General features: G+C 70.6%; 52 protein-coding genes, 1 tRNA gene, 1 pseudogene and 1 riboswitch (1 of these 55 running past the window's edge). Of the genes and pseudogenes, 31 read left to right on the top strand and 23 right to left on the bottom strand.

The window, feature by feature from the left end:
* Positions 1-117 precede the first annotated feature (117 nt).
* From ACWDUM_RS05045 to ACWDUM_RS05035, 3 genes are all read right to left on the bottom strand, one after another.
* The gene (locus ACWDUM_RS05045; protein ID WP_450133109.1) at positions 118-1,572 is read right to left on the bottom strand and encodes a threonine/serine ThrE exporter family protein; all 1,455 of its coding nucleotides are present in this window, start codon (positions 1,570-1,572) and stop codon (positions 118-120) included.
* Position 1,573: 1 nt separating this feature from the next.
* On the bottom strand, positions 1,574-1,948 hold the full coding sequence (locus tag ACWDUM_RS05040; RefSeq protein ID WP_450116586.1) for a nuclear transport factor 2 family protein: 375 nt from the start codon (positions 1,946-1,948) through the stop codon (positions 1,574-1,576).
* Between the two features lie 63 nt (positions 1,949-2,011).
* Entirely contained in the window at positions 2,012-2,968 is a 957-nt protein-coding gene (locus ACWDUM_RS05035; protein ID WP_450133108.1) for a helix-turn-helix transcriptional regulator, read from the bottom strand.
* Between the two features lie 111 nt (positions 2,969-3,079).
* Here ACWDUM_RS05035 and ACWDUM_RS05030 point away from each other — a divergent pair, with 111 nt between their 5' ends.
* Positions 3,080-3,493, top strand: coding sequence for a VOC family protein (locus ACWDUM_RS05030; protein WP_450133107.1), 414 nt, complete (start codon positions 3,080-3,082; stop codon positions 3,491-3,493).
* Positions 3,494-3,573: 80 nt separating this feature from the next.
* Positions 3,574-3,648 (top strand) — tRNA-Thr (locus ACWDUM_RS05025).
* A gap of 239 nt (positions 3,649-3,887) precedes the next feature.
* On the opposite strand, the gene ACWDUM_RS05020 is transcribed toward ACWDUM_RS05025, so the two are convergent.
* Together ACWDUM_RS05020 and ACWDUM_RS05015 are read right to left on the bottom strand one after the other, a co-directional pair.
* Entirely contained in the window at positions 3,888-4,151 is a 264-nt protein-coding gene (locus ACWDUM_RS05020; RefSeq protein ID WP_450133106.1) for a hypothetical protein, read from the bottom strand.
* Between the two features lie 127 nt (positions 4,152-4,278).
* On the bottom strand, positions 4,279-4,641 hold the full coding sequence (locus ACWDUM_RS05015) for a hypothetical protein (RefSeq protein WP_450133105.1): 363 nt from the start codon (positions 4,639-4,641) through the stop codon (positions 4,279-4,281).
* A gap of 156 nt (positions 4,642-4,797) precedes the next feature.
* On the opposite strand from ACWDUM_RS05015, the gene ACWDUM_RS05010 reads away from it, so the two are divergent.
* The 3 genes from ACWDUM_RS05010 to ACWDUM_RS05000 are packed head-to-tail and all read left to right on the top strand — an operon-like array spanning position 4,798 to position 6,081.
* Positions 4,798-4,926, top strand: coding sequence for a hypothetical protein (locus tag ACWDUM_RS05010; protein ID WP_450116591.1), 129 nt, complete (start codon positions 4,798-4,800; stop codon positions 4,924-4,926).
* 6 nt (positions 4,927-4,932) lie between these two features.
* Complete coding sequence (locus ACWDUM_RS05005; protein ID WP_450133104.1) at positions 4,933-5,325, top strand: tail fiber domain-containing protein; 393 nt, start codon at positions 4,933-4,935, stop codon at positions 5,323-5,325.
* 45 nt (positions 5,326-5,370) lie between these two features.
* A complete protein-coding gene (locus tag ACWDUM_RS05000; RefSeq protein WP_450133103.1) occupies positions 5,371-6,081 on the top strand; it encodes a dienelactone hydrolase family protein in 711 nt (236 codons plus the stop codon).
* A gap of 18 nt (positions 6,082-6,099) precedes the next feature.
* Here ACWDUM_RS05000 and ACWDUM_RS04995 read toward each other — a convergent pair whose 3' ends face one another.
* Positions 6,100-6,909 carry an ABC transporter gene (locus ACWDUM_RS04995; RefSeq protein ID WP_450116594.1) on the bottom strand — a complete coding sequence of 270 codons (810 nt, stop codon included), beginning with the start codon at positions 6,907-6,909 and terminating at the stop codon, positions 6,100-6,102.
* A gap of 49 nt (positions 6,910-6,958) precedes the next feature.
* Positions 6,959-7,273, bottom strand: a complete 315-nt coding sequence (locus ACWDUM_RS04990) for a DMT family transporter (RefSeq protein WP_450116595.1) — start codon at positions 7,271-7,273, stop codon at positions 6,959-6,961.
* A 14-nt stretch (positions 7,274-7,287) separates the two neighbouring features.
* A riboswitch (guanidine-III (ykkC-III) riboswitch) is annotated at positions 7,288-7,350 on the bottom strand.
* 119 nt (positions 7,351-7,469) lie between these two features.
* Here ACWDUM_RS04990 and ACWDUM_RS04985 point away from each other — a divergent pair.
* From ACWDUM_RS04985 to ACWDUM_RS04975, 3 genes are all read left to right on the top strand, one after another.
* Complete coding sequence (locus ACWDUM_RS04985) at positions 7,470-8,174, top strand: response regulator transcription factor (RefSeq protein ID WP_450116596.1); 705 nt, start codon at positions 7,470-7,472, stop codon at positions 8,172-8,174.
* Between the two features lie 5 nt (positions 8,175-8,179).
* Positions 8,180-9,589 (top strand): sensor histidine kinase, encoded by a 1,410-nt coding sequence (locus ACWDUM_RS04980; RefSeq protein WP_450133102.1) that lies wholly within the window; start codon positions 8,180-8,182, stop codon positions 9,587-9,589.
* Between the two features lie 75 nt (positions 9,590-9,664).
* On the top strand, positions 9,665-10,573 hold the full coding sequence (locus tag ACWDUM_RS04975) for a poly(ethylene terephthalate) hydrolase family protein (protein ID WP_450133101.1): 909 nt from the start codon (positions 9,665-9,667) through the stop codon (positions 10,571-10,573).
* A 173-nt stretch (positions 10,574-10,746) separates the two neighbouring features.
* On the opposite strand, the gene ACWDUM_RS04970 is transcribed toward ACWDUM_RS04975, so the two are convergent.
* From ACWDUM_RS04970 to ACWDUM_RS04950, 5 genes are all read right to left on the bottom strand, one after another.
* Positions 10,747-11,889: an oxidoreductase gene (locus ACWDUM_RS04970; RefSeq protein WP_450133100.1), complete on the bottom strand. Its 1,143-nt coding sequence runs from the start codon at positions 11,887-11,889 to the stop codon at positions 10,747-10,749.
* A gap of 206 nt (positions 11,890-12,095) precedes the next feature.
* Positions 12,096-12,521 (bottom strand): HIT family protein, encoded by a 426-nt coding sequence (locus tag ACWDUM_RS04965; RefSeq protein ID WP_450133099.1) that lies wholly within the window; start codon positions 12,519-12,521, stop codon positions 12,096-12,098.
* A 39-nt stretch (positions 12,522-12,560) separates the two neighbouring features.
* On the bottom strand, positions 12,561-13,061 hold the full coding sequence (locus ACWDUM_RS04960) for a thioesterase family protein (RefSeq protein WP_450133098.1): 501 nt from the start codon (positions 13,059-13,061) through the stop codon (positions 12,561-12,563).
* 88 nt (positions 13,062-13,149) lie between these two features.
* Complete coding sequence (locus tag ACWDUM_RS04955; protein WP_450133097.1) at positions 13,150-13,656, bottom strand: hypothetical protein; 507 nt, start codon at positions 13,654-13,656, stop codon at positions 13,150-13,152.
* The gene (locus tag ACWDUM_RS04950) at positions 13,653-14,735 is read right to left on the bottom strand and encodes a DNA polymerase III subunit beta family protein (protein ID WP_450133096.1); all 1,083 of its coding nucleotides are present in this window, start codon (positions 14,733-14,735) and stop codon (positions 13,653-13,655) included. Before ACWDUM_RS04950 ends, ACWDUM_RS04955 begins: the two co-directional genes overlap by 4 nt.
* Before the next feature lie 102 nt (positions 14,736-14,837).
* Between ACWDUM_RS04950 and ACWDUM_RS04945 the strand changes: the two genes are divergently transcribed.
* Genes ACWDUM_RS04945 through purD form a run of 3 tightly spaced genes read left to right on the top strand, consistent with a single transcriptional unit; the run spans position 14,838 to position 19,568 of the window.
* Positions 14,838-16,088 (top strand): glycosyltransferase, encoded by a 1,251-nt coding sequence (locus ACWDUM_RS04945; RefSeq protein ID WP_450133095.1) that lies wholly within the window; start codon positions 14,838-14,840, stop codon positions 16,086-16,088.
* Positions 16,085-18,307: a glycosyltransferase family 39 protein gene (locus ACWDUM_RS04940; protein ID WP_450133094.1), complete on the top strand. Its 2,223-nt coding sequence runs from the start codon at positions 16,085-16,087 to the stop codon at positions 18,305-18,307. Before ACWDUM_RS04945 ends, ACWDUM_RS04940 begins: the two co-directional genes overlap by 4 nt.
* Before the next feature lie 10 nt (positions 18,308-18,317).
* Entirely contained in the window at positions 18,318-19,568 is a 1,251-nt protein-coding gene (purD, locus tag ACWDUM_RS04935; protein ID WP_450115397.1) for a phosphoribosylamine--glycine ligase, read from the top strand.
* A gap of 69 nt (positions 19,569-19,637) precedes the next feature.
* Here purD and ACWDUM_RS04930 read toward each other — a convergent pair whose 3' ends face one another.
* A complete protein-coding gene (locus ACWDUM_RS04930) occupies positions 19,638-20,759 on the bottom strand; it encodes an alpha/beta hydrolase family protein (protein WP_450133093.1) in 1,122 nt (373 codons plus the stop codon).
* Between the two features lie 269 nt (positions 20,760-21,028).
* Here ACWDUM_RS04930 and ACWDUM_RS04925 point away from each other — a divergent pair, with 269 nt between their 5' ends.
* The gene (locus ACWDUM_RS04925) at positions 21,029-22,675 is read left to right on the top strand and encodes a GMC family oxidoreductase N-terminal domain-containing protein (protein ID WP_450115395.1); all 1,647 of its coding nucleotides are present in this window, start codon (positions 21,029-21,031) and stop codon (positions 22,673-22,675) included.
* 15 nt (positions 22,676-22,690) lie between these two features.
* On the opposite strand, the gene ACWDUM_RS04920 is transcribed toward ACWDUM_RS04925, so the two are convergent.
* From ACWDUM_RS04920 to ACWDUM_RS04910, 3 genes are read right to left on the bottom strand one after another with little or no spacing between them, the layout of a single operon-like run.
* Positions 22,691-23,512 carry an alpha/beta hydrolase gene (locus ACWDUM_RS04920; RefSeq protein WP_450133332.1) on the bottom strand — a complete coding sequence of 274 codons (822 nt, stop codon included), beginning with the start codon at positions 23,510-23,512 and terminating at the stop codon, positions 22,691-22,693.
* Between the two features lie 58 nt (positions 23,513-23,570).
* The gene (locus ACWDUM_RS04915; protein WP_450133331.1) at positions 23,571-24,308 is read right to left on the bottom strand and encodes a 3-hydroxybutyrate dehydrogenase; all 738 of its coding nucleotides are present in this window, start codon (positions 24,306-24,308) and stop codon (positions 23,571-23,573) included.
* A gap of 26 nt (positions 24,309-24,334) precedes the next feature.
* Positions 24,335-25,708, bottom strand: coding sequence for an MFS transporter (locus ACWDUM_RS04910; RefSeq protein ID WP_450133092.1), 1,374 nt, complete (start codon positions 25,706-25,708; stop codon positions 24,335-24,337).
* A gap of 123 nt (positions 25,709-25,831) precedes the next feature.
* On the opposite strand from ACWDUM_RS04910, the gene ACWDUM_RS04905 reads away from it, so the two are divergent.
* The 4 genes from ACWDUM_RS04905 (at position 25,832) to purB (ending at position 30,176) form a co-directional block, all read left to right on the top strand.
* Complete coding sequence (locus ACWDUM_RS04905) at positions 25,832-26,758, top strand: LysR family transcriptional regulator (protein ID WP_450133091.1); 927 nt, start codon at positions 25,832-25,834, stop codon at positions 26,756-26,758.
* 9 nt (positions 26,759-26,767) lie between these two features.
* Complete coding sequence (locus tag ACWDUM_RS04900) at positions 26,768-27,955, top strand: pyridoxal phosphate-dependent aminotransferase (RefSeq protein ID WP_450133090.1); 1,188 nt, start codon at positions 26,768-26,770, stop codon at positions 27,953-27,955.
* 118 nt (positions 27,956-28,073) lie between these two features.
* On the top strand, positions 28,074-28,685 hold the full coding sequence (locus tag ACWDUM_RS04895; protein WP_450115391.1) for a TetR/AcrR family transcriptional regulator: 612 nt from the start codon (positions 28,074-28,076) through the stop codon (positions 28,683-28,685).
* Positions 28,686-28,754: 69 nt separating this feature from the next.
* Positions 28,755-30,176 carry an adenylosuccinate lyase gene (gene purB, locus ACWDUM_RS04890; RefSeq protein ID WP_450133089.1) on the top strand — a complete coding sequence of 474 codons (1,422 nt, stop codon included), beginning with the start codon at positions 28,755-28,757 and terminating at the stop codon, positions 30,174-30,176.
* A gap of 61 nt (positions 30,177-30,237) precedes the next feature.
* On the opposite strand, the gene ACWDUM_RS04885 is transcribed toward purB, so the two are convergent.
* Positions 30,238-30,657, bottom strand: coding sequence for a MarR family winged helix-turn-helix transcriptional regulator (locus ACWDUM_RS04885; RefSeq protein WP_450133088.1), 420 nt, complete (start codon positions 30,655-30,657; stop codon positions 30,238-30,240).
* Between the two features lie 132 nt (positions 30,658-30,789).
* Here ACWDUM_RS04885 and ACWDUM_RS04880 point away from each other — a divergent pair, with 132 nt between their 5' ends.
* Positions 30,790-32,688: an ABC transporter ATP-binding protein gene (locus tag ACWDUM_RS04880; protein ID WP_450133330.1), complete on the top strand. Its 1,899-nt coding sequence runs from the start codon at positions 30,790-30,792 to the stop codon at positions 32,686-32,688.
* Here ACWDUM_RS04880 and ACWDUM_RS04875 read toward each other — a convergent pair.
* A pseudogene (locus ACWDUM_RS04875) lies at positions 32,608-34,017 on the bottom strand (FAD-dependent oxidoreductase); the annotation flags it as partial. The gene ACWDUM_RS04880 and the pseudogene ACWDUM_RS04875 overlap by 81 nt on opposite strands.
* A 157-nt stretch (positions 34,018-34,174) precedes the next feature.
* Between ACWDUM_RS04875 and ACWDUM_RS04870 the strand changes: the two are divergent.
* From ACWDUM_RS04870 to ACWDUM_RS04860, 3 genes are all read left to right on the top strand, one after another.
* Positions 34,175-34,627: an HIT family protein gene (locus ACWDUM_RS04870; protein WP_450133087.1), complete on the top strand. Its 453-nt coding sequence runs from the start codon at positions 34,175-34,177 to the stop codon at positions 34,625-34,627.
* Positions 34,628-34,685: 58 nt separating this feature from the next.
* Positions 34,686-35,366, top strand: coding sequence for a PaaI family thioesterase (locus tag ACWDUM_RS04865; protein ID WP_450133086.1), 681 nt, complete (start codon positions 34,686-34,688; stop codon positions 35,364-35,366).
* A gap of 101 nt (positions 35,367-35,467) precedes the next feature.
* Complete coding sequence (locus tag ACWDUM_RS04860) at positions 35,468-36,457, top strand: pyridoxal-phosphate dependent enzyme (RefSeq protein WP_450133085.1); 990 nt, start codon at positions 35,468-35,470, stop codon at positions 36,455-36,457.
* Between the two features lie 10 nt (positions 36,458-36,467).
* Here ACWDUM_RS04860 and ACWDUM_RS04855 read toward each other — a convergent pair whose 3' ends face one another.
* Both ACWDUM_RS04855 and ACWDUM_RS04850 read right to left on the bottom strand, forming a co-directional pair.
* A complete protein-coding gene (locus tag ACWDUM_RS04855; protein WP_450133084.1) occupies positions 36,468-36,812 on the bottom strand; it encodes a SelT/SelW/SelH family protein in 345 nt (114 codons plus the stop codon).
* 5 nt (positions 36,813-36,817) lie between these two features.
* Positions 36,818-38,239, bottom strand: coding sequence for an MDR family MFS transporter (locus ACWDUM_RS04850; protein WP_450133083.1), 1,422 nt, complete (start codon positions 38,237-38,239; stop codon positions 36,818-36,820).
* A 37-nt stretch (positions 38,240-38,276) separates the two neighbouring features.
* Here ACWDUM_RS04850 and ACWDUM_RS04845 point away from each other — a divergent pair, with 37 nt between their 5' ends.
* The 5 genes from ACWDUM_RS04845 (at position 38,277) to ACWDUM_RS04825 (ending at position 44,006) form a co-directional block, all read left to right on the top strand.
* Positions 38,277-39,158, top strand: coding sequence for a phosphoribosylaminoimidazolesuccinocarboxamide synthase (locus ACWDUM_RS04845; protein WP_450133082.1), 882 nt, complete (start codon positions 38,277-38,279; stop codon positions 39,156-39,158).
* Between the two features lie 242 nt (positions 39,159-39,400).
* Positions 39,401-41,521: a S9 family peptidase gene (locus ACWDUM_RS04840; RefSeq protein ID WP_450133081.1), complete on the top strand. Its 2,121-nt coding sequence runs from the start codon at positions 39,401-39,403 to the stop codon at positions 41,519-41,521.
* 61 nt (positions 41,522-41,582) lie between these two features.
* Positions 41,583-42,548 carry a class 1b ribonucleoside-diphosphate reductase subunit beta gene (gene nrdF, locus ACWDUM_RS04835; RefSeq protein WP_450133080.1) on the top strand — a complete coding sequence of 322 codons (966 nt, stop codon included), beginning with the start codon at positions 41,583-41,585 and terminating at the stop codon, positions 42,546-42,548.
* Positions 42,549-42,716: 168 nt separating this feature from the next.
* On the top strand, positions 42,717-43,202 hold the full coding sequence (locus ACWDUM_RS04830; RefSeq protein ID WP_450115379.1) for a glutathione peroxidase: 486 nt from the start codon (positions 42,717-42,719) through the stop codon (positions 43,200-43,202).
* Positions 43,203-43,301: 99 nt separating this feature from the next.
* Complete coding sequence (locus ACWDUM_RS04825) at positions 43,302-44,006, top strand: DUF2334 domain-containing protein (RefSeq protein WP_450133079.1); 705 nt, start codon at positions 43,302-43,304, stop codon at positions 44,004-44,006.
* A gap of 6 nt (positions 44,007-44,012) precedes the next feature.
* Here the strand turns inward: ACWDUM_RS04825 and ACWDUM_RS04820 are convergent, their stop codons facing one another.
* Positions 44,013-44,600 (bottom strand): TetR/AcrR family transcriptional regulator, encoded by a 588-nt coding sequence (locus tag ACWDUM_RS04820; protein WP_450115377.1) that lies wholly within the window; start codon positions 44,598-44,600, stop codon positions 44,013-44,015.
* A 119-nt stretch (positions 44,601-44,719) separates the two neighbouring features.
* Entirely contained in the window at positions 44,720-45,451 is a 732-nt protein-coding gene (locus ACWDUM_RS04815) for a TetR/AcrR family transcriptional regulator (protein ID WP_450133078.1), read from the bottom strand.
* An 80-nt stretch (positions 45,452-45,531) separates the two neighbouring features.
* On the opposite strand from ACWDUM_RS04815, the gene ACWDUM_RS04810 reads away from it, so the two are divergent.
* The gene (locus ACWDUM_RS04810) at positions 45,532-45,909 is read left to right on the top strand and encodes a VOC family protein (protein WP_450133077.1); all 378 of its coding nucleotides are present in this window, start codon (positions 45,532-45,534) and stop codon (positions 45,907-45,909) included.
* A gap of 25 nt (positions 45,910-45,934) precedes the next feature.
* Here ACWDUM_RS04810 and ACWDUM_RS04805 read toward each other — a convergent pair whose 3' ends face one another.
* Entirely contained in the window at positions 45,935-46,582 is a 648-nt protein-coding gene (locus ACWDUM_RS04805; RefSeq protein ID WP_450133076.1) for an MBL fold metallo-hydrolase, read from the bottom strand.
* Between the two features lie 206 nt (positions 46,583-46,788).
* On the opposite strand from ACWDUM_RS04805, the gene purS reads away from it, so the two are divergent.
* The 5 genes from purS to ACWDUM_RS04780 all read left to right on the top strand — a co-directional run.
* Entirely contained in the window at positions 46,789-47,034 is a 246-nt protein-coding gene (gene purS, locus ACWDUM_RS04800; protein ID WP_007529998.1) for a phosphoribosylformylglycinamidine synthase subunit PurS, read from the top strand.
* Positions 47,031-47,708: a phosphoribosylformylglycinamidine synthase subunit PurQ gene (gene purQ, locus ACWDUM_RS04795; RefSeq protein ID WP_450133075.1), complete on the top strand. Its 678-nt coding sequence runs from the start codon at positions 47,031-47,033 to the stop codon at positions 47,706-47,708. The genes purS and purQ overlap by 4 nt, the downstream gene beginning before the upstream one ends.
* 214 nt (positions 47,709-47,922) lie before the next feature.
* A complete protein-coding gene (locus tag ACWDUM_RS04790) occupies positions 47,923-48,954 on the top strand; it encodes an NAD(P)H-dependent amine dehydrogenase family protein (protein WP_450115372.1) in 1,032 nt (343 codons plus the stop codon).
* A 42-nt stretch (positions 48,955-48,996) separates the two neighbouring features.
* The gene (locus ACWDUM_RS04785) at positions 48,997-50,106 is read left to right on the top strand and encodes an NAD(P)H-dependent amine dehydrogenase family protein (protein ID WP_450133074.1); all 1,110 of its coding nucleotides are present in this window, start codon (positions 48,997-48,999) and stop codon (positions 50,104-50,106) included.
* Positions 50,103-50,191 carry the start of a carboxymuconolactone decarboxylase family protein gene (locus ACWDUM_RS04780; RefSeq protein ID WP_450115370.1) on the top strand. It continues 391 nt past the right edge of the window, so only the first 89 of its 480 coding nucleotides appear in the window; it begins with the start codon at positions 50,103-50,105; the stop codon falls past the right edge of the window. Before ACWDUM_RS04785 ends, ACWDUM_RS04780 begins: the two co-directional genes overlap by 4 nt.

The following is a 50,191-nucleotide window of genomic DNA, read 5'->3' as shown; positions in this document are numbered from 1 at the left end:
CCGGCGGTGCCGGCAGATCAACACGCCGGCGGTGCCGGCAGATCAACACGCCGGCGGTGCCGGCAGATCAACACGCCGGCGGTGCCGGCAGATCAACACGCCGGCGGTGCCGGCAGATCAACGCCGAAACCAGAGGTTCCGTGCTCCGGGCCCGTTCTGCATTCTCTGCAGGATCGGGTGCCGGAGCGCTTCCGTTCCGCGCATCATGCGCGGCCGCCGCAGGGTGCGGGCCATCCACTCACCTAGCGTGACTCCGGCCGCGAGTGCGACGCCGATGCCGAACGCCGACAGCAGGGCACTGATGCCGAGTAGCAACTCGTCGCTCAGCAGTGCGTAGAGAGCGCGGTACAGGGCGAGTCCCGGCAGCAGCGGGGTGATGCCCGCGACCGCGATCACCTGCGGCGGCGTCAGTGCCCGCCGGGCGAGCAGGCCGCCGACGAACCCGACCACCGTCGCCGCGATGGCCGTGCCGACCACCGGTCCGATCGACAGGATCAGCCGCACGGAGTAGTAGACGAGGATGCCCGCGGCGCCGCTGAGCCCTGCCACCAGGAGCGCCCGGCGCTCGGCGTAGCAGGCGAGGGCGAAGAACAACGCCGTGAACGCACCCGCGGCGACCTGCACGGGCGTTTCGCTGAAACTGGGTGAGATCGGTGCCGGGGTGGTGTCCGGCAGCGGAGTCCCCAGTGCCGCTGCGATCCGCAGCGAGATCGCCACACCGGCGATGATCCCGCCGGTCATCATCAGCACCTCGAAGAACCGTGCCACCGCCGTGACCGGGGAGCCGGTGATCGCGTCCTGCACCGATCCGACCAGCGCCAGGCCGGACAGCAGCACGGTCACACCTGCCGCGATGACCAGCGACGGTTTGACGTCGAGATCGAGTGGATCGCGCAGCGCGTACAGCACTCCGGCCGGGGCGGCCGCCACGAAACCGCCCGCCACCTGCTGGAAGAAGAACGGCAGCCCGATCCGGTTCAGTCCCAGGTTCATCAGGTAGATGACCGCGGTCGTCAGGAAGCTGATCAGTGCGACGAGCGCGCCGCCGCCCAGCAGCACGGACACCGAGGCGGCCATGGCGGACCAGCCGAATGTCGCGACCCAGCGGTTGTAGGGGTGGGGTGCCCGGTTGATCGCGCTGATCTCCGCCAGCGCGATCGCCGGGTCGAGCGCCTCGGTACGCAGCTGACGGGTCAGTTTGTCGACCGCGGCGAGGCGGGTGAAGTCGTGCGATCGGTAGTGCACGATCCGCATGCTGGTGGCAGGGGGCATCGTCGGACCCCGGTGCGCGCTGACGCGGATCGAGTTGTAGGTGACGTCGACGTCGCAGCGGGCCAGCCCGTAGGTCGCGGCGACGAACTGGATCTGGGTGGTGGTGTCGGCGACGGACGTCCCGGCCGCGAGCAGCACCTCGCCCGAGCGCACCGCCAGATCGAGCACCTCGGCGACCCGTGCATCGTCGGTGAGGTCGATCGGCCGCAGGGGAGTGGGCGCGGCGACCGGTTCGTCGACGACAGCGCGTTCTCCGACGAGGTTGCTCAGTGTGTCGAGGACACCGCGCCACCTCGACACGTCAGGACACCAGGTCCGCTTCCGTCAGGTCGGTCGCTTCGAACGCGGCGGCCAGGTCGTCGTGCCGGAAGACCGAGGTGACCTGGTCGTGCACGACCCGGAAGGCCATGGCCATGGTGGTCGTCTCGCCGGGGCGGGCCGCGACCTTGGTCGCCTCCTCGACGACCACCACTCCCTCGTGCACGAACATGCGGCCCGGATCGAGCGTCAGCCCGGCGGTCGATGCCCATTCCCGCAGCGCGCCGAGGCCCTGGCCCGCCCCCTCCGCGTCGGCGATCTCGATGTCGTCGCTGGAGAGCGCCAGCAGGGTGTCGAGGTCGGAGGCGTTCAGCGCGTCGTGCCACGCGAGGACCGTGGCGATCTCGGAGGTACTCATGGCCTTCACGCTATCGGTTCCCGGGCGACGGGGCGTGGACGCGCGGGGCGCGGCGTCGCCGCCTTACGGTGCGGTGCCCTCGGCATACCGCCCGGCCAGTTCGGTGCCGATCCGCGCCAGCTCGTCTCGTACGGTCTGCGGTTCGAGCACCTCGACCGCCGCGCCCCAGCCGGCGAGGTTGCGGGCGATGTCCAGCGGGGTCGGGGCGGCCAGGCGGACGCGGGCGCGGCCGTCGTCGGTGTCGCCGTCGGCGTGGCAGTGGCGGCCGAAGTGGTCACGCAGGATCGGGACGAATCTCGGTTCGATCAGCACGGTCGCCCAGGTGGTCGATCGCCGCTCCTCCATCTTCCCGACCACCTCCTCCCAGGTCGCGGCGAGTTCGAAGTCGTCGGGTCGCCCGGCGGGATGGTCGGTGGTCTGCGCCTCGGCGATCCGATCCACCCGGAACGTGCGCCGGCCACGGTCGGTCCCCGCGATCAGGTACCAGGTGTCGTCCTTGGTGACCAGGCCCCACGGCTCGACCAGCCGCTCGCTGCGCGATCTCGCGCCGTTGACGTAGGCGAGCCGGACCTTGCGCCGGCGGATCACGGCGTCCTGTAGCAGTGCGACCACCTCCGGCCGGTCGCGTTCGCGTTCGCCCCAGCGGGTCGGGTCGATCATCACGGCCTCTGCGGCGGCCTCGGCGTCGGCCCGGAACGTATGAGGCAGCGCACGGACGAGCTTGCGCAGCGCGGCCTTCACCTCGGACGACACGGCCGCCGCCGGGCCGACAAGCAGGAACAGGGCCTGCGCTTCGGTCGCGGACAGACCGGACAGGTCCGTGCGGGCACCGCCGACGAGGGACCAGCCGCCGCCTCGCCCGGCCTGCGGGTACACCGGGATGCCCGCCGCGGACAGGGCCTCCAGGTCGCGGCGGGCCGTCGCGACGGATACCTCGAGTTCGTCGGCGACCTCGGCCGCGGTGACCCGTCCGCGGGACTGCATCAGCAGGAGGGTGGCGACGAGACGGTCTGCGCGCATGTCGTCGAGTTTCCCAAACAAAGTGCTCAGTTGATGAGCACTTTGACCGTGAGGATGGATCTCGTCATCAACCGAACAGGCCACTGCAGGCAGAACCGAAGGGAATCACCGATGTTGCGAGGACTCACCACCGTCAGCTTCTTCGCCGACGACGTCGCGGCCGCCAAGGACTGGTACACCGAGGTGCTCGGAATCGAGCCCTACTTCGCCCGCGACGTCGACGGGCGCACCGCGTACGTCGAGTTCCGTATCGGCGACCTCCAGCACGAACTCGGCATCGTCGACGCCCGGTTCGCGCCGCACGCCCGCACCGAGCAGCCCGCAGGCCAGATCGTCTACTGGCACGTGGACGACGCCACGTCCGCCTTCGAGCGACTGCTCTCGCTGGGTGCCACCGTCCACGACAAGCCCCTCGAACGCGGACCGGGATTCGTCACCGCCTCGGTCGTCGACCCCTTCGGCAACGTCCTCGGTGTCATGTACAACCAGCACTACCTCGACGTCCTCGCTTCGAAGGTGGGGTGAGGTGAGTGGCGAGGAGGACGTTTGCCGCGCCGGTTTTCCGTCCCCATGAGGCGGATGGATATGATGGGCGCGCTTTGTCCGCCTCCTTAGCTCAGTGGTAGAGCACTCGCCTTGTAAGCGAAAGGTCGTCGGTTCAATCCCGACAGGGGGCTCCATCAAGGCCCTGAATTGCGAACCGCAGTTCAGGGCCTTTTTTCATGCCGCCGAGTCGGGGCTGTGGCCCACCGGCCGAATGGGGGCTCGGTCCGGTGGGCCTGCGTCGTTCGCCGGGGAGGGCAAGAACGACGTGAAGGAACGGTAGCGCGAATCGGGGTTGCTGATGCGTAGCCGACGCGCGGATTCGGGGGTGAACCGAGGGTGAAGTTCGTGGCTGCACCGACGCCCTCGCGTGTGGTCACGGCTCGATTCCGGTCAGCAACTCGATGGCGCGCCACATGCACCCGTCGAGATCGGTCGACGAGCGCGAACGGGGAGCGACGATGGTGTCCGTGGTGGGCGACCAGATCACGGCAGTGTCCACCACCGCGGTCATCACCTCCGACAACTGGTCGGCCCATCCGGTGAGTTCCGTGCGATCGAGCAGCGGATCCCATGCGAGCGCCCACCGGGACAACGCCTCCCACCGCAGGGCGGGGTTGTTCACTGTCCGCGCTTCCATTTTGCCAATTGTATGCTCGCGGTTGGGTCGGTCTTTTCCTCGAGCGGCGATGACCGCGGTCCCTGCCTCCGACGCAGCGCGCCCCCGCGACCGAAGTCGTCGGGGGCGCGTGTGGGCTGGCGGACGCTCAGCAGCTACCGGCGACCGCGGCCTTCACTCCACGTTCGAAGTCCGCCTTGTCCTGCTCGGACTTGCCCGCCCAGTCCGGCTCCGCCTTCGCCAGCGTGATGAACTCCTCGCCGATCGCCTCCGGCGAGTTCTCTTCGGCGGTGAGCCCGGATTCCTTGAGCGTCTGGATGTAGGCGGACACGCCGTTGCAGGTGTCGACGTAGACGTCGCCGGTGGCAGCGGTTTCCGCGAAATCGTCCGACGACGATGCGGCCGTCGTGGCGTCCGACGAGGTGTCGGTCGAGTCGGTGTCCGACCCGCAGCCGACGGCGAGCAGGGACACGGAGGCGGCCGCGATTGCGGCGAAAACGATGCGCTTCATGACCGGTATCTGTATCAGACCGTCCGGGGAAACCTGACATCGGTCGGACTGTTGCAATCGGTCCGCGGGAGGACGAGCGTGGAATTGTTCATTCGTGGGGGCCGCCCCACGCGAGGCCGCCCCGACGATCGACTCGACGAGAGCCTTGGAGGAATCATGCTTGGACTCGCGATCGGCCTCGGCGCGGCAGCGGTGAGTATCGGAATCAGCCTGCTCGGAGCCGGCATCGGGATTCTGCTCAGCGACGTCAGAGCAAAGCATCACATCCGCCCGCTGCGGCCCTGACCGCCGGTGAGTGACCGGGACGGCCGCCAATCGACGGTGGTTGTTCACCATCCCCTCGCGTGGCTGCGGTCCCACGCGGCCCGGCGTCGCGGCGTCGCGGCCGAATCCGGAGTTCCGGAGGGGGCGAACGACGTGCTCGAACGCCTGGCCGGCCTCCCGCTCAGTGTGTGGACCTACCGGTTCGACCACGAGTCGGTCCGGCATATGGGGCCGATGGCGCAGGATTTCGCCCAGACCTTCGGGCTGGGGTCCTCGGACCGCAGCATCGCCCAGGTCGACGCGAACGGCGTCTGCATGGCCGCCGTCCAGGCGCTGTACCGGCGACTGGTCGCGGTGGAGGCGGAGCTCGACCGGCTGCGGGACGCGAATGCGGCCGAGGCGCCGACCGATCCGCGGTGAGGCGGCTATCCTGACCCGACGCCCTATCCGGCCCGGAGGTCAGCGATGCCAGCACTCACCGTCGGCACTCCGGACGGCGCGATCGACGCGGTACTCGAACGGCCGGACGGCGACGGCCCGCACCCGGGCGTCGTGGTGGTGCACGACGCGCTCGGCCTCGGCGCCGACATCCGCGGCATCGCACGGGACATCGCCGACCACGGCTACCTGGCGCTGGCTCCGGACCTCTACTCGCGCGGCGGCGTCGCGCGCTGCATGACGGGCGTGTTCCGCGACCTGATCCGTCGGCGGGGGCGGGCGTTCACGGACCTGCTCGCCGCCCGCGACGAGCTGAGGGCGAGCTCGGACTGCACGGGCGCGGTCGCGGTGGTCGGATTCTGTATGGGCGGTGGATTCGCGTTGGCGTTGTCGCCCATGGGTTTCGATGCGTCCGCTCCCTTCTACGGCCCGTTGCCGCGGCACCTGGACGAGGCGCTCGGCGGGGCCTGCCCGATCGTCGCCAGCTACGGTTCCCGCGACCCGATCCTGCCGCGGGCAGGCGCGAAACTGTCCGCCGCCCTCGACCGGCAGCGAATTCCGCACGACGTCAAGACGTATCCCGGGGTCGGGCACAGTTTCGCCAACCACCTGCCCGCCGGTCCCGCGGCACCGCTGTTGCGGGTCGTCGGGTTCGCGTACGGCGAGGAGCAGACGCGGGACGCCTGGCGCCGGGTCTACGGATTCCTCGACGAGCACCTGACGACGACGAGCACCTGACGACGGGGCCGTTGGGGGCTAGTGCAATTCGGTCGCGTTCGGCCGGCCGCTCTTGAGCCAGCGGCCGGGCAGTCTGCCCGCGAGTTCACCGAGCGGCCCCACGGCGGCGCTGAGGACACCGACGGTCTCCCGGAGCATTTCGATGCTGTCGCCCATCTGTTCCAGGTTCGGGGCGAGGGAGGTGAGGGTCTCCGACAGCGACACGATCTGGTCGAGTGGACCGCCCTCGGCGATGATCCGTTCCAGCGGGCCGTCCTTGGCGAGCAGGGACTCGAGCACGCCGCCCTCCTCGAGGGCACGGTCGATGATGCCGCCCTCCTTGGTGAGGGTTTCGAGTGGTCCGGCGGTCGCGGTGAGTCGTTCGAGCGGGCCGTCCTCGGCCGTGAGCCGATCCAGCAGGCCGCCGGGGGCGAGGAGCCGCTCGACGGGGCCGTCCTCGTCGAGCAGGCGCTCCACCGGTCCGCCCGGGGCGAGGAGGCGTTCGAGGGGGCCGCCGGGTTCGATGATCCGTTCCAGGGTGCCCCCGGGCGCGGTGAGCCGGTCGACGACGCCGCCCGGTTCGAGGAGCCGGTCGACCGGACCGCCCGGGCGCATCGCCTGCCCGAGCGGACGCTGATCGGAGGCGAGTTCGGCGACCTGCTGCAGCAGCTTGAGCGGGCCGGACGGGTTCGCGGCGGCAAGGCCGCCGAGGCCCGCCACGTCGCCGGTCACCGACGCGGACACCACCACGCGCGCCGCACCCAGGGCCGACTCGGCCACGCCCAGCGCGGTGTCGGTGAGCAGGAGGCCCACCCTCGCCGGCAGTGTGACCATCGCCACCAGGTTCATGCGATCACTGTAACCGCCGATTACGGACGCCGACCGGATCCGTCGCGGGTCAGTGCAGGGCCTTGAGGCCGACCACGCAGCCGACGATGCCGAGCATGAGCAGCACCTTCATCACCGACGCGGATTCGCTGCCGGTGACCATCGCGTATCCAACGGTCAGTGCGGCACCGATGCCGACCCACACCGCGTAGGCCGTGCCCACGGGCAGTGTCCGCATCGCGTACGCCAGGCCCGCCATGCTCGCGACGATCGCGACGCCGAACACGACGGAGGGGGCCAGCCGGGTGAAGCCGTCGGACTTGCCGAGGGCGGTCGCCCACACGGCTTCGAGGACACCTGAGATGACGAGAACAATCCAGGCCATGACGAAATCCCTCCCAGGCACCGTCTTTTCGCTGGCCGGGTACGGTGCGCTCGTCCGGATGTCGTCGTTGACGCTTCCACCGTAGCAACGGCTCACACGGGGGGAGTAGCGGATGTGAGCGATCTGACCAGAGGCTCACAGGAAACTCCCAGATGGCGATCAGCGACCGGACAGGGATCGGGGTGATGATGGCGTAGTGACTGTCACCAAACCCGATGCAAAGATCCTGATCGTCGACGACGAGCCGAACATCGTCGAGTTGCTGTCGGTGAGTCTGCGCTTCCAGGGTTTCGAGGTGGAGACCGCGTCCGCGGGGGCCGAGGGACTCGACAAGGCGAAGGCGTTCCGGCCCGACGCGATGATCCTCGACGTGATGATGCCCGGCATGGACGGCTTCGGCCTGCTGCGCCGGCTGCGTGCCGACGGCATCGACGCCCCGGTCCTGTTCCTCACCGCGAAGGACGCCGTCGAGGACAAGGTGACAGGGCTGACCCTCGGCGCCGACGACTACGTCACCAAGCCGTTCAGCCTCGAGGAGGTCGTGGCCCGGCTGCGGGTGATCCTGCGCCGCGTGACCCGGGACCCGAACGTCGTCGAATCGTCCCGGATCACGTTCGCGGACATCGAGCTCGACGACGACACCCACGAGGTGTGGAAGGCGGGGGAGCAGGTGTCGCTGTCGCCGACCGAGTTCACCCTGCTGCGCTACTTCATGGTCAACGCCGGTGTGGTGCTGAGCAAACCCCGCATCCTCGACCACGTCTGGCACTACGACTTCGGCGGCGAGGTCGGTGTCGTCGAGTCCTACGTGTCGTACCTGCGCCGGAAGGTGGACACCACCGAGCCGCGCCTGATCCACACCCTGCGTGGCGTCGGGTACGTCATGCGTGAGCCGAGGTAGCGCGGATGCGCGGAGTGCGCCGGCCGCCTCTGCGGGTGACGCTGGTGGCGGCGCTGCTGGTGCTGGCTGCGCTGGGCCTGCTCGCGTCCGGGGTGGCGGTGACCTCGGCGATGAAGAACTCGCTGATCACGCGGACCGACACCACGCTGCGGGAAGCGTCGCTGACGTGGGCGAAACCCCGAACCCATCCGCTGCCGCCGCCCCCGAGTTCCGAGCCGGGACCGTCGCGCCCGCCGAGCGTGTTCTACGTGCGCAGCGAGACGCCGGACGGCTCAACGCGTGTGGTCACCAACGACCTGCCCGTCGAGCCTGACCTGTCCGAATTCTCCGGCTCGGGGCCGGCTACCGTCGGGTCCGTCGGCGACTCGGGCAAGCACTGGCGCGTCCTGACCACCACGACGCCGGACGGCGCCGTCACGGTCGCGGTGCGACTCGGCGACGTCGACGCGACCGTGGAACGGCTGATCGGTCTGCAGATCGGAATCGGCGTCGTGGTCCTCGTCGCGCTGGGGGTGATCGGGTACTTCGTGGTCCGTCGCAGCCTGCGACCGCTCGTGGAGGTCGAGGAGACCGCGGCCGCGATCGCGGAAGGGCGTCTGCACCAACGGATCCCGATCCGTGAGGACCGCACGGAGGTCGGTCGGCTGACGGTCGCGCTGAACGGGATGCTTGAGCAGATCCAGACGGCCTTCGCCGCGACCGAGGCGTCCGAGGAATCGGCCCGCCGCTCCGAGGAGAAGATGCGGCGGTTCGTCGCCGACGCCAGCCACGAACTGCGCACCCCGCTCACCACCATCCGCGGATTCGCGGAACTCTATCGGCAGGGTGCGATTCCCGATGCCGGACAGGCGATGTCGCGGATCGAGTCCGAGGCCTCCCGGATGGGCTTGCTCGTCGAGGACCTGCTGATGCTGGCCCGGCTCGACGCGCAGCGTCCACTCGAACAGGTCCCGGTCGATCTGCTGACGGTCGCGGCCGACGGCGTGCACGCGGCCCGGGCCATCGCCCCCGAGCGGTCCATCGCGCTGGAGGTCGTCGACGGCCCGGGCCGGCCGGAGGTGCTCGGCGACGACGCCCGGATCCGTCAGGTGCTGACGAACCTCGTGGGCAACGCTCTCGGCCACACGCCCGCCGACGCCGCGATAACGGTGCGGGTCGGCACCGTCGGCGAGCACGCGTTGCTCGAGGTCGCCGACACCGGGCCGGGCCTCGACGCCGAAGCGCGCGACCGCGTGTTCGAGCGGTTCTACCGGGCCGACTCGTCCCGCACCCGGCAGTCCGGTGGCAGCGGGCTGGGCCTGTCCATCGTCGCTGCCCTCGTCGCCGCGCACGGTGGCACCGTGACCGTGGAGTCCCCCGACAGCGGGGGAGCGGTGTTCCGGGTGTTGCTTCCGCGTGTCAGCGGGGACGAGTAGCCGGTTCTGCGAACCGGTTCCACGCCGGCGCTCGACACCGACTTCTCTTCCGACCTCGCTGGGTAGGGTGGGTCCGTGACGTTACGGCGACCTCTGCTGCCCTCCACCCGATGTGCCCGGACACTGATCGTCAGCGCGATGATCGCGATGCCGATGGCGTCCGGATTCTCGGCGCCGGCGCTCGCATCGGCTCCCGCGGCGCCGGTGGCTCCCGCTACTCCCGAACGGCAACCCGTCAGCGAGCGCTACGCGGCCACCGGCATGCACGCCGTCACATCGGTTGCGGTGCCCGGATATCAGGTGTTCCATCCCGCCGACATCGCCACCGGTCCCGACCGCCATCCGGTGGTCACCTTCGGTAACGGAAGCTACGCGACGTACAGGCAGTACGAGGAGTTGCTACGCCACCTGGCGTCCTGGGGCTTCGTCGTCGTGGTCGCCGACAGCAGCGTCACCGGCGACGGGACCGAGATCCTGGCGGCAGCGCGCTACATCCTGGCGGAGAACGACAACCCGGCGAGCGTCTTTCACGATCGCATCGACATCGCTCACGTCGCCGCGGTCGGACATTCGCAGGGCGCCGGGGGTTCGATCAACGCCAGCACCGACTCCGACGGGCTCATCACCTCCACCGCCGTGCTCGACCTACCCGACCCCTGGTGGGCCACTCGGCCCGTCGACGTGATCGACGTGACCAGGCTGACCGGTCCGGTGTTCTATCTGACCGGGGCCGAGGATCCGGTCTCGACGGCCATACCGCAGGCCGCCTACCAGGGCCTGAGCCCGGGTCCCGCGGCCCGCGGCCGCCTGCTGGGTGTGGGGCACAACTGGCCGACCGACGGAGGTGGATTCCGCGGGTACCTCACCGCGTGGCTGCGCTTCACCCTCGCAGGTGACAACGACGCCGCGCGCGCGTTCGTCGGTCCGGCACCGGAGCTGTTGGCGGACCCGGGGTGGGACGGGACCGCGGTCAAGGGTTGGTGAATCGACGGACCCGAGGGGGCGTCGAAGAATCGCCAGGACTCGAAGAACCGGAGGACCCGAAATCGGTTACCCGTGAGGGTGCGGCGGTCCTCCGGGCGCACCGAGAACGGGGACCGTGGAGCGGTGGCGGAAGACGGTGCCGGGCGGAATGAGGGGCCGCCCGGCACCGTCGACTAGGTGAGGACGGCCTCGTGGACGCGGCGGTCGAACTCGGGCAGGGGACCGCCTGCGCGCAGCGTCTCCGCGATGCGCGGGTCGGCGAGGTGCAGACGCCCGATCGCGGCGAGGTCGAATTCGTCTGCGGCCAGGCGTCGTTCGAGCTCGTCGAGGTTGTCGACGGACTCCACCGTCGGCCCGGCCAGGCGGCCGTCGCGCAGCGACTTGCCGAGTCCGACGCAACCGACGGCCATCGTGATCGCACCGGTGGTGCGCTTGGCCCAGCCGGCCAGCGACAGGTCGCTCCCCTCGAACGCCGGGGCGTCGAATCGGCGGGAGCTGGCGTCGAGAACATCCGCCCCGGCATCGACGAGGGCACCGAGGATGGCGCCCAGCTCTTCGGGCGTCTCGGCGAGGCGCGCGGCGAAGTCCTGCTGCTTGTGCTGCGAGAAACGGTAGATGATCGGCAGGTCCTCGCCGATCGCCTCGCGGATCGCCCGCAGCACGGCGACGGGGAACGCGGTGCGCCGCTGCAGGTCTCCGCCCCACGCGTCGTCCCGCAGGTTCGTCGAGGCCCACAGGAACGAGTCCAGCAGGTAGCCGTGGCCGCCGTGGATTGCGATCGCGTCGAAGCCGATCTCGGCGGCCGTCCGCGCCGCGTCGGCGTACGCGGCGATCACGGCCTCGATGTCCGACTCGGTCATCGCGGCGGTCGGCACGACGGCGCGCTCGACGTAGTCCTGCGAGTAGGAGGTCACGCCCGGCTCGCCCCACACGCCCGACGGGCGCATCGGCGTCACGTCGTCGATGCGGCGCATCGCACCGAACAGCGGGCCGACGTGCCACAGCTGCGGCGCGATCCGGCCGCCCGCCTCGTGCACCTGGTCGACCACTCGCCGCCACCCGTCGACGGCCGCAGGCTCGTAGATGTTCGGCACGTCCGGGTGATCCACCGCGCTCGGATGACCGATCGCGACACCCTCGGTCACGATCAGTCCGGTGCCGCCCTCGGCGCGCCGCCGGTAGTACTGCGCGACGTCCTCGGTCGGCACACCACCCGGGGAGTGGGTGCGCGTCATCGGGGACATCACGATGCGGTTCGGCAGCTCGAGCCCGCGAACGCGCAACGGACGGTACAGCGGGGAATCGGTGGCGGTCACGATGGCGGTCACAACTCCTGAAGGGGACGGGCAGGGAACCCCAATCAACCCCGTCGACCCGTTGCCGTGCACGTCATGTCCCGCTCGCCGGGACCTTCCCGGCCGGCCCGCTCGCCGGCTGATCCGTCCGCTTCGCCGAGTGAACGGGAGCGTTCGTCGATCTGCTCGACGGAACGCTCCCGTTCACTCGGGGTGGGAGGGATCGGTCAGGCGGGGACGTTCGCGTCGTGGCCGAGGTCGCGCAGGGCCGCCTTGATCGTGGCCTGCGCCTCGTCGAGGGACTCGGGCGACGGGTTCGGGTCGGCACCGGAGATGTTGAAGTCGCCCAGGCTGTACGCCGGGAACACGTGCAGGTGCAGGTGCGGCACCTCCAGGCCGGCGATCAGCAGGCCGGCGCGGGGCGCATCGAAGCCCTTCCGCACGGCCTGGCCGATGATCTGCGCGACGCGCGAGCACTTCGCGAACACCTCGCCGTCGAGGTCCTGCCACTGGTCGATCTCGGCGCGCGGAACCACCAGGGTGTGCCCCTGGGTGATCGGGTTGATGGTCAGGAAGGCGACGACGTCCTCGTCCTCCCAGACGAACCGGCCCGGCAGGTCGCCGGCGATGATCATGCTGAACACGGATGCCATGGCTGCGATTATGCGCCCCGCCCCGTGGCGGGGAGATCCTCAGGCCCGAACGCCCGGGGTGCGTCCCGTTCCGGCCGGGATCCCGGCCGAACACTGCACCGCCGACAACTCCGCGAGCCTGGCCCGGGCATCCGCCGGGAACGGCGCCACCCGACGAGACCGCAGGTCGAAGTGCAGGTCCAGCTGCTCGCCCGTGGCGACGCGTCGATCGGAGGCCAGCGACCGAAGTTCGTGGAAGAAGTGCGCTCGCTTGTCGTCGACCCCGAGCAACCAGGAGTCCACGCCGACCGATTCGCCGAGCCGCAGTTCGTGCTCGTAGGTGATGTGGCTTTCGACAACCACCTTGCCGAACCGCGTCCGTTCGACGTAGTCGTCCCCGAGACCGATGAGATCCGTGAACCGGGCGTGCGCGTCGTAGATCAGCAGCCCGAAGAACTGGGCGTTCATGTGGCCGTTGACGTCGATCCAGTCGTCGCGAACGGTGGCCTCGAAGCTCCGGCACGGGCCCGCGGTGGTGGGGACGGACGAGGCCTCGGTCATGACGGGAATGCTAGGAATTCGACCGGTCCGCATCGTGGCCGATTCCCGCCGAGCGGGACAGCGCGGCCGCGGTGGCAGTCCCGTGCCGTCAGCCCGCCCGGCCGGGCGCACTCGGGCGCGGGGTCGTCGACCGCTGCCTCACCGCGTCCTCGACCTCGTCGAGCGCGCGGCGCAACACGGCGCCGTACTCGTCGTCGGCGAGCGCGTGCACGCTCCCGCGTCCGGCGTCGACGTGCTCGCGGGCCGCGTCGAACGATCCGAGCCTGCGGAGATTGTCCGCGATGTTCAGGTGCAGCGACGGGTAGAAGCCGGCCACCCGCAGTCCCGGATGGTGGCGCTGCGTGCGCTCGTCGGTGAGCGCCGCCGCCGCATCGAGTGCCCGGACGTCCCAGATCAGGGCCTGTGCCGGGTCCGGGTACAGATCGGCGAGGTAGTGGGCCAGCGTGCAGCGGTGCAGCGGGTCCCCGGTCGGGGTGATCCGCTCCCACAGCGCCAGCAGTTGGGTGCGGGCGGTGTCGGGATCGCCGCCCCGGCCGACGGTCGTCGCCGCGGCGATCGCATCCATGGTGCTGTCGGTCGGATTCGGTGCGCTCATGTGTCGTCTCCTTCGTCGGGGGTCGGGCGGACGGGCATCGCCACGGTGGTCAGATCCCCGTCGTCGGCCGAGCGGACGAGGACGGGCTGGTCGGCTGCCGCGATGTCGAGCATCAGGTCGGGTCCGACCGCGGTCGTGACCGCCGGATGAAGCGTGGTGATCTCGAAGGTGATCTCCGCGTCGGGTCCGTGGACACCGGCGGCGACGACGACCGGGCTCCCGGCGGCGTCGGGTGTCGACACCGCCACCGCCGATCCCGACACCCGCAGCAGCACACGACGGCCGCGTTGCCGTTCGAGGGCGTGCACCAGCACGTTCCGGGGCACGACTGCCCGCGTGACGACCGGGGCGAGCGCGTCGAGCATCGCGCGGTGGTCGGGGAAGGGGTCGGCCAGCAGGCGGCAGTGCCGGGTGTCGCCGTCGGCGCGCAGGTGCAGGCCGTGGCGGTCGGCGGCCAACTCCACGACGGTCCGGCGCCGCGTCCACGGCAGGGCCAGGCGCAGGTCGTCGCCGTCGAGGGTGCCCGCCCAGTCCATCCGGCAGGGCGGATCGAGCGCCACCGTCCGCGTCGAGAGCCGGTAGCGGTCGGTCGCGGTCAGCACCAGGCACGCGGCGGATGCCTCGAGCCGGACTCCGCCCAGCACCGGATGGTCCGGCTCGTGTGCGGTGGCCGCGAGGACCTGCTCGACGGCCGTCGCGAGGACCGGGCCGGGCACCGTCGCCACCGGCAGCGGCCCGCCGGTGCGGCCGAGACCCCCGCGCACCTCGGCGGCCGTCCGCCGGGCCCGATGCACCTGCTCGGCGAGGGCGTCCACGTGTCGGTCGATCAGGACGGCGGCCTCCTCGGGGCCGGCATCGAGGACCTCCACGATCTTCTCGAGCGGCATGTCGATCTCGCGCAGCCGGCGGATCGTCACGGCACGGTCGAGTTGGTCGCGGGTGTAGTAGCGGTAGCCCGACGCCGCATCGACCTCGGCGGGCTGCAACAGACCCGAATCCGCGTAGAAGCGCAGCGCGCTCGGGGTCAGCCCGCTCGACCGGGCGAAGACCCCGATGGTGATCAGTTCGGCATGTGACACCCGGTCATCATCGGGCTTCAGGTAACCCGAAGGTCAAGGCGCACAGGAAACTGCCAGTCACGGTCCAGCGAGGGCGCAGGTTCGGCCGTCACCGTTGCTGCCATGACGAAGTCTCTCGTTCGCCGCGACCCGCAGCTGCCGATGCCGGCCGCAGGCACGGTGACGCTCGACGTGGTCGTCCCGGTCTACAACGAGGAACGCGACCTCGACCGCTGTGTTCGTGGGCTGCACCGGCACCTGGCCGACGCGATGCCCTACCCGAGCCGGATCACGGTCGCGGACAACGCGAGCACCGACACCACCCTCGCCGTCGCGAACCGGCTCGCCGCCGAATTCGACAACGTGCGGGTGGTGCACCTCGACGAGAAGGGCCGCGGCCGCGCCCTGCGGACTGTGTGGAGCGCGTCCGACGCGCAGGTCGTCGCCTACATGGATGTCGACCTGTCGACCGACCTCAACGCGCTGCTGCCGCTGGTGGCGCCGCTGGTGTCGGGGCACTCCGATCTCGCGATCGGCTCCCGGCTCTCGCGCTCGTCGCGGGTGGTGCGCGGACCGAAGCGGGAGGTGATCTCCCGCTGCTACAACCTGATCCTCCGTGGCGCGTTGCGCGCCAAGTTCTCCGACGCCCAGTGCGGTTTCAAGGCGATGCGCACCGATGTCGCGCGCCAGCTGCTGCCGCTCGTGGAGGACACCGGCTGGTTCTTCGACACCGAACTGCTGGTCCTCGCCGAACGCGTCGGGCTGCGGATCCACGAGGTTCCCGTCGACTGGGTGGACGACCCCGACAGCACCGTCGACATCGTCGCGACCGCCGTCGCCGATCTCAAGGGTGTGGTCCGGGTCGGGCGGGCGCTGGCCACCGGCAAACTGCCCGTGGCCGCCCTGCGCACCAGCCTCGGCCGCGAGCCCCTCGTCGCGGGGGTCCCGCACGGGATGGTCGGGCAGCTGGTGCGGTTCGGCGTCGTCGGCATCGGGTCGACACTCGCGTACATGGTGCTGTACCTGATGCTGCACTCGGCGCTCGGCGCGCAGGCCGCGAACTTCACGGCGCTGCTGATCACCGCCGTCCTCAACACCGCGGCCAATCGCGCGTTCACGTTCGGTATCCGCGGATCCGAAGGCGCGGCCCGCCATCAATTGCAGGGTCTCGCCGTGTTCGCGTTCGGACTGCTGCTCACCAGCGGCTCCCTGTTCGTCCTGCACCACTGGGCGCCCGGCGCGTCCCGACACGTGGAGCTCGCGGTCCTCGTGGTCGCGAATCTCGTTGCCACCGTGTCTCGTTTCGTTGCCCTCCGGTGGGTGTTCCGGCACCCCACCCCGTTCCGCAGTCAGCCCCAGGGAGTCGACCAGTGACCACAACCTCCGTACTCGACCACGAACCGGTGGTCCCCGACGCCCCCGCACCGCGACCCCGGTCGCGCTGGGAGCCGTGGGCGCTCGCGGCCCTGCTGATCGGCACCGCCGTCGCCTACCTGTGGAACCTCGGTGCCTCCGGCTGGGCCAACTCCTTCTACTCCGCGGCCGTGCAGGCGGGTTCGGTGTCGTGGAAGGCGTTCTTCTTCGGCTCGTCGGACGCCGCGAACTCCATCACCGTCGACAAGCCGCCCGCGTCCCTGTGGATCATGGAACTGTCGGTGCGGGCGTTCGGCCTGAACTCGTGGTCGATCCTGGTGCCGCAGGTGCTGATGGGTGTCGCGTCGGTCGCGCTGCTCTGGGCGATCGTCCGCCGCCGCTTCGGCGCGGGTGCGGGCCTGCTCGCCGGGCTGGTGCTCGCGGTGACTCCCGTCGCCGCGCTGATGTTCCGGTTCAACAACCCCGACGCGCTTCTCGTGCTGCTGACGCTCGCCGCCGCGTGGGCCCTGCTGCGCGCGATCGAGGACGGACGCACCCGCTGGCTCGTGCTCACCGGCGTCTTCGTCGGGTTCGGTTTCCTGACCAAGCAACTGCAGGTGATGCTGGTGGTGCCCCCGCTGGCGCTGACCTATCTGCTGTTCGGCCCGCCGAAGCTCGGCAAGCGGATCGCGCAGCTGTTCGCGGCGCTGGCCGCGATGGTGGTCTCCGCCGGCTGGTGGCTGCTCACCGTCGAACTGTGGCCCGCCGACTCGCGGCCGTGGATCGGTGGCTCGCAGGAGAACTCGATCCTCGAACTGACCCTCGGCTACAACGGACTCGGCCGCCTCAACGGCAACGAGCGCGGCAGCGTCACCCCCGGCCGCGACGGCGGTGCCGTCCAGGGGCTGGGCGCCGGCCAGGGCGGCACGGTGGCCGAGACGGCGGCGGGTGCGGTGCCCGGCGGGATGCCGCCCGGAGGCCCCGGCGGAGGCGGTGGCGGCATGTGGGGGAGCACCGGCATCACCCGCATGTTCGACTCCGCTCAGGGCGGGCAGATCGCGTGGCTGATCCCGGCCGCGCTGATCCTGGGCGTCCTCGGAATCGTGTTGCGGGGCAGGCTCGCCCGCACGGACAGCAAACGCGCCACGTTCGTGCTGTTCGGGTCCTGGCTGCTGACCACGGGACTGGTGTTCAGCTTCATGGCCGGCATCTTCCACGCCTACTACACCGTGGCGCTGGCGCCGATGATCGGCGCGCTCGTCGGTGCCGGCGCGGTCACCGCCTGGCGCCACCGCGACCTGTTGTGGGTGCGCGTGACCTCCGCCGTCACGATGCTCGTCACCGCAGTGTGGTCGTGGGAGCTGCTCGGCCGCAGCGCAACCTTCGTGCCCTGGCTGCGCTGGGTGGTGCTCGTCGTCGGTGTGGTCGCCGCAGCCGGGTTGCTGCTGCCCCGGCTGACCGGCCGACTCGCCGCCGGAGTCGCGGTCGCCGCCCTGCTCGCGGGACTGGCCGGGCCCACCGCGTACGCCGTCCACACCATCGCGACCCCGCACACGGGCTCGATCGTCTCCGCCGGCCCGAACACCGGGGGCATGGGCTTCGGTGGCCGTGGCGGTCCGGGCGGTGCAGACGGTCGCGCCGCCGGACAGCGGATGGGCGGGCAGATGCCCGGTGCGATGGGCCAGGCGCCCGGCGGTATGGGGCAGATGCCTGGCGGCATGGGGCAGGCGCCCGGCGGTATGGGGCGGATGCCTGGCGGTATGGGGCAGGCGCCCGGCGGCGGCCAGGACGGCTTCGCGCAGGCGCCCGGCGGCCTGCCGACGGGAGAGATGCCCGGCGGCATGGGTGGCGGCGCGGCCGGTGGGCTTCTCAACGGCAGCCGGCCGAGCGACGAACTGACCGCGCTGCTGACCGACGGCGCCGACCGCTACACCTGGGTCGCCGCCGCGATCGGCTCCAACAGCGCATCGGGCTACCAGCTGGCCACTCAGCGGCCGGTGATGCCGATCGGCGGGTTCAACGGCAGTGACCCGTCACCGACCCTGCAGCAGTTCCAGCAGTACGTCGACGAGGGGAAGGTCCACTACTTCATCGCCGGCGGCGGCATGGGCGGCGGCATGGGCGGCAGCGGTACGGCGTCGGAAATCACGCAATGGGTGACGCAGAACTTCACCTCCAGCACCGTCGACGGGGTCACGCTGTACGACCTGACCGCGCCGACCGGGCAGACCGGAACGTAGTCTGAGGTCCGTGCGCGTACTCGTTATCGGCTCCGGAGCCCGTGAACATGCCCTTCTGCTCGCCCTGTCCCGTGACCCGGGCGTGACGGCGCTCTTCGCGGCTCCCGGCAACGCCGGCACTGCGAAGATCGCCGAGCAGCACCCGGTCGACGCGGCCTCCGGTGAGGCCGTCGTCGCCCTCGCCAGGCAGGTCGAGGCCGATCTGGTGGTGATCGGACCGGAGGTGCCGCTGGTCGCCGGTGTCGCCGACGCCGTGCGGGCGGCGGGCATCGCCTGCTTCGGGCCGTCCGCCGACGCAGCCCGGATCGAAGGCTCCAAGGCGTTCGCCAAGGACGTCATGGCCACCGCCGGGGTGAAGACCGCGCACAGCGAGGTCGTCGACAACCCGGCCACGCTGGACGAGGCACTCGACCGGTTCGGCCCGAACTGGGTCGTCAAGGACGACGGGCTCGCCGCGGGCAAGGGCGTCGTCGTCACCACGGACCGGGCCGCCGCCCGCGCTCATGCCGCCGACATCCTCGAGCACGGGCACCCGGTGCTGCTCGAGTCGTTCCTCGACGGCCCCGAGGTGTCCCTGTTCTGCCTCGTCGACGGCGAGACCGTGGTGCCACTGCTGCCCGCGCAGGACCACAAGCGCGTCGGCGACGGCGACACCGGCCCGAACACCGGCGGCATGGGTGCCTACACCCCGCTGCCGTGGCTGCCCGCCGAGACCGTCACCGCGATCGTCGAGGATGTCGTCAAGCCGGTCGCGGCCGAACTGGTCGCACGGGGCAGCGGTTTCTCCGGCCTGCTGTACGCCGGCCTGGCCATCGGCAAGGAGGGCCCGGCCGTCGTCGAGTTCAACTGCCGCTTCGGTGATCCCGAGACGCAGGCCGTGCTGGCGCTGCTCGAGTCGCCGCTCGGCGAGGCGCTGAACGCGACCGCGACCGGCACTCTCGCGTCGCTGCCGCCGCTGCGCTGGCGGGACGGCGCCGCCGTCACCGTCGTGCTGGCCGCCGAGAACTACCCGGGCACCCCGCGCACCGGTGACAAGATCGTCGGCGCCGAGGGCGAAGGTGTCCTGCACGCCGGGACCAAGGTCGCGGACGGTGCGGTCGTGTCGGCCGGCGGCCGGGTGCTCAGCGTCGTCGGAACCGGCGCGGACCTCGAGGGCGCCCGCGCCGACGCCTACGCCAGGCTCGACGCGATCAAGCTGCCCGGCGGGCACTTCCGCACCGACATCGGCCTCGCCGCGGTCGAGGGTCGCATCAGCATCTAGGCGCTCCGCGCCCGTGAGTCCTTCCGGTCCCCAGGCGGGCCGGAAGGACTAAGGGGCGGCGGAGCCGCCTCAGCGGAGGATGCGTTCGAGGAACGCGCCGGCCTGGGGGATCGACTGTTCGAGGCCCAGAATGTGCCCGCCGGACGGTAGCTCGAGGTCGAACTGCTCGCCGGTGAGCGCCAGCTCGGCCGCGAACCACAGCGTCAGCGGCGGCGGCACCACCTGATCGCTGAGCCCCTGCACGAGCATCACCGGCCGGTCGAATCCGGTGACGCCAACCCCGAGGTAGTCGGTCAGCGCCTGGGGCACGGGCGTGCCGGCCAGTGACCGCGCGAACATGCTGCCGACCGACATCGCGTTCGCGCGGGGTTTGAACTCCTCGAGGGGGGTGATGTCGGCGGCGTCGACCAGGTCCCGGCCGAGTGGCGTCAGGTACTGGTTCAGGTCGAGGTCGGGCCGGGATTCGCGCAGTCCGGCAGCGATGTACGCCAGGTACAGGGTCAGTCCGTCGAGCCGCAGGTTCGGGAAGTCGGGTCCGGCGAGGGCGGCCAGGCGGTCCAGGTTGGTCGGCGCCCCGCTGGCGAAGGTGCCGCGGAAATCCAGTTCGGGAGCCAGGGATTCGGCGCGCGTTGCGGTCGCGAGGGCCGCATGCCCGCCCTGCGACTGGCCCGCGACGGCCCACCGCGACGACGCCGCCGGGTACAGCTCCCGGGCGGCTCGCACCGAGTCGACGACGTTGCGTGCAGCCACGTCGGCGTCCAGGTACGGGTGCAGGCCGGGGGTTCCGAGACCCGCGTAGTCGGTCGCCACCACCAGGAATCCGCGGTCGAGCCAGTCCCCGAACAGCGTGCGATAGATGGGGTAGTTCACCCCGTTGCGCGACGGCGCGTCCCCGTCGGCCATCCCGACGGTGCCGTGCGCCCATGCGACGATCGGCCAACCGCCCTGCGGCGGGGTGCCTTCGGGTTCGAACACCATGCCTCCGGACAGGCCGCCCGCCCCCGCGGTCCGGTACGTGAAGGTGCGGGCCTCGGCCGCGCCCGGCACTTCCGACGCAGGACCGGCCGGAGCGCTCTCGGCAACGATGCCTGCCGCGTCGGCCGCGGCGGGCCCGGCGCCGGTGGCGGCGCCGAACGTGGTCGCGAGTGCGGCGGCGACCGCGGCCGCGGTGCGTCGGGTGGCTCTGGGCATGGTGGCCTTTCGGTCGGGGACGGTACTCGTTGCCCGACCTTAGTGACGCCGCTCCCGGCCGTGGGGTGCGTCGTTTCCCGAGATTCATGCCTCGAACGCGATGCGGGCAAGGAGGTTACCGTCGAACCTGCCTGTCTCGCAGGGAATTTCGATGGGTTCGGATGATTCTTACCAAGTGCACAAATTACCTGCCGGTAATGGAGGTTCGGCCGAGAACTCGACTGTATAACGGGTCAGTCCATATTCGATTGTGACCGAAAGAGGCTTCGTTGAGCGAGTTCCGGACGTCCCGCAATGCCATCACCTCCGCCCGGCTGAACCGTCGAAGGTTCCTGGCGGCATCGGGTTTCGCGGTCGGTGCCGCAGCACTGTCCTCGTCGTGGGTGTCCGCCGCCGCCGCGCCGCGACGCGCGCTGAACACCGGCGACCGGGTGCCCGCCCTGATCATCGGCAGTGGCTACGGTGGCTCGGTCACCGCCCTGCGCCTGGCCCAGGCCGGCATCGACGCGCACATCGTCGAGATGGGCCGGGAGTGGACCACCCCCGGTTCCGACGGCAAGATCTTCTCCGGCATGCTCAGCCCCGACAAGCGCTCCACGTGGCTGTCCACCACGACGGATCAGCCGGTCAGCAACTTCATGGGCTTCGGCATCAACAAGAGCATCGACAAATACGTCGGCGTGCTCGACTCCGAGAAGTTCGGGGGCATCAAGGTCTACCAGGGTCGCGGTGTCGGCGGCGGCTCCCTCGTCAACGGCGGTATGGCCGTCACCCCGAAGCGGTCCTGGTTCGAGGAGATCCTGCCCTCGGTCGACGCGAACGAGATGTACAACACCTTCTTCCCGCGCGCGAACTCGACGCTGGGTGTGAACAACATCGATCAGTCGTGGTTCGAGTCGACCCCGTGGTACGGGTTCGCCCGGACCGGCCGCAAGACCGCCGAGCGGTCCGGCTTCGCAACGGCTTTCGTTCCGAACGTGTACGACTTCGACTACATGAAGAAGGAGGCCGCCGGCCAGGCCGCCGCCTCGGCCCTCGGCGGCGAGGTCATCTACGGCAACAACGCAGGCAAGAAGTCCCTCGACAAGACCTATCTCGCACAGGCCGCGGCGACCGGCAAGGTCACCATCTCCAGCCTGCACCGCGTCACCAAGGTCGCTCCCGCGTCGGGCGCCGGATACGACGTCACGATGGAGCAGATCGACGAGCAGGGCAACGTCGTCGCAACCAAGACGGTGACCGCCGACAAGGTCTTCTTCGCCGCAGGCAGCGTCGGCACCAGCAAGCTGCTCGTCTCGATGAAGGCGCAGGGGCACCTGCCCAACCTGTCGTCGGAGGTCGGCGAGGGCTGGGGCAACAACGGCAACATCATGGTCGGCCGCGCGAACCACATGTGGGACGCCACCGGCAGCAAGCAGGCCACCATCCCCACCATGGGCATCGACAACTGGTCGGACGCGGCGGCGCCGATCTTCGCCGAGATCGCCCCGCTTCCGGCGGGCCTCGAGACCTACGTCAGCCTCTACCTGGCGATCACGAAGAACCCGGAACGCGCTCGGTTCCAGTTCAACTCGGGCACCGGCAAGGTCGACCTCACCTGGACTGCGGCGCAGAACCAGAAGGGCATCGACATGACCAAGGCGGTCTTCGACAAGATCAACAAGAAGGAAGGGACGATCTACCGGACCGACCTGTTCGGTGTCACCAAGACGTGGGGCGACCACTTCACGTACCACCCGCTCGGCGGCGCCGTGCTGAACAAGGCCACCGACAACCACGGACGGCTCAACGGCTACTCCGGGCTGTACGTGATGGACGGGGCGCTGGTCCCCGGCAACACCGGCGTGAACCCGTTCGTGACGATCACCGCGCTCGCCGAGCGGAACATCGAGAACATCATCGCGAGTGACATGTAGCGCACACGGGCCCCGCTACTCCTGAGGGTCGATCCGGTCGGCCAGCGCGGCCACCGCGCCGGCCACGACGTCGCCGAACATGACGGCGTCGTTGTGGCCGGCGCCGTCCAGCGCGACCACGTCGACCGGTCCACGGGCGGCCGCCGCCACGGCCCTGCTCTGCTCGGGTGGCACGATGTCGTCCGCGGTGCCGTACACGACGGTCGTCGGGACGTCGACCCGCGACACCGCGTCCGCGACCGCGAACCGGTCCCGCAGCAGGAACCCGACGGGCAACCCGAAGAACATGCGGCGCGCGAGGGACTCCAGGTCGGTGAACGGCGACCGGAGCAGCAGTCCAGCCGGCGGATGCTCGAGCGCCAGGTCCGCCGCCACCGCGGTGCCCAGGCTCTCGCCGAAATACAACAGCCGCGACGGTCGTATGCCCTTGTCCCGTGTCAGGAACCGGTGTGCGGCCCGGGCGTCGAGTCCGAGTCCCGTGGACGTCGGCGTCCCCGGGTTGCCGCCGTACCCGCGGTAGTCGAAGAGCAGCACCGCGAACCCGTCGCGGGCGAGCGCGGCCGCGAGGGAGGCCCGACCCGCGCGGTTGCCGCCGTTGCCGTTGGTGACGAGCACGGTGAGGTCGCGACCGGGCGCCGCGGTCGGAGGGACGTACCACCCGCCCAGTTCGAGGCCGTCGGCCGTCGTCAACCGGACGTCCTCGGCGCCGGGCAACACGCTCGATGCGGGCGGCACGGGGGAGTTGTCGGGGAAGTAGATCAGCCGGCGTTGGAACCACCAGGCGACGAGCGCGAGGACGCACAGCAGGGCGAGCACGGTCACCAGGACACGCAGCAGGATCGACGCCGACGGCACCACCACTCCAGTGTGTGCCGGTCGGCGCCGATCGGCGGCCTCACCGTGCCGTCCAACCACCGTCCATGGTGTAGGACGCACCGGTGACCATCGCGGCGCCGGGGGCGGCCAGCCAGGTGACGAGATCGGCCACCTCCGCGGGCTCGACCAGGCGCTTGATCGCGCTCTCGGTGAGCATGACCTTCTCGACAACCTCCGACTCGCTGATGCCGTGCACCTGTGCCTGATCGGCGATCTGCTTCTGCACCAACGGTGTCGAGACGTACCCGGGATTCACGCAGTTGCTCGTGACGCCGTGCGGACCGCCCTCGAGGGCCGTCACCTTCGACAGTCCTTCGAGTCCGTGCTTCGCGGTGACGTACGCGGACTTGTAGGCCGACGCGCGCAGCCCGTGAACCGAGGACACATTGACGACCCGGCCGAATCCGTTCGCGTACATGTGCGGTAGCGCCGCGCGGATCAACAGGAACGGCGCCTCGACCATGAGGGTCTGGATCCGCCGGAAGTCGGCCGGGAGGAAATCCTCGATCGCGCTGACCGTCTGGATGCCGGCGTTGTTGACGAGGATGTCGGTCTCCAGCACCAGGTTCTCGAGCGCCCCGGTGTCGAGGAGGTCGACGCGCCAGGCGGAGCCGTCGATCTCCTCGGCCAGGGACTCGGCGGCCACGTCGTCGAGATCGGCGACGGTGACGTGCGCTCCGCGGGCGGCGAGGGCGCGGGCGGACGCCGCCCCGATGCCGCTGGCGCCGCCGGTGACCAGTGCCCGCCTGCCTGCCAGGGTCTGTTCCGGTCGGGTGTGCTCGATCACGCGGGGACACCGGCCTTCTCGCCCGCGAGGATCCGGGCGTCCGCGGCGTCGACCGACTCGAGCGAGATGCCCTTGGTCTCCCGGGCCACGAGCACCGCGACCACAGTGATCAGGCAGGACGCTGCCAGGTAGATCGCGATCGGCCACGCGGAGTCGTAGCGGCTGAGGAGGCCGGTCGCGATGATCGGGGCCAGCGAGCCGGCCACGATGGACGTCACCTGATAGCCGAGCGAGACACCCGAGTACCGCATGCGCGTCGGGAACATCTCCGCCATGATCGCCGGCTGCCCCGCGTACATGAATGCGTGGAACACGAGGCCGATGATGATCGCGCCGAGGATGACGACGCTGTGGCCGCTGTTCATCATCGGGAACGCGAAGAAGCCCCAGGTGCCCGCCGTGACCGCGCCGATCATGTAGACCGGCCGGCGGCCGATGGTGTCGGACAGGCGGCCCACCAACGGGATCACCGCGAAGTGGACGGCGTGCGCGATCAGCATCCACCACAGGATCTGCGCGGTGTCGGTCTTCACCACCACCTTCAGGTAGGTGATCGAGAAGGTGACGACCAGGTAGTACATGACGTTCTCGCCGAAGCGGAGCCCCATCGCGGTCAGGACGCCACGAGGGTAACGCCTGAGCACCTCGACCACGCTGAACGAGGTGGCCTTGATCTCCTCGGCCTCCTTCTGGGCCCGGACGAAGATCGGCGCGTCGGTCACCTTGGTGCGGATGTAGTAGCCGACGAGGACGATCACGGCGGACAACCAGAACGCCACGCGCCAGCCCCAGCTCAGGAAGGCGGCATCGGTCAGCGTCGTCGTGAGGATCAGCAGGACGACGGTCGCGACCAGGTTGCCCGCCGGCACACCGGCCTGCGGCCACGACGCCCAGAATCCGCGCGAGCGGTTCGGGCTGTGCTCGGCGACGAGCAGCACGGCCCCACCCCATTCGCCGCCGACCGCGAAGCCCTGGACGAACCGCAACGTCACCAACAGCGCCGGAGCCCAGTAGCCGATCTGTCCGAATGTGGGAAGGCAGCCCATCAGGAAGGTCGCGACGCCGACGAGGAGGAGGCTGAACTGCAGGAGTTGCTTGCGGCCGAACTTGTCGCCGAAGTGACCGAACACGATGCCGCCGAGCGGTCGGGCGACGAAGCCGACGGCGTAGGTCACGAAGGCCGCGATGACGGCGTCGAGTTCGTTGCCGCCGGCGGGAAAGAACACCTTGCTGAACACGAGGGTGGCCGCGGTGCCGTACAGGAAGAACTCGTACCACTCGACGACGGTGCCCGCCATCGAGGCGCCGACCACCTTCTTCAAACCCGAAGGTGGGTTGTCCTGCACCCGCGTCGACTCGCCGACAGTCATGCGTAACTCCTCGTCTCAGATTATGTGACCGGTGCCACAGTTTCTTGTTGCTGCCGAGTATCGGTGCATATTTCTGCGCTCACAATGACGCAAGCTGCACGCACGATGTGCGAATATGCAGTCATGGCGCCCGGACCCAGCGCAGACGACCTGCTGGTACTGCTGGCGGTCGCGAGGACCGGTCGTTTCAACGCGGCGGCCGACGACCTCGGCGTCAACCACACGACCATCTCCCGGCGGATCGCCTCCCTCGAGCGGAGCCTCGGGGGCCGGGTGCTCGCCAAGGCCGCGGGCGGGTGGGAGCTCACGGATCTGGGCAGGCAGGCGCTCGCCGCCGCCGAACGGGTCGAAGCGGCCGTGCACGGACTCGTCGCCGACCCGGCCGGCGACAACCACCTCAAGGGCGTCGTACGACTCTCGGCCACCGACGGGTTCAGCGCCTACATCGCGGCGCCGGCCGGGTCGCTACTGCGCCGACGACACTCCGGTGTGTCCGTCGAGATCGTCGCGGTCACCCGACGGGCGTCGCAGCAGCGGTCCGGTCTCGACATCGAGGTCGTCGTCGGCAAGCCCCAGGTCCACCGTGCCGAAGCGATGTGGCTGGCGGACTACACCCTGGGCCTGTACGGGTCGCGGGCGTACCTCGCGCAGCACGGCGCGCCACGGACGGTCGCCGAACTGGCCGACCACTCCCTCGTCTACTTCGTCGACTCCATGCTGCAGGTCGACGAACTCGACCTGGCGCGACGGCTGACCGTCTCGATGCGGGAATCGGTGACGTCCACCAACGTCTTCGTGCATGTCGAGGCGACCCGCGCCGCTGCGGGCATCGGACTGCTGCCCTGCTTCATGGCCGATCGCCACGACGACCTGGTGCGCGTGCTGCCGACGAAGGTGGAGGCGCGGCTCGCCTACTGGCTCGTGACCCGACCCGAGGGTCTGCGTCGTCCCGAGGTCGCCGCGGTGATCGGGGCGCTCCGGGAGACCGTCGACGCGCAGCGGGGCGCCCTCCTGGGGGGAGTGGGTCCGTCCACGCCGCCGCCGCGCTAGCGTCGAGGTGTGCGTGCAGAATCCCAGCGGTCCCAGGTCCCCACCTTCCACGTCATGGACGTGTGGAAGGCGGCGACCGAACGTGCCCGCACCCACGGCGACGTCCTGACCCTCGCCGCCGGACAGCCTTCGACGCCGGCGCCTGCGCCCGTGCTGCGGGCGGCCAGGGAGGCGATCGACACCCAGGTGCTCGGCTACACCGAAACCCTCGGAATCGCGGCGTTGCGGGAGGCGATCGCCGGCTACCACTCGCGCGAGTCGGGAATCGACGTCGACCCGGAGAACGTCGTCGTCACCACCGGGTCCTCCGGTGCGTTCACCCTGCTGTTCCTCGCCGCGTTCGACGCCGGCGACACCGTCGTCGTGGCCCGCCCCGGCTATCCCGCGTACCGCAACACCCTCGCCGCGCTCGGCTGCCGCGTCGTCGAACTCGACTGCGGACCGCAGACCCGCTACCAGCCGACCGTCGCGATGCTCGACGCGCTCGACGCACCGCCCGCGGGCCTGATCGTCGCCAGCCCGGCCAACCCGACCGGCACCGTCATCGACCCCGTCGAACTCGCTGCCCTCGCCCGCTGGTGCGAGGACCACGGCACCCTGCTGATCTCCGACGAGATCTACCACGGCATCGAGTTCGGGACGTCGACCGAGCCGAGCGGTGTGCCGGTGGCCGTCTCGAGCGCATGGGAGACCTCCCGCGAGTCCATCGTCATCGGGTCGGTGTCGAAGTACTTCTCGATGACCGGCTGGCGGCTCGGCTGGGCGCTGGTGCCCGACGCCATGCTGCGGCCACTGCAGCGGTTGGCGTCGAACATGACCGTGTGCCCGCCGGCGATCTCGCAGTATGCGGCCGTCGCCGCCTTCACCGAGGAGTCGCGCGCCGAACTGGACGGTCACGTGCGGCGGTACGCGGTCAACCGCGACCTGCTGCTCGCCGAACTGCCGCGGCTCGGCATCACCGAACTCGCCCCCGCGGACGGCGCCTTCTACGTGTACGCCGGGATCGGCCACCTCACCGACGACTCCACGGCGTGGTGTGCGGAACTGTTGCGCGAGACCGGGGTTGCGGTTGCGCCGGGCATCGACTTCGACACCGTTCACGGCGACCGGACACTGCGCATGTCGTTCGCCGGCGAGACCCACGAGGTCGCCGAGGCCCTCGCCCGGCTCGAACGCAGCGCGGCACTGCGCGGCTGACGCCGAGCGTTCGTCTCGGTGTCCGGCCGCGACCTGTGCGCTCTCACCTGACGGGAAGTGTCAAACGCGAATTCGCCATTTCGGCACCGGCTTTCGACTCCGCTGCCAAAATGACCCGGTGACTGCTGCGGCGACTCCGAAGGGCGAGCGTCGACGGCTCGCGCTCGTCGACGCGGCCGCCGACCTCCTCGTCGAGGGCGGCTTCGATGCCGTCCGGCACCGCGCGGTCGCGGCCCGGGCGGGGGTGCCGTTGGCGTCGACCACCTACTACTTCGCCTCCCTGCACGACCTGACGGCCGCCGCCGTCGAACGGTGCGGCGCGCGCGAACTCGATGTCATGCAGGCGCGGATCGACGAGGTGTCGTCGTGCTCCCGCGGCGTCGAGGCGACGGTGGAACTGATCGTCGACATGCTCGTCGGCGTGTTCGAGGAGGGGAAGGGCGGTCACGCCCAACTCGTCAACCGGTACGAACGGTTCGTCGCGTTCGCGCGGCATCCGGAACTGCGGGAGGTCCAGCGGAGGCTGCGATCCGACCTCGACGCGCTGATCGTGCTGGTGCTGCACCGCTCCGGCCGCGAGGTGCACCGGGAAGGGTTGCGGCGGCTCGTGTACGTGGTCGACGGTGCCGTCGTCGGTGCACTGAGCGAGGGCGACCCCGACCCGAAGGCACTCGCCCGCGAGATGTTGTCGCAGGTGATCGACATCGTCGCGCCGTCCGTCGCGGTGTAATCGTCCGCGGCGGCCCCCAGCCCCGGCCGTGCACTCGGAGTCCGCGGCGGGGCCGTAAACTGGGTGTCCGTGAGCCGCATCCCGAACGTCCTTGCCACCCGCTACGCCAGCCCGGAGCTGAAGGCGCTGTGGTCGCCCGAGCACAAGATCGTCCTCGAGCGTCAGCTGTGGCTGGCCGTCCTGCGGGCGCAGGCCGAGCTCGGCATCGAGGTGCCCGCCGAGGCGCTCGCCGACTACGAGCGGGTGATCGAGAAGGTCGACCTGGACTCCATCGCCGCCCGCGAGCGCGTCACCCGGCACGACGTGAAGGCCCGCATCGAGGAGTTCAACGCCCTCGCCGGCCACGAGCACGTGCACAAGGGCATGACCAGCCGCGACCTCACCGAGAACGTCGAACAGCTGCAGGTCCTGCGGTCGCTGGAGCACGTCCACGCGCACGGCGTCGCGGTCGCGGCGCGGCTCGGCGAGAAGGCGGCCGAGTACTCGGCGCGGGTGATGGCCGGTCGCAGCCACAACGTCGCCGCGCAGGCCACGACCCTCGGCAAGCGGTTCGCGTCCGCCGCCGACGAGCTGCTCGTCGCGCTGACCCGGCTGCGGGAACTGATCGACCGGTACCCGCTGCGCGGGATCAAGGGCCCGATGGGCACCGCGCAGGACATGCTCGACCTGCTCGACGGCGACACCGAGAAGCTCGAGTTCCTCGAGGCGAAGGTCGCCGAACATCTCGGCTTCGCGCACGTGCTGACCAGCGTCGGCCAGGTGTACCCGCGGTCGCTCGACCACGACGTGCTGTCCGCGCTCGTGCAGGTCGGCGCCGGGCCGTCGTCGTTCGCGCACACGATCCGGCTGATGGCCGGGCACGAACTGGTGACCGAGGGCTTCCAGCCCGGCCAGGTCGGCAGCTCCGCGATGCCGCACAAGATGAACACCCGCTCCTGCGAGCGCGTCAACGGCCTGCAGGTCGTGCTGCGCGGCTACGCCTCGATGGCCGCCGAGCTGGCGGGCGCCCAGTGGAACGAGGGCGACGTGTTCTGCTCCGTCGTCCGCCGTGTCGCGCTGCCGGACGCGTTCTTCGCGATCGACGGGCAGATCGAGACCTTCCTGACCGTGCTCGACGAGTTCGGCGCCTACCCGGCGGTGATCGAGAAGGAGCTCACCCGCTACCTGCCGTTCCTCGCGACCACCAAGGTGCTGATGGCCGCGGTCCGCGCCGGTGTCGGCCGCGAGACCGCGCACGAGGTCATCAAGGAGCACGCGGTCGCGGTCGCGCTGGCGATGCGCGAGGAGGGCCGCGAGCCCGACCTGCTCGACCGGCTCGCCGCCGACGACCGGTTGCCGCTGGACCGCGCCGCCCTCGACGCGGCGCTCGCCGACAAGTCGGCGTTCATCGGTGCCGCCGAGGCGCAGGTCGCCTCGGTCGTGCGCCGGGTGGAGCTGCTCGTCGAGCAGTACCCGGACGCGGCCGGCTACACGCCGTCCCCGATCCTGTAGCGGCTTCGCCGCCTGCGCGCGAGTTCGGTAGCCAGAGTCACCGAACTCGCGCACAGGCGCGTCAGCGCAATTTGCCGAGGATGCGGCGCAGCTCGGCGCGGTCGTGGTCGTCGAGTGCGGCGAAGTAGTCGTCGGCGTCGGCGTCGCGGGCCTGCTGCAGGTCGCGCACGGTCCGCCGCCCGTCCTCGGTCAGCTGCACGCATGTCGCCCGGCGGTCGAGTGCGTCGGGGATCCGCTCGACGAGGCCGCGGTCCTGGAGCCGGTCGACGACTTCCGTCGCAGACCGCGGCGCGATGCGCAGCGCCTTCGCGACGTCGCCGAGCCGGGGTGTCGGGTCGGAACCGTGGCCGATCGCGTGCAGCGCGCGGTACTCGTGCGGGGAGAGCTGCCACGGTTCGAGAGCGGCCACCCAGCGCCGGCGCAGGCCCCGCGCGGTCGACATCACGAGGTCCCGCAGCGTGTCGGGACGGTCGGTGATCATGGTGATTCACCCTACAGCCACTTGACGGTTGCCTCATAGTGAGGCAACCTCAGTATGTCTTACCCCGACACTTCGAGAGGGGTGGTTGTATTGACAAGCCCCCACTTCGGCGGACCCGGACCGGGCCGCCAGATGAAGATCGACCCCGCCGATCGCGCCCAACTGGCCGAGAAGCCGGTGAGCCTGCGCCGGATCGGCGCCCTCTTCGCCCCCTACCGCACCCAGATCGCCGTCGTCGTCGCGCTCATCGTCGCGTCCTCGGTGATCACGCTCGCCAACCCGTTCCTCGTGCGCGCCGTCATCGACCGCGCCATCCCGCAGCAGAACGTTTCGCTGTTGGTCTGGGCCGTGATCGCGATGCTCGCCGTCACCGTCGCAGGCTCGGTGCTCGGCGTCGTCCAGACCTGGATCTCCACCACCGTCGGCCAGCGCATCATGCACGGCCTGCGCACCGACGTCTTCACCCACCTGCAGCGCCAGTCCCTGGGCTTCTTCACCCGCACCCGCGGCGGGGAGATCCAGTCACGCCTCACCAACGACATCGGCGGCATGCAGACCGTCGTCACCTCCACCGCCACCTCCATCGCCTCGAACGTGACCACCGTCGTCGGCACCGCGGTCGCGATGGCGGTGCTCAGCTGGCGGCTGTCGCTGCTGTCGCTGATCGTGCTGCCGCCCGCGATCTGGCTCACCCGCCGCGTCGCCCGGATGCGCCGCGAGATCACCACGCGGCGCCAGCGCACCCTCGCCGACATGCAGACGCAGATCGAGGAGTCGCTGTCCATCAGCGGCGTCCAGCTCGGCAAGACCCTCGGCAACGGACCCGCCATGTCGCAGCGATTCGCCGACACCTCCGCGCACCTGTCCGACCTCGAGGTCCGCTCCCAGCTGTCCGGCCGCTGGCGGATGGCCACGATGAACATCATCTTCGCCGCCATCCCCGCGCTGCTGTACCTCGTCGCCGGACTGCCCGCGACCTCCGGTGGCATGTCGATCGGCACCCTGGTCGCGTTCACCGGCCTGCAGGGGGCGCTGTTCCGGCCGTTGATGAGCCTGCTCGACGTCGGCGTCTCGGTGACCAGCTCGCTGGCCCTTTTCAGCCGGATCTTCGAGTACCTGGACCTGCCCGTCGAGATCGACGATCCCGAGCGGCCCGTCCCGATGCCCCGCGACGCGGTGGCGGGCACCGTCCGCTTCGAGGATGTCGTCCTGCGCTACCCGGGCGCCGACCGCGACGCCGTCGACCACGTCTCGATCACCGCCGCGGCAGGCAGCTCGCTGGCGCTGGTCGGTGAGACCGGTTCCGGCAAGACGACTCTCGCGTCGATGGTGGCCCGGCTGCACGACCCGACGTCGGGCCGGGTGACCGTCGACGGCGTCGACCTGCGCGACATCACGCTCGCCGAACTGTCCGAACTGGTCGGCGTCGTCTCCCAGGAGACCTACCTGCTGCACGCCACCATCCGCGACAACCTGCGGCACGCCCGCCCGGACGCCACGGACGCGCAGATCGAGGACGCGGCCCGCGCCGCCCAGGTGCACGACCTGATCGTCTCCCTGCCCGACGGCTACGACACCATGGTCGGCGCCCGCGGTCACCGGTTCTCCGGTGGCGAGAAGCAGCGCCTGGCGATCGCCCGCACCCTGCTGCGGGACCCGAAGATCCTGGTCCTCGACGAGGCGACCAGTGCCCTGGACAACGAGACCGAGGCCGCCGTCCAGCGCGCCCTCGACACCGTCAGCCGGGGTCGCACCACGATCACCATCGCGCACCGGCTCTCCACGGTCCGGGGCGCCGACCAGATCGTCGTCCTCGACCACGGCCGGGTGGCCGAGAGCGGCAGTCACGACGACCTGGTCGCCCGCGGTGGTTCGTACGCGGCGCTACTCGCTCGCGGCGACACCCGCGCGGCGGCCGAAGAACGTGCCGTCGCCCAGCGAGGTGCCGCTGATGTAGCCCCACGAGTGCAGGCCCGACGTCGCGCGGCCGGCCGCGAAGAGTCCCGGGATCGGGTCGCCGTCGAGGTCTAGGACACGACCGTCGACGGTGGTGTGCAGGCCGCCGATCGTGAACACTTCGGCGCCGCCGCCCCCGGTGCCGCCGTCGCCGTACTCCGGGGGCGCCATGCCGCGGCGGACGTCGATCGCGGCGAACGGCGACTGCAGCGGGCGCAGCCAGCGCGAGGACTTGTGGAAGTAGGGGTCCTCGCCGTGCTCGGCGTACCGGTTGTACTCGCCGACGGTGGTCTGCAGCGCGCCTTCGGGCATCCCGATCTCGCGTTCGAGCTCCTCGAGGGTCTCGGCGACGAAATGCGGTTGCACGCCCCAGCGTTCGTCGACCGGGATCTCCTCGTACGCCTGCTCGTCGAGGATCACCCACACCTGCAGGTTGTGCTTGAACAGGGCCGCCTGCCCCACCAGGCCGGGGTAGACGTCCTCGTTGATGAACCGCTGACCGACGCTGTTGACGATCATGCCGCGCACCATCATTCCCGGCACCAGCGAGATGCCGACCTGACCGGCGGACATGTGCTTGACCGCCGCGCCGACGCCCTGCGCCATCACGATGCCGCGGCCGTCGTCGCCGCCGTCGGAGTTGACGCCCAGACCCACCAGCTGCGGGGCGTGCTGGGCGAGCATCTCCTTGTTGTCGGCGAATCCGCCGGTCGTGACGATCACGCCGCGGCGGGCACGGTAGGTGACGGTGTCGTTGAAGTGCCGGGCCACGACGCCGACCACGCGGCCGTCCTCGACGATCAGCCGCAGCGCGGTGGTGTCGGTGTGCACCGCGATGTCGGTCTTGGCGACGGCCTCGCCGAGCACCGCCATCAGCACCTTGCCGCCGAAGCCGTCGGACGTGACGCGGTGCCCGCGCGGTGCGGGCTCGGCGATCTCGTGGAACGGGTAGGCGTTCTCGCCCATCCACATCAGGCCGTCGTCGGTCGGCGGCACCCACGTCGGCGAATCCCACAGCGACGGCTTGAACGGCACACCGTTGTCGACGAGCCACTGGAAGTGGGCGACGCTCTCGCGGCTGTAGAGGCCCACCTTCTCCTGGTCGGCGTCCGGGCCGAGCGCGGCGAGCAGGAACTTCTCCATGTCCTCGGCGGTGTCGGTGAATCCGCACGCCTCCTGGATCGGGGTGCCGCCGCCGAGGTACATCTCGCCACCGGACAGCGCCGACGAACCGCCACCACCGCTCTGTCGTTCCAGCAGCACGACGTCGGCTCCCGCGGCGTTCGCCTCGAGCGCGGCGGAGGCGCCGGCGCAGCCGTAACCGATGATCAGGACGTCGGTCTCGTGGTCGTAGGTGTCGATCTCGGCAGCGTCGATCGGTGTGACAGGTACGCGTGCGCTCATCGGTTCTCCTGTGGTCGACACCGGACATCGGTGTGGTGCCGGTCACGCTAGGTCCGCCGGGTCGGGTCGGGAAGGCGGTTGCCCGTTGGACGGGACGGGTGCCCAATTCTCTTGGGTCGACGGAACTTCGGCTGTCGCGTCGATAACATCGACGAGCATGACCCCCTGCGTCTTCTGTGCCATCGTCGCCCGCACGGCCGAGGCCAGCATCGTCCACGAGGACGAGCACACCGTCGCGTTCATGGACATCCGGCCCTTCACCCCGGGGCACCTGCTGGTGGTCCCGAAGGCGCACGCGTCCGGGCTGGCCGAGCTGGACCCGGAGGACGGACGCCGGGTGTTCGCGGTCGGGCAGCGGATCGCCACGGCCCTGCGGGACGGCGGAACCCGGATCCCCGGCGAACCCGAGGACGGCCCGCGCGCCGACGGCGTCAACCTCTTCCTCGCCGACGGCGTCGCCGCGGGGCAGGAGGTGTTCCACGTGCACCTGCACGTCATCCCGCGCAACGGCGGTGACGGCTTCGGGCTGCGGGGTCGCCCGACGATGCCGCGCCGCGACGACCTCGACTATCTCGCCGGCACCATCCGGCGACGCCTCGCGGACGGTTGACGATCCGTACGTATGTAGCATGCACATTGCGTGTAGTGCGGAACCAGAGCGAGGCAACGTGACCGAATCGATTCCCGACCAGCGACTTCTCTACGTCAGCGACAACCTCTCCGACGAGGAGATCCAGCGCCAGGTCGACCTCTACGGTCCGCTGACCGACAGTGTCCGCGCCCTGATCGCGGCCACCGTGCAAACCGAGGTCGAGGATCCGGACGTCCGGCGCGCCCGCGAACTCGTCGAGGAGGCCACGGCGCTGCTGCGGCGCAAGGCGATCCCCGGCCCCTACGGTGTCCGCTGGGGCGCCTCGGGCTGGAAGCGGGGCTGGGGCAACGCCGCCGACGGCCTGCGGAACCCCGTCGCGCCGCCGCTCGAACTCCACTACGACGCGGACGGCCGCGTCTGGGCCGACTTCCGCCTCGGACCGCAGTACGAGGGCCCGGCCGGGCTCACCCACGGCGGCGTCAGCGCGCTGATCCTCGACCAGCTCCTCGGGGACACCGCGGTCGCCGCAGGCCGCCCCGGCATGACCGGGACACTCACGCTGCGTTACCGGCGCCCGACACCACTGGGCGACCTGCACGCCGAGGCCCGCTTCGATCGGATCGAAGGCGTCAAGGCGTTCGTGAGGGGACACATCGCCGACGCCGAGGGCGTCACCGTCGAGGCCGAGGGCATCTTCATCCTGCCGCGCTGGGCGCGCGAGGCGGTTGCGGATCAGACCGCGTCGACCGCAGGCTGAACCGCCGACGTCGGGGCGGCGGGTTGCGTAGTCTGCGCGAATGCACGGACCGCGAATGCACGGACCTCGAATGCACGGACGACGAGAAGCGTGCCGACGTCATGGGTGACGCTCGCCCCGAACTGCATCGCCGCTACCCGGAGCTCGCCGCGACGCTGCCGCACCTGCGGCTCGGATCGCGGCCGACCCCACTGACCCGACTCGACGGTCTCGGGGAGCGAAACCGCTTGTGGTGCAAGGACGACAGCGGGTTCGGTGACGGCGGCTGGGGCGGCAACAAGATCCGCAAGCTGGAATGGATCCTGCCCGACGTCGCGGCCCGGGGCTCGCGCCGGATCCTCACCGTCGGGGCGCTGGGCACCAACTGGGGGCTCGCGACGGCGCTTTACGCGCGCGAGCAGGGCGTCGACACCGCGCTGGCCCTCGTCGACCAGCCGGTGGACGAGCACGTTCGGGCACAGCTCGCGCGTCTGCACGCCTCCGGGGCAACGGTGCACCGGACCCACACCAAGGCCCGCACGATCGCGGCCGCCCCCTGGCTGTTCGCCCGGCACGGGCTCCCGTACTACCTGCCCGCCGGCGGCTCGACCCCGATCGGCACCCTCGGGTACGTCGAGGCCGCGCTCGAACTGGCCACGCAGGTCCACCGCGGCGAGATGCCCGAGCCCGCGGCCGTGGTCACCGCGGTCGGATCCGGCGGCACCGCGGCCGGGTTGCTGCTTGGCCTGCGGCTCGCCGGACTGCGCACCCGGGTGGTCGCGGTCGTGGTCAACGACACCCTGCCACTGGCGGAGCGCAACCTGATCGGGCTCGCGCGCCGCACCGAGCGGCTGCTGCGCCGTCGCGGCGCCCGGCTCGGTGCGGTCGATCTCGCGCCCGGATCGTTGGTCGTCACCCGGCGCTGGCTCGGGCCGGGATACGGGCACCCGACGGTCGAGGGTGCCGCCGCCGGGCGGGTCGCGGCCGCGGCCGGCCTCACGCTCGATCCGGTGTACACCGCCAAGGCCTTCGCCGCGTCGATCGCCCTCGACCGGCACCCGATGTTCGGGGACGCGCCGATCGTGTTCGTCGACACGTACGGACCGCGCTGAGCGCCGTCGCTCAGCCCTGCGGGTCCGGCAGCCCCGTCGCGGCGCGACCCGTGCGCGGGTCCCGCGGCCGGTCGGCGTGGCCGAGATCCCGGTCCGGGGCGACGACGTCGCGGACCCGCTGCTTGAGGACCTTGGCCTCCGGGAACCCGCCGTCGCGGGACCGGTCCCACACGACGGCGCCGTCGACCTCGACCAGGAAGACGCCGCCTGTGGCGGGGACCAGGGCCACCTCGCCGAGGTCGGTGCCGAACGTGCTCAGCAGTTCCTGCGCCATCCACGCCGCCCGCAGCAGCCACTGGCACTGCGTGCAGTACGTGATGCGCACCCTCGCCCGAGGCGCCTCCGGGGATCCCATGACCCTCAGCCTGCCAAATCGGGGGAGCGCACACGACTCGGCATGAACGCCGCCGCCACCAGAATCACCACCGCGGTCGCGGTCACGGCCAGGAACACCAGGTGCAGTGCGCCCGACAACTGTTCCGGTGCCGGGGTGTCGGTTCCGTCCAGCCGGGCGTTGACGATCGCGCCGAACGCCGCCACCCCGACCGCGCTGCCGATCGACCGGGCGAACATGTTCGTCGAGGTGACGACACCACGCTGCGACCAGTCCACGCTGGATTGCGCGGCGATCAGCGTCGGGCTCGACACCAGTCCCATGCCCGCGCCGATCACGAAGCAGATCACCGCCACCTCCCACACCCGCGACCCGGCGTCCAGGCCGGTCGTCAGCGCCATGCCCGCGACTGCCGCGGCCGCGCCGATCAGCGCGGTGACGCGGAAACCGACGCGCAGATACAGCCGGCCTGCGAGTGAGGCGGAGATCGGCCAGCCGATCGTCAGGGTGGCGAGCGCGAATCCGGCGACCAGCGCGCCGGTACCGAGCACACCCTGCACGAACGTCGGCACGTACGACGTCAGGCCCATGATGATCGCGCCGACCGCGGCCGAGATCGTGCTGCTGACCACCAGCACCCGGCGGGTGAGCACCCACGGCGGCAGGATCGGGTCCGCGGCGCGCCGCTCGACCACCGCGAACGCCACCAGCAGCGCCGCGCCGCTCCCGAACACCGCGATCGACGCCGGCGCCCCCCACGCCCACGCCTGCCCGCCCTCGAGCAGGCCGAGGATCACCAGGGCCGCGCCGCCGGTCAGCAGCACCGCGCCGAGATAGTCGATCCGGGGCCGGTCGCGGCGCGGCTGCTCGGAGAAGTGCCGCAGCAGCGCCCACGCGGCGACCGCGCACAGCGGCACGTTGACCAGGAAGATCCACCGCCACGACAGGTACTCGGAGAACACCCCGCCGAGCGTCGGCCCGACCACCGCGGAGATGCCCCACACACTGGCGAGGTAGCCCTGGGCCTTCGCGCGTTCGGCGAGGGTGTAGATGTCGCCGGCGATGGTCAGGCTCATCGGCTGCACCGCGCCGGCGCCGAGACCCTGGATCGCCCGAAACGCGATCAGCGCCGGCATCGACCACGCCAGGCCGCACAGCACCGAACCCAGGCAGAACGCCGCGATGCCGAACAGCATCACCGGCTTGCGGCCGAACAGGTCGGCGAGCTTGCCGTAGATCGGCACCGAGACCGCCTGCGCGAGCAGATAGATCGAGAACAGCCACGGGAACTGGCCGAAGCCACCGAGGTCGCGGACGATGGTCAGCACCGCGGTCGCGATGACCGTTGAGTCCAGCGCGACCAGCGCGGTGGTCAGCATCAGCGACGCCAGGACGGGACCGCGTTCCGAACGCAGCCCGATGTCGCGTCTGTCGATCTCGATTGCCATCTGATCGAGTATCGGGCAGACCCGATAGGGTTGGCCCGTGCGCCCCTCACTCTCCGACTACACCCACCTGGCCGGCGGCAAGGTCCGCGACCTCTACACCATCGACGACGAGCACCTGCTGCTCGTCGCCAGCGACCGGATCTCCGCCTACGACCACATCCTGAGCACCCCGATCCCCGACAAGGGCCGGGTGCTCACCGCGATGAGCGTCTTCTTCTTCAACCGGCTGACCGCGCACAACCACCTCGCCGGGCCGCCGGACGACGAGCGCATCCCCGAGGAGGTGCTCGGCCGCGCCCTGGTGGTCAAGAAGCTGAACATGGTGCCCGTCGAGTGCGTCGCCCGCGGCTACCTGACCGGGTCGGGGCTGGCGGACTACCAGCGCACCGGCGCGGTGTGCGGCGTGCAGCTGCCCGAGGGCCTCGTCGAGGCGTCGCAGCTGCCCGAGCCGATCTTCACCCCCGCGACCAAGGCCGCGCTCGGTGACCACGACGAGAACGTCGACTTCCCCACCATCGTCGATCAGCTCGGTCAGAACCTCGCGTTCAAGCTGCGCGAGGACACCCTCGACATCTACTCCCGCGCCGCCATCTTCGCTGGTGAGCGGGGAATCATCCTGGCGGACACCAAGTTCGAGTTCGGCATCGACGCCGACGGCAACCTGGTGCTCGCCGACGAGGTGCTCACCCCCGACTCCTCGCGGTACTGGCCCGCGGAGGGCTACGAGGCGGGCAAGGTGCAGCCCAGCTTCGACAAGCAGTTCGTCCGGGACTGGCTCACCGGGCCGGACTCCGGCTGGGACCGCGCCTCCGACACGCCCCCGCCGCCGCTGCCGCAGGACATCATCGACGCCACCCGCGCCCGCTACATCGAGGCATACGAGCGGATCTCCGGACTGTCCTTCGCCGACTGGCTCTAAAGGACACGTCTCCCAATCCCCGTTTCGGCGCCCCTGGCGCCCAATCGCCGCCCTGCTGCGTTGTCGTCGGCGCCGATACAAACCCGGTATCGGCTTCTCCTCCGCCTTACAGGACGACGATTGTTTCGCCAGGTGCATCCGAGAGGGATTGGGAGACGCGTCCCGGCCGCACTCGGGGCGCGCCCGGGCCGCGTCCGGGGCAGGCCCGCCGCGGCCGGGGGACAGCGCATAGGGTGGGCGGCATGAGTTCGCCCGTCGCTGCGCCTCCGGTCGCGAAGAAGGTTCCCCAGCCGCGCACCCACCACGGCGACACGTTCGTCGACAACTACGAGTGGCTGCGGGACAAGAGCGACCCCGAGGTCGTCGCATATCTCGAGGCCGAGAACGCCCACACCGAGGCGCAGACCGAGCACCTCGCGCCGCTGCGGGAGTCGATCTTCGGGGAGATAAAGTCCCGCACCCAGGAGACCGACCTGTCGGTGCCGTCCCGGATGGGGCAGTGGTGGTACTACTCGCGTTCGTTCGAGGGCAAGCAGTACGGGGTGCACTGCCGCTGCCCGATCGCCGGGCCCGACGACTGGACGCCGCCGGTCCTCGCCGCGGACACCGACATCGAGGGCGAGCAGGTGCTGCTCGACGGCAACGAGCTCGCCGAGGGGCACGACTTCTTCGCGCTCGGCGCGATGTCGGTGACCCTGGACGGCACCCTGCTCGCGTACTCCGTCGACACCGCAGGCGACGAGCGCTACCTGCTGCGGTTCAAGAACCTCGACACCGGCGAGCTGCTCGCCGACGAGATCCCCGGCACCGCACCCGGCGCGACCTGGTCGATGGACAACCGGCACGTCTTCTACCTGACCGTGGACGACGCGTGGCGGCCGGACACCGTCTGGCGGCACGAGCTGGGCACGCCGCAGTCCGCGGACGTGCGCGTCTTCCACGAGCCCGACGAGCGGTACTGGGTCGGCTTCGGATCCACCCGGAGCGAGAAGTACCTGACCGTGTGGCTCGGCTCGAAGATCACCTCCGAGATCTGGTACCTCGAATCCGCGAACCCCGAGGGCGAATTCACCGTCGTCCTGCCCCGCGAGGAGGGCGTCGAGTACGCCGTCGAGCACGCCGTGGTCGGCGGTCAGGACCGGTTCCTGATCCTGCACAACGGGATCGTGGACGGGGTCAAGGCGGAGAACTTCACCCTTGTCGACGCCCCGGTCGCCGATCCGACCGAGCAGCGAACCCTGATCGCCCACCGCGCCGACGTCCGCCTCGAGGACGTCGACGCGTTCGCCGGTCACCTGGTGGTCAGCTATCGGCGGGAGGCGCTGACCCGGCTCGCGGTGTGGCCGCTCACCGACTCCGGGTACGGCGATCTGCGTGAGCTCGAGTTCGGCGAGGAGCTGTACTCGGTCGGCGCCGGTTCCAACCCGGAGTGGGAAAGCCCGCTGCTGCGAATGGGATACACGTCCTTCATCACGCCGAGCCGGGTCTACGACTACGAGATCGCGACCGGGACGCTGCTGCTGCGGAAGGAGCAGCCGGTGCTGGGCGGGTACGACCCCGCCGACTACGAGCAGCACCGTGACTGGGCCACCGCGGAGGACGGCACCCGGGTCCCGATCTCGCTGGTGCGGCGCCGCGGCGGCGATGACCCCGCGCCGCTGCTGCTGTACGGGTACGGCTCCTACGAGGCCAGCACCGACCCCGGGTTCTCGGTGGCCCGGCTGTCGCTGCTCGACCGCGGCGTGGTGTTCGCGGTCGCGCACGTGCGCGGCGGCGGCGAGATGGGCCGGCACTGGTACGACAACGGCAAGATGCTGTCGAAGAAGAACACCTTCACCGACTTCGTCGCCTGCGCACGGCATCTCGTCGACACCGGGCGCACCACGCCGCGGCAGATGGTGGCCGACGGCGGCAGCGCGGGCGGGTTGCTGGTGGGCGCGGTGGCGAACCTGGCGCCCGAGCTGTTCGCCGGGATCCTGGCGAACGTGCCGTTCGTGGACCCGCTCACCTCGATCCTCGATCCGTCCCTGCCGCTGACCGTCATCGAATGGGACGAGTGGGGAAACCCCCTCGCGGACAAGGACGTCTACGACTACATGCGCTCGTACAGCCCGTACGAGAACGTCGGCGCCCACGACTACCCGGCGATCCTCGCGATCACCAGCATCAACGACACGCGGGTGCTGTACGTGGAGCCGGCCAAGTGGGTGGCGCAGCTGCGCGCCACCAAGACCGGCGACTCGCCGCTCCTGCTCAAGACGGAGATGAGCGCCGGCCACGGCGGCGTCAGCGGCCGGTACGAGAAGTGGCGGGAGGTCGCGTTCGAGTACGCCTGGGTGCTGGACACCGTCGGCGCGAGCTGACCGCCGGGCCGACCGGGTCCGTCGACGTCCCCCGGCCACCCCGTCGGGGGACAATGGGGACGTGGCCGCAGGCGCGGGTCGCGCGCACGCGATCGACTGGACCCGGCCGCCCGACCCCACGGACGTGCGGGTGTGGGACCGGCTGACCGGCAACTTCTGGTTGCCCGAACGGGTGGCGCTGTCGAACGACGTGCCCTCGTGGCGGGCCCTCACCGAGACCGAACGCCGGCTGACCATCCGGGTCTTCACCGGCCTGACGCTGCTGGACACCGCACAGGCCACCGTCGGCGCGGTCGCGATGATCGCCGATGCAGGCACCGCACAGGAGGCGGCGGTGCTGACCAACATGGCGTTCATGGAGTCGGTACACGCCAAGAGCTACAGCGCGGTCTTCTCCACGCTGTGTTCGAGCAGGGAGATCGACGAGGCGTTCGACTGGTCCGAACGCAACCTCCACCTGCAGCGCAAGGCGGGCATCGTGCTGGACCACTACCGCGGCGACGACCCGCTGGCCAGGAAGGCCGCCTCCGTCCTGCTGGAGTCGTTCCTGTTCTATTCGGGCTTCTACCTGCCGCTGCGTTTCGTCTCCCGCGGCGTGCTCACCAACACCGGCGATCTGATTCGGCTGATCATGCGGGACGAGGCCGTGCACGGGTTCTACATCGGTCACACCTGCCGGCGGGCGCTGGACCGGGCCGACGGCCGCGTGCGCGCCCGGCACCGCACTTACACCCATGAGCTGCTGCAGGCGCTGTACGACAACGAGGTCGGGTACGCACACGACCTGTACGACGGCGTCGGCTGGACCGGCGAGGTGCTCCCGTTCATGCGCTTCAACGCGAACCGGGCCCTGGCCAACCTCGGTTACGGCCCCCGGTTCGCGGCGGCCGAGTGTGTCGTCCGCCCGGAGATCCTGGCGGCTCTCGACCCGGGGGCCGGGGAGACTCACGACTTCTTCTCCGGTGCGGGCAGTGCGTACGCCCTGCCCACCCCCGAGCCCACGGAGGACTCCGACTGGGAGCGGTGATTCGTCCGGGCCTGCTCGGTCGCGCCGTACGAAGCCCGGGCAACGTCGTCGCGGTGAAGTTCGGCAACGCCGCCACCCATCGCACCGCACTGGCCTCCCTCGACTCCATCGACGCGGGCCTGGCGGCACTGCCCGCCGCCCGGGCTGAGCGCACGTACGGTGGTCGCCATGACGAATCTCCTCGACATCGACATCGACACCCTTGCCGGCGAGGCGACCTCGCTGCGCGCCCTCGGCGGCAAGGCGATCCTGCTGGTCAACGTGGCCTCCAAGTGCGGTCTCACCCCGCAGTACACCGCCCTCGAGCAGCTGGCGAAGGACTACGCCGACCGCGGTCTGACCGTCGTGGGGGTGCCGTGCAACCAGTTCATGGGCCAGGAGCCGGGCACCGCCGAGGAGATCCAGGAGTTCTGCTCGACCACCTACGGCGTCACCTTCCCGCTGCTGGAGAAGATCGACGTCAACGGCGACGACCGGCACCCGCTGTACACGCAGTTGACTCAGGCCGTCGACGCCGAGGGCGCTGCCGGTGACATCCAGTGGAACTTCGAGAAGTTCCTGATCACCGCCGACGGCACTGTTGCGAACCGCTTCCGCCCGCGCACCGAGCCGGACGCCCCCGAGGTCGTGTCGGCCATCGACGCCCTGCTGTAGGCGGCTCCGCCGCTCGTGCGCGGTTCACGGGTCCAGGGACCCACAAACCGCTCACGAGCGCGTCAGCGCCTGTTCATCTTCGGCTGCCAGGCTGACCGCATGGCCGCAACGCTGATCGTGTCGGTGTCGGGGATCAGGGACGAGACCCGGGAACTCGCAGCCGGGTTCGCGGACGAGATGGATGCGAGGGGTGTACCGCTGTCGCTGCTGGTTGCCCCGCGGCTCAAGGACAAGTACCGACTCGTACGGGACGAACCGACTCAGGACTGGTTGCGTACCCGCCGGGACGGCGGCGACGCGATCGTGCTGCACGGCTACGACCAGGCCGCCACCAAGAAGCGCCGCGCCGAGTTCGCGGCCCTGCCGCAGCACGAGGCGACGCTGCGCCTGCTCGCCGCCGACCGGGTGATGGAGGAGACGGGACTGCGGACCCGGGCGTTCGCGGCGCCCCGCTGGCAGGCGTCGCAGGGCGCGGTGACGGCGTTGCCGCACACCGGATTCCGGCTGCTCGCCGGGCTCACCGGCATTCACGACCTCGACCGCGGCACCGTCGTGAAGGCGCGGGTGTTCGGCATCGGCGACGGATTCCGCGCCGAACCGTGGCGGTGCCGCGCGCTGCTGCTCGGAGCCGGTCGGACCGCCCGTCGCGGTGGCGTCGTCCGGCTCGCGATCTCCGCCAAGCAGCTCGCGCAACCCGGTCCGCGGCAGGCCGTGCTCGACGCGGTCGACCTCGCCCTGCACCACGAGGCCCGCGCCGACACCTACCGCTGGCGGTCGCGCCGGGACGACCTCGAGGTGGCGTAACCGGGCCTACCCGGCGAGCGAGTCGAGATGCTCGGTGACCATCCGCAGCGCGCTCTCCGGGCTGTCCGTCTCGCCGAGCACGGCGTGCATCGCCGCGCCGTCGATCAACGCGTGCAGATGCATCGCCTCGGCGTCGATGTCCCGCGACGCGGCGACCAGACCGTGCCGTGCCAGGTCGGCGAGGATCTTCCCGCATCCGAGCCGCATGTCCCGCTGCGCGTCCAGCGCGATCGCCCCGAGCTCGGGATGTGCCGGCGCCTCGGCCACCAGGGCGAGGTTGACCTCCATCTCACAGCGCCGGACGTCGTCGAGGGGGAGCAGCTCGGACAGCATCGCCAGCGCGCGGGCCCGCGGCTCCGCGACGGTCACGTGCGTGAGGATCCGGTACCGCGCCCGGACGTGGACCAGTCGCATCGAGTAGGCGAGCAGGTCGGCCTTGCTCGCGAACGTGTGCCGCAGCGATCCGGTCGACAGGTCGGCCTCCGCGGCGACGTCGCGCACCGAGACCGCGGTGATGCCGTGGCGCAGGATCAGGCGCCACACCGCCTCGGCGATCTCCTGCTTTCGTTGGTCGTGGTCGATCAGTTTCGGCACCGCACCATTTTAGGTACGTCCGCGGTCGGCCTCGATCGCCGAGGTGTGACGGTGCCGACACTCCGGACGTGCCGCGACCTGCCTCGCTCGACGGCGACAGTCGCGCACGCTCGACGGCGTCACGAGCGGTCCGGCTCGATCAGGACGGACAACGAGTCCAGGACGCGGTCGAGCCCGAAACTCCAGGCGGCGTCCGGACTGTACGACGTGTTCATCGCCGCGCCGGCGGCGGCGCCGACCCGTCGCGCGAGGCCGAAGTCCGCGCCGAGGTAGGTGCCCAGCCGTTCGTTCCAGTTCGACCACGCCTCGGCGATGTCGGCGGCCCGCGGGTCGGGCCGGCGAGCACGTGCCGCGGACCGGACGAAGTCCGTGACGAACGTCAGTGCGGCGTCGCGGGTGACGTCGTCCAAGGGCGTCGGGTCGAATGCCTGCAGGTCGTGGTCGTAGTGCGCGATCGTGCCGGGGCCGAACGACGTGCGCTGGTCGGTGACGTCGATCAGCCACCTGTGCGCGGCGTGCAGCGCCAGCTCCTCCTCGGCGACCTGGCGTACCCGGTCGCGCCAGGCGTCGCTCCGGTACGGCGCCCGCGGCCGACGCGCGCGGACGGCGTCGGCCATGAGCACGAGCAGATCGTCGCGGGACCCGACATGCGTGTAGAGCGCCATCGTGGAGATCCCGAGGTCGGCCGCGATCCGTCGGACGGTCAGGGCGTCCAGACCCTCGGCGTCGGCGACGGCGAGCGCGGCGTCGACGGTCTGTGCCGTGGTGACCTTCGACCGCGGCCCCCGGGTGCCGCCCTTGGGTGCGGCGGGGTGGTCTCGCCACAGCAGGTCGATCAGGTCCAGCGCCATCGGGCACCTCCGGTGGGAACAATCCGAAGTGGGAAATACGTTGTACGTTGCATAAGGTTTTCTCGTCCAGTGGAGGTCACATGAAGATCGCAGGCACCGCGCTTTCCCTGAATGTCGCGGACCCCGCCGCATCCGCGGAGTTCGCCAAGACCCACTTCGGCTTCACCGAGGCCATGGCCGACGACGGCTTCGTCTCCCTCGCGCACCCGGCCGCAGGCGTCAACGTGATCTTCCTGCGCACCGGTCTGGGCACGTTCAAGCCGGCATCGATCGCGGGATCGGCAGGTCAGGGCCTGCTGATCGTGTTCGTCGTCGACGACATCGACGCCGAGTTCGCCCGCATCGCCGCAGCAGGTGCCACCGTCGTCACCGAACCCGAGACCGAGCCCTGGGGTGAGCGCTACTGCCAGTTCTCGGACCCCAACGGCATCGTCTGGCAACTGGTGCAGTGGCTGTGAGCGGAACCCCTGTGCGCGGTCCGGCTCAGGACACCTCGGTGCCCGACTCCTCGTTCAGCACCCGGAACTCGGTGCCGTCCGGGGCCATGTCCGTGTAGCGGCCGTAGAAGATGCCGGTCGCCTGGTTCGCGAGGATCGCCTGGTGGATCGGCACCGCCACCCGCGGCGCCACCGCGCGCAGGTAGTCGATCGCCTCCGAGATCTTCAGCCACGGCGCGGCCGCGGGCAGCGCGAGCACGTCGACCTTCTCGTGCGGGATGTACAGCGAGTCGCCCGGGTGCAGCAGCCGGGCCGGGTTCTCGTCGTCGCCGACGAGGAACGCGGTGTTGTCGATGACCGCGAGGTCGGGATGGATCACCGCGTGCCTGCCGCCGGTGCCGCGCACGTGCACCCGACCGACGTCGAACGCGTCGCCGGGCCGCACCGCGGTCCAGTCGCCGCCGAGCTGCGCGGCCGTCTGGGGGTCCGCGTACAGCGCCGCGTCCGGGTTGGCCTCGACCAGCGCCGGCAGCCGCGCCGGGTCGGCGTGGTCGGGATGCTGGTGGGTGATCGCGATCGCGTCCAGGCCGGTGATGCCCTCGAAGCCGTGCGAGAAGTTGCCGGGGTCGAAGAGGATCTTCGAACCGAGGTGCTCGACGAGCAGGCAGGAATGGCCGAAGTGGGTGAGCTGCATGCCCTCGAGTATGCGCTGGTTCACACCGGGCCAGCGGTTCCGGTGATCGAGTGAACGGAAGCATTCGGTCGATCCGATCGACTGAACGGTTCCGTTCACCCGGCGGTGGTCGGGCGGTGCGGAGGGAGTGCGGATGGACCGGTAAACTGCCAGTTGCCCGCGTGATTCTCCCGGGCACAACCGCAGCACCAAGCGAGGAGCAGCACGTGGCCCGTGTCGTTGTCGAAGTCATGCCCAAGGCCGAGATCCTCGACCCGCAGGGGCAGGCCATCGTCGGGGCGCTGTCCCGGCTGGGCTTCGCCGGCGTGTCCGACGTCCGCCAGGGCAAGCGGTTCGAGCTCGAGATCGACGGCAGCGTCGAGGACGCCGAGCTCGAGAAGATCGCCGAAGGCCTGCTCGCCAACACGGTGATCGAGGACTGGGCCGTGCGGCGAATCGACGTCGAGGCATGAGCGCCCGTATCGGAGTCATCACCTTCCCGGGCACCCTCGACGACGTCGACGCCGCCCGCGCGGTGACCCTGTCCGGTGGCGAGGCCGTCAGCCTGTGGCACGGCGACGCCGACCTCAAGGGTGTCGACGCCGTCATCGTCCCCGGTGGTTTCTCCTACGGCGACTACCTGCGCTGCGGCGCGATCGCCCGGTTCGCGCCGGTGATGGGCAAGGTCGTGGAGGCCGCCAAGGGTGGCATGCCCGTCCTCGGCATCTGCAACGGCTTCCAGGTGCTCTGCGAGGCCGGCCTGCTGCCCGGCGCGCTGACCCGCAACGAGGGCCTGCACTTCATCTGCCGTGACGAGTGGCTGAAGGTCGAGTCCACCTCGACCGCGTGGACCACCCGCTACGAGACCGGCGCCGAGATCCTCATCCCGCTCAAGTCGGGTGAGGGCCGCTACCAGGCGTCGGAGAAGGTGCTCGACGAGCTCGAGGGGGAGGGCCGCGTGGTGTTCCGCTACGCCGGCAACAACCCGAACGGTTCGCAGCGCGGCATCGCGGGCATCGCGTCCGCGAACGGCCGCGTCGTCGGCCTGATGCCGCACCCCGAGCACGCGACCGAGCCGCTTACCGGCCCGAGCGACGACGGGCTCGGCATGTTCTACTCCGTCCTCGAGAGCGTCGTCTCCGCCTGACGTCGGACGCACCGACGGCCCCGGGACTCCCGGGGCCGTCGTTCGTCATGCCTTGCCCACTCCGCGCAGAACCCGTGTGCACACACCCGTTCCCGCATGCACACGGGAGATGTCCGCCGAACACCTGTGTGCAGGCGCGGAAAGCCCTGTGCACGCGGCTTTTCCCGGGACGTGCCCGGCGGCGGAGTGCGCCCCGTCCTGCTACCGTCCGGCCATGATCTCGACCATCGTGTGGGGCGCCGGCAGCATCGCGCGGGACGCGATCCGCGCCGTCGACGCGCATCCGGCGCTGGACCTGACCGCCGTCCTCGTGCCGGCCGGGGACCGCGTCGGTCGCGACGCCGGCCACCTCGCCGGCCTCGGGCGCACGCTCGGGATCGTCGCCACGGACGATGCCGCCGCGGTGCTCGCGACGCGTCCGGGTGCGGTGGTCTACGCCGGCTCCGGCACCACCCGGTCCCGCGATGCGGTCGCCGACCTCGTCGCGGCGCTGCGGACCGGTGCCGTGGTGGTGACGCCGCCGATCTACCCGCTGCACGACCACCGCGCCGCCGAACCCGCGGTCCGCGAGGAGATCCGGTCCGCCATCGTGGCCGGTGGCGGTTCCCTGTACGTGGGTGACGTCGACCCGGACTGGGCCAACCACGTGCTGCCGCTGGTGCTCGGCGGCCTCGACGCCGGCGCGCGGTCGATCCGCTGCCGGGAGATCGTCGACTACTCGGGCTACGACCTCCCCGGATCGGTCCGCTACCTGATGGGCATGGGAGAGCCGCTGTCCTACCTGCCGCCGATGCTGGCGCCGCGGATGCCGACGATGGTGTGGGGTGACCGGGTGCGGCTGCTGGCGCGCGCCCTCGGCGTGGAACTCGACGAGATCCGAGAATCCGTGGACCGAGTGCAGATCGAGGTGACCGTCGAAACCGACACCATGGGCAAGTTCGAGGCAGGCGGTCAGGGCGCGGTGCGGTTCGAGGTGCAGGGCATCGTGGACGGTGAGCCCCGGATCGTCATCGAACACATCGGCCGGATCCACCCCGACTGCGCGCCCGACTGGCCGACCGTGCCCGCGGGCGGGACCGTGCACCTGGTGGTCGTCGAGGGGGATCCGCGGGTGGAGGTCACGATCGAGCCGGGGTCCCGGGACGGCGCCGCGGCCGCCGTCGACCGGCTTGTCGACGCGATCGCGGTGCTGGCGGGCAGGCCGCCGGGCGTGCACGACGCGCTCGACGTCGCGCGAAGCGCCTGATTCCGCCGCGAGAACCTGTTCCATGTCGTAGCGTGCGCAGCCATGATCACCACGGTCGTCTGGGGCACCGGAAATGTCGGCCGCGCGGCGATCCGCGCCGTCGACGCGCATCCCGAACTGGAACTCGCCGCCGTCCTCGTCCACAACCCCGACAAAATCGGCCGCGACGCCGGTGACCTCGGCGACGTCGGCCGCGAGCTCGGAGTCGCGGCCACCGCCGACGTCGACGCCGTGCTGGCGTCGAAGCCCGACGCCGTCGTGTACGCGGCGTCCGGCGACATCCGACCCGACGACGCGCTCGCCGACATCGTCGCCGCGATCCGGGCCGGCGCCGTCGTCGTGACCACATCCCTGTATCCGCTGTACGACCACCGCAGCGCGCCCGCCGAGATGCGTCAGGCGATCCAGGACGCGATCGACGAGGGTGGTGGATCGCTGTTCGCCTCCGGCATCGACCCGGGGTGGGGCAACGACGTCCTGCCGTTGCTGCTCAGTGGTCTGGCGACCACCGTCGACGTGATCCGCTGTCAGGAGATCTTCGACTACTCCACCTATGACCAGCCCGATTCCGTCCGGTGGCTGGTCGGCATGGGGCAGCCCATGGACTACGCGCCGCCGATGGTCGCGCCCGGCATTCCGACGATGGTGTGGGGCGGTCAGGTCCGGCTGATGGCGCGGGCGCTCGGCGTCGAACTCGACGAGATCCGCGAGACCCTCCTGCGCAGGCCCCTGGAATCCACCGTCACCACCGCGACGATGGGCGACTTCGAGGAGGGCACCCAGGGCGCGTTGCGGTTCGAGGTACAGGGCATCGTCGGCGGCGAGCCGCGAATCGTGATCGAGCACGTCACCCGCATCCACCCGTCCTGCGCGCCCGACTGGCCCAGCCCCGCGGACGGCGGCGCCGGCGCCCACAAGGTGATCATCGAGGGCAGGCCGCGGATCGAGGTCGCAGTCGAGGCCACCGACGAGGGCGGCAACCGGTCGGCCGGCGGCAACGCGACCGCGGTCGGGCGCCTGGTCGGTGCCATCGACTGGCTCGTGGCCGCCGAGCCGGGTCTCTACGACGCGCTCGACGTGCCGCTGCGCCCTGGCGTCGGCAAGCTCACCGCATCGGACAGGTTCACGACATCGGAAAGGACGACGGTATGAACATCGACATTCCCGAGGGCAAGGACCCGATCGGCTACGTCTGGGGTGAGATGGTCCCCGGCATCGGGATCGCCGCCTCGCAGTT

The organism is Rhodococcus sp. NPDC003322, assembly GCF_053589555.1.
The sequence above is the reverse complement of the archived record's forward strand: the minus strand, read 5'-3'. Positions and strand labels throughout refer to the sequence as shown.

Bases quoted from the DNA above. Each gene is read 5' to 3' on its own strand.
- ACWDUM_RS05040 (WP_450116586.1), bottom strand. From the start codon at position 1,948: ATGAGTACCTCCGAGATCGCCACGGTCCTCGCGTGGCACGACGCGCTG.
- ACWDUM_RS05035 (WP_450133108.1), bottom strand. From the start codon at position 2,968: ATGCGCGCAGACCGTCTCGTCGCCACCCTCCTGCTGATGCAGTCCCGC.
- ACWDUM_RS05030 (WP_450133107.1), top strand. From the start codon at position 3,080: ATGTTGCGAGGACTCACCACCGTCAGCTTCTTCGCCGACGACGTCGCG.
- ACWDUM_RS05020 (WP_450133106.1), bottom strand. From the start codon at position 4,151: ATGGAAGCGCGGACAGTGAACAACCCCGCCCTGCGGTGGGAGGCGTTG.
- ACWDUM_RS05015 (WP_450133105.1), bottom strand. From the start codon at position 4,641: ATGAAGCGCATCGTTTTCGCCGCAATCGCGGCCGCCTCCGTGTCCCTG.
- ACWDUM_RS05010 (WP_450116591.1), top strand. From the start codon at position 4,798: ATGCTTGGACTCGCGATCGGCCTCGGCGCGGCAGCGGTGAGTATCGGA.
- ACWDUM_RS05000 (WP_450133103.1), top strand. From the start codon at position 5,371: ATGCCAGCACTCACCGTCGGCACTCCGGACGGCGCGATCGACGCGGTA.
- ACWDUM_RS04995 (WP_450116594.1), bottom strand. From the start codon at position 6,909: ATGAACCTGGTGGCGATGGTCACACTGCCGGCGAGGGTGGGCCTCCTG.
- ACWDUM_RS04990 (WP_450116595.1), bottom strand. From the start codon at position 7,273: ATGGCCTGGATTGTTCTCGTCATCTCAGGTGTCCTCGAAGCCGTGTGG.
- ACWDUM_RS04980 (WP_450133102.1), top strand. From the start codon at position 8,180: ATGCGCGGAGTGCGCCGGCCGCCTCTGCGGGTGACGCTGGTGGCGGCG.
- ACWDUM_RS04965 (WP_450133099.1), bottom strand. From the start codon at position 12,521: ATGGCATCCGTGTTCAGCATGATCATCGCCGGCGACCTGCCGGGCCGG.
- ACWDUM_RS04960 (WP_450133098.1), bottom strand. From the start codon at position 13,061: ATGACCGAGGCCTCGTCCGTCCCCACCACCGCGGGCCCGTGCCGGAGC.
- ACWDUM_RS04955 (WP_450133097.1), bottom strand. From the start codon at position 13,656: ATGAGCGCACCGAATCCGACCGACAGCACCATGGATGCGATCGCCGCG.
- ACWDUM_RS04945 (WP_450133095.1), top strand. From the start codon at position 14,838: ATGACGAAGTCTCTCGTTCGCCGCGACCCGCAGCTGCCGATGCCGGCC.
- ACWDUM_RS04930 (WP_450133093.1), bottom strand. From the start codon at position 20,759: ATGCCCAGAGCCACCCGACGCACCGCGGCCGCGGTCGCCGCCGCACTC.
- ACWDUM_RS04910 (WP_450133092.1), bottom strand. From the start codon at position 25,708: ATGACTGTCGGCGAGTCGACGCGGGTGCAGGACAACCCACCTTCGGGT.
- ACWDUM_RS04905 (WP_450133091.1), top strand. From the start codon at position 25,832: ATGGCGCCCGGACCCAGCGCAGACGACCTGCTGGTACTGCTGGCGGTC.
- ACWDUM_RS04885 (WP_450133088.1), bottom strand. From the start codon at position 30,657: ATGATCACCGACCGTCCCGACACGCTGCGGGACCTCGTGATGTCGACC.
- ACWDUM_RS04880 (WP_450133330.1), top strand. From the start codon at position 30,790: ATGAAGATCGACCCCGCCGATCGCGCCCAACTGGCCGAGAAGCCGGTG.
- ACWDUM_RS04870 (WP_450133087.1), top strand. From the start codon at position 34,175: ATGACCCCCTGCGTCTTCTGTGCCATCGTCGCCCGCACGGCCGAGGCC.
- ACWDUM_RS04860 (WP_450133085.1), top strand. From the start codon at position 35,468: ATGGGTGACGCTCGCCCCGAACTGCATCGCCGCTACCCGGAGCTCGCC.
- ACWDUM_RS04855 (WP_450133084.1), bottom strand. From the start codon at position 36,812: ATGGGATCCCCGGAGGCGCCTCGGGCGAGGGTGCGCATCACGTACTGC.
- ACWDUM_RS04850 (WP_450133083.1), bottom strand. From the start codon at position 38,239: ATGGCAATCGAGATCGACAGACGCGACATCGGGCTGCGTTCGGAACGC.
- ACWDUM_RS04840 (WP_450133081.1), top strand. From the start codon at position 39,401: ATGAGTTCGCCCGTCGCTGCGCCTCCGGTCGCGAAGAAGGTTCCCCAG.
- ACWDUM_RS04830 (WP_450115379.1), top strand. From the start codon at position 42,717: ATGACGAATCTCCTCGACATCGACATCGACACCCTTGCCGGCGAGGCG.
- ACWDUM_RS04825 (WP_450133079.1), top strand. From the start codon at position 43,302: ATGGCCGCAACGCTGATCGTGTCGGTGTCGGGGATCAGGGACGAGACC.
- ACWDUM_RS04815 (WP_450133078.1), bottom strand. From the start codon at position 45,451: ATGGCGCTGGACCTGATCGACCTGCTGTGGCGAGACCACCCCGCCGCA.
- ACWDUM_RS04810 (WP_450133077.1), top strand. From the start codon at position 45,532: ATGAAGATCGCAGGCACCGCGCTTTCCCTGAATGTCGCGGACCCCGCC.
- ACWDUM_RS04805 (WP_450133076.1), bottom strand. From the start codon at position 46,582: ATGCAGCTCACCCACTTCGGCCATTCCTGCCTGCTCGTCGAGCACCTC.
- purQ (WP_450133075.1), top strand. From the start codon at position 47,031: ATGAGCGCCCGTATCGGAGTCATCACCTTCCCGGGCACCCTCGACGAC.
- ACWDUM_RS04790 (WP_450115372.1), top strand. From the start codon at position 47,923: ATGATCTCGACCATCGTGTGGGGCGCCGGCAGCATCGCGCGGGACGCG.
- ACWDUM_RS04785 (WP_450133074.1), top strand. From the start codon at position 48,997: ATGATCACCACGGTCGTCTGGGGCACCGGAAATGTCGGCCGCGCGGCG.